The sequence below is a fragment of the Pseudomonas savastanoi genome (assembly GCF_020917325.1).
Classification (GTDB): domain Bacteria; phylum Pseudomonadota; class Gammaproteobacteria; order Pseudomonadales; family Pseudomonadaceae; genus Aquipseudomonas; species Aquipseudomonas amygdali.
In genome coordinates this window covers 3,705,001-3,762,671 of the sequence record NZ_CP076652.1, presented here as the reverse complement: position 1 = coordinate 3,762,671, position 57,671 = coordinate 3,705,001, and the positions used below count along the sequence as shown (strand labels likewise).

Annotated in this window: 50 protein-coding genes (1 of these 50 running past the window's edge); 20 read left to right on the top strand and 30 right to left on the bottom strand. The window is 59.1% G+C overall.

Annotation, left to right across the window (positions count from 1 at the left end):
- The 6 genes from KP808_RS15755 to KP808_RS15730 all read left to right on the top strand — a co-directional run.
- Positions 1–787: the 3' portion of a sugar ABC transporter substrate-binding protein gene (locus KP808_RS15755; protein WP_058401606.1), read on the top strand. Its footprint begins 155 nt before the window's first position; only the last 787 of its 942 coding nucleotides appear in the window; its start codon lies off the left edge, out of view; the stop codon is at positions 785–787.
- 63 nt (positions 788–850) lie between these two features.
- Positions 851–2,428, top strand: coding sequence for a sugar ABC transporter ATP-binding protein (locus KP808_RS15750; RefSeq protein ID WP_058409045.1), 1,578 nt, complete (start codon positions 851–853; stop codon positions 2,426–2,428).
- A gap of 47 nt (positions 2,429–2,475) precedes the next feature.
- Positions 2,476–3,501, top strand: coding sequence for an ABC transporter permease (locus tag KP808_RS15745; protein WP_002554079.1), 1,026 nt, complete (start codon positions 2,476–2,478; stop codon positions 3,499–3,501).
- A gap of 303 nt (positions 3,502–3,804) precedes the next feature.
- Entirely contained in the window at positions 3,805–4,209 is a 405-nt protein-coding gene (locus tag KP808_RS15740) for a TraR/DksA family transcriptional regulator (RefSeq protein ID WP_002554078.1), read from the top strand.
- 176 nt (positions 4,210–4,385) lie between these two features.
- Positions 4,386–5,990 carry a methyl-accepting chemotaxis protein gene (locus KP808_RS15735; RefSeq protein WP_230016470.1) on the top strand — a complete coding sequence of 535 codons (1,605 nt, stop codon included), beginning with the start codon at positions 4,386–4,388 and terminating at the stop codon, positions 5,988–5,990.
- Positions 5,991–6,272: 282 nt separating this feature from the next.
- Complete coding sequence (locus KP808_RS15730) at positions 6,273–7,757, top strand: T6SS phospholipase effector Tle1-like catalytic domain-containing protein (protein WP_230016469.1); 1,485 nt, start codon at positions 6,273–6,275, stop codon at positions 7,755–7,757.
- A gap of 19 nt (positions 7,758–7,776) precedes the next feature.
- Here the strand turns inward: KP808_RS15730 and KP808_RS15725 are convergent, their stop codons facing one another.
- The gene (locus KP808_RS15725) at positions 7,777–8,016 is read right to left on the bottom strand and encodes a DUF2789 domain-containing protein (protein ID WP_002554074.1); all 240 of its coding nucleotides are present in this window, start codon (positions 8,014–8,016) and stop codon (positions 7,777–7,779) included.
- Positions 8,017–8,461: 445 nt separating this feature from the next.
- On the opposite strand from KP808_RS15725, the gene KP808_RS15720 reads away from it, so the two are divergent.
- Positions 8,462–8,929 (top strand): hypothetical protein, encoded by a 468-nt coding sequence (locus tag KP808_RS15720; protein ID WP_058401610.1) that lies wholly within the window; start codon positions 8,462–8,464, stop codon positions 8,927–8,929.
- Positions 8,930–8,948: 19 nt separating this feature from the next.
- Here the strand turns inward: KP808_RS15720 and KP808_RS15715 are convergent, their stop codons facing one another.
- The 7 genes from KP808_RS15715 to KP808_RS15685 form a co-directional block, all read right to left on the bottom strand.
- The gene (locus KP808_RS15715; RefSeq protein ID WP_002554072.1) at positions 8,949–9,329 is read right to left on the bottom strand and encodes a Na+/H+ antiporter subunit G; all 381 of its coding nucleotides are present in this window, start codon (positions 9,327–9,329) and stop codon (positions 8,949–8,951) included.
- Positions 9,326–9,604, bottom strand: a complete 279-nt coding sequence (locus KP808_RS15710) for a K+/H+ antiporter subunit F (RefSeq protein WP_002554071.1) — start codon at positions 9,602–9,604, stop codon at positions 9,326–9,328. The genes KP808_RS15715 and KP808_RS15710 overlap by 4 nt, the downstream gene beginning before the upstream one ends.
- Positions 9,601–10,089, bottom strand: coding sequence for a Na+/H+ antiporter subunit E (locus KP808_RS15705; protein ID WP_058401611.1), 489 nt, complete (start codon positions 10,087–10,089; stop codon positions 9,601–9,603). Before KP808_RS15705 ends, KP808_RS15710 begins: the two co-directional genes overlap by 4 nt.
- Positions 10,086–11,771, bottom strand: a complete 1,686-nt coding sequence (locus KP808_RS15700) for a monovalent cation/H+ antiporter subunit D (RefSeq protein ID WP_230016468.1) — start codon at positions 11,769–11,771, stop codon at positions 10,086–10,088. Before KP808_RS15700 ends, KP808_RS15705 begins: the two co-directional genes overlap by 4 nt.
- Entirely contained in the window at positions 11,768–12,112 is a 345-nt protein-coding gene (locus KP808_RS15695) for a Na+/H+ antiporter subunit C (protein WP_002554068.1), read from the bottom strand. Before KP808_RS15695 ends, KP808_RS15700 begins: the two co-directional genes overlap by 4 nt.
- On the bottom strand, positions 12,112–15,030 hold the full coding sequence (locus KP808_RS15690; protein WP_230016467.1) for a monovalent cation/H+ antiporter subunit A: 2,919 nt from the start codon (positions 15,028–15,030) through the stop codon (positions 12,112–12,114). Before KP808_RS15690 ends, KP808_RS15695 begins: the two co-directional genes overlap by 1 nt.
- 160 nt (positions 15,031–15,190) lie before the next feature.
- Entirely contained in the window at positions 15,191–16,114 is a 924-nt protein-coding gene (locus KP808_RS15685) for a DMT family transporter (protein ID WP_005744435.1), read from the bottom strand.
- A gap of 121 nt (positions 16,115–16,235) precedes the next feature.
- Between KP808_RS15685 and KP808_RS15680 the strand changes: the two genes are divergently transcribed.
- Both KP808_RS15680 and KP808_RS15675 read left to right on the top strand, forming a co-directional pair.
- Complete coding sequence (locus KP808_RS15680) at positions 16,236–16,805, top strand: helix-turn-helix domain-containing protein (protein ID WP_004665725.1); 570 nt, start codon at positions 16,236–16,238, stop codon at positions 16,803–16,805.
- Positions 16,806–16,846: 41 nt separating this feature from the next.
- Entirely contained in the window at positions 16,847–18,250 is a 1,404-nt protein-coding gene (locus KP808_RS15675) for an FAD/NAD(P)-binding protein (protein ID WP_230016466.1), read from the top strand.
- Positions 18,251–18,701: 451 nt separating this feature from the next.
- Here the strand turns inward: KP808_RS15675 and KP808_RS15670 are convergent, their stop codons facing one another.
- Together KP808_RS15670 and ssuD are read right to left on the bottom strand one after the other, a co-directional pair.
- Positions 18,702–19,808, bottom strand: a complete 1,107-nt coding sequence (locus tag KP808_RS15670) for a sigma-54 interaction domain-containing protein (protein WP_058401886.1) — start codon at positions 19,806–19,808, stop codon at positions 18,702–18,704.
- Entirely contained in the window at positions 19,808–20,947 is a 1,140-nt protein-coding gene (gene ssuD, locus KP808_RS15665; RefSeq protein ID WP_230016465.1) for an FMNH2-dependent alkanesulfonate monooxygenase, read from the bottom strand. The genes KP808_RS15670 and ssuD overlap by 1 nt, the downstream gene beginning before the upstream one ends.
- Before the next feature lie 389 nt (positions 20,948–21,336).
- On the opposite strand from ssuD, the gene ku reads away from it, so the two are divergent.
- Positions 21,337–22,242, top strand: a complete 906-nt coding sequence (gene ku / locus KP808_RS15660) for a non-homologous end joining protein Ku (RefSeq protein ID WP_230016464.1) — start codon at positions 21,337–21,339, stop codon at positions 22,240–22,242.
- A gap of 20 nt (positions 22,243–22,262) precedes the next feature.
- Complete coding sequence (gene ligD / locus KP808_RS15655; protein WP_230016463.1) at positions 22,263–24,863, top strand: DNA ligase D; 2,601 nt, start codon at positions 22,263–22,265, stop codon at positions 24,861–24,863.
- Positions 24,864–24,925: 62 nt separating this feature from the next.
- Here the strand turns inward: ligD and pssA are convergent, their stop codons facing one another.
- Positions 24,926–26,269: a CDP-diacylglycerol--serine O-phosphatidyltransferase gene (gene pssA / locus KP808_RS15650; protein ID WP_057402676.1), complete on the bottom strand. Its 1,344-nt coding sequence runs from the start codon at positions 26,267–26,269 to the stop codon at positions 24,926–24,928.
- Positions 26,270–26,517: 248 nt separating this feature from the next.
- Here pssA and KP808_RS15645 point away from each other — a divergent pair, with 248 nt between their 5' ends.
- Positions 26,518–28,704 (top strand): TonB-dependent receptor, encoded by a 2,187-nt coding sequence (locus KP808_RS15645; RefSeq protein WP_230016462.1) that lies wholly within the window; start codon positions 26,518–26,520, stop codon positions 28,702–28,704.
- Positions 28,705–28,748: 44 nt separating this feature from the next.
- On the opposite strand, the gene KP808_RS15640 is transcribed toward KP808_RS15645, so the two are convergent.
- Positions 28,749–29,906, bottom strand: a complete 1,158-nt coding sequence (locus KP808_RS15640; RefSeq protein WP_230016461.1) for a glycerophosphodiester phosphodiesterase — start codon at positions 29,904–29,906, stop codon at positions 28,749–28,751.
- A 268-nt stretch (positions 29,907–30,174) separates the two neighbouring features.
- On the opposite strand from KP808_RS15640, the gene KP808_RS15635 reads away from it, so the two are divergent.
- The 3 genes from KP808_RS15635 to KP808_RS15625 all read left to right on the top strand — a co-directional run bounded on the left by KP808_RS15635 (position 30,175) and on the right by KP808_RS15625 (position 32,275).
- On the top strand, positions 30,175–31,107 hold the full coding sequence (locus KP808_RS15635; protein WP_005744425.1) for a 2-hydroxyacid dehydrogenase: 933 nt from the start codon (positions 30,175–30,177) through the stop codon (positions 31,105–31,107).
- 110 nt (positions 31,108–31,217) lie between these two features.
- Positions 31,218–31,952, top strand: a complete 735-nt coding sequence (locus KP808_RS15630; protein ID WP_230016460.1) for a CTP synthase C-terminal region-related (seleno)protein — start codon at positions 31,218–31,220, stop codon at positions 31,950–31,952.
- A complete protein-coding gene (locus tag KP808_RS15625; RefSeq protein ID WP_005734325.1) occupies positions 31,949–32,275 on the top strand; it encodes an antibiotic biosynthesis monooxygenase family protein in 327 nt (108 codons plus the stop codon). The genes KP808_RS15630 and KP808_RS15625 overlap by 4 nt, the downstream gene beginning before the upstream one ends.
- Before the next feature lie 3 nt (positions 32,276–32,278).
- Here the strand turns inward: KP808_RS15625 and KP808_RS15620 are convergent, their stop codons facing one another.
- From KP808_RS15620 to KP808_RS15610, 3 genes are all read right to left on the bottom strand, one after another.
- On the bottom strand, positions 32,279–33,703 hold the full coding sequence (locus tag KP808_RS15620; protein WP_122258408.1) for a short-chain fatty acid transporter: 1,425 nt from the start codon (positions 33,701–33,703) through the stop codon (positions 32,279–32,281).
- A gap of 248 nt (positions 33,704–33,951) precedes the next feature.
- The gene (locus KP808_RS15615) at positions 33,952–34,608 is read right to left on the bottom strand and encodes a CoA transferase subunit B (protein WP_005741198.1); all 657 of its coding nucleotides are present in this window, start codon (positions 34,606–34,608) and stop codon (positions 33,952–33,954) included.
- 41 nt (positions 34,609–34,649) lie between these two features.
- Positions 34,650–35,351, bottom strand: coding sequence for a CoA transferase subunit A (locus KP808_RS15610; protein ID WP_230016459.1), 702 nt, complete (start codon positions 35,349–35,351; stop codon positions 34,650–34,652).
- Positions 35,352–35,480: 129 nt separating this feature from the next.
- Here KP808_RS15610 and KP808_RS15605 point away from each other — a divergent pair, with 129 nt between their 5' ends.
- From KP808_RS15605 to KP808_RS15595, 3 genes are all read left to right on the top strand, one after another.
- Complete coding sequence (locus KP808_RS15605) at positions 35,481–36,371, top strand: LysR family transcriptional regulator (RefSeq protein ID WP_230016458.1); 891 nt, start codon at positions 35,481–35,483, stop codon at positions 36,369–36,371.
- A gap of 89 nt (positions 36,372–36,460) precedes the next feature.
- On the top strand, positions 36,461–36,742 hold the full coding sequence (locus tag KP808_RS15600; protein ID WP_058401896.1) for a hypothetical protein: 282 nt from the start codon (positions 36,461–36,463) through the stop codon (positions 36,740–36,742).
- Between the two features lie 123 nt (positions 36,743–36,865).
- Positions 36,866–37,474, top strand: coding sequence for a LysE family translocator (locus KP808_RS15595; protein WP_004661013.1), 609 nt, complete (start codon positions 36,866–36,868; stop codon positions 37,472–37,474).
- A gap of 7 nt (positions 37,475–37,481) precedes the next feature.
- Here KP808_RS15595 and ssuE read toward each other — a convergent pair whose 3' ends face one another.
- From ssuE to KP808_RS15530, 13 genes are all read right to left on the bottom strand, one after another.
- Entirely contained in the window at positions 37,482–38,063 is a 582-nt protein-coding gene (gene ssuE / locus KP808_RS15590) for an NADPH-dependent FMN reductase (protein ID WP_230016457.1), read from the bottom strand.
- 249 nt (positions 38,064–38,312) lie between these two features.
- Positions 38,313–39,401: a polysaccharide biosynthesis/export family protein gene (locus KP808_RS15585; protein WP_230016456.1), complete on the bottom strand. Its 1,089-nt coding sequence runs from the start codon at positions 39,399–39,401 to the stop codon at positions 38,313–38,315.
- 63 nt (positions 39,402–39,464) lie between these two features.
- Complete coding sequence (locus KP808_RS15580) at positions 39,465–40,874, bottom strand: undecaprenyl-phosphate glucose phosphotransferase (RefSeq protein WP_230016455.1); 1,410 nt, start codon at positions 40,872–40,874, stop codon at positions 39,465–39,467.
- 12 nt (positions 40,875–40,886) lie between these two features.
- The gene (locus KP808_RS15575) at positions 40,887–42,116 is read right to left on the bottom strand and encodes a glycosyltransferase family 4 protein (protein ID WP_230016454.1); all 1,230 of its coding nucleotides are present in this window, start codon (positions 42,114–42,116) and stop codon (positions 40,887–40,889) included.
- A gap of 73 nt (positions 42,117–42,189) precedes the next feature.
- Positions 42,190–43,305: a glycosyltransferase family 4 protein gene (locus KP808_RS15570; RefSeq protein ID WP_058401901.1), complete on the bottom strand. Its 1,116-nt coding sequence runs from the start codon at positions 43,303–43,305 to the stop codon at positions 42,190–42,192.
- 83 nt (positions 43,306–43,388) lie between these two features.
- Positions 43,389–44,606 (bottom strand): glycosyltransferase family 4 protein, encoded by a 1,218-nt coding sequence (locus KP808_RS15565; RefSeq protein ID WP_230016453.1) that lies wholly within the window; start codon positions 44,604–44,606, stop codon positions 43,389–43,391.
- Positions 44,603–45,604 (bottom strand): glycosyltransferase, encoded by a 1,002-nt coding sequence (locus tag KP808_RS15560; protein WP_230016452.1) that lies wholly within the window; start codon positions 45,602–45,604, stop codon positions 44,603–44,605. The genes KP808_RS15565 and KP808_RS15560 overlap by 4 nt, the downstream gene beginning before the upstream one ends.
- Positions 45,605–45,692: 88 nt before the next feature.
- Positions 45,693–46,205 (bottom strand): transcription/translation regulatory transformer protein RfaH, encoded by a 513-nt coding sequence (rfaH, locus tag KP808_RS15555; protein WP_058401904.1) that lies wholly within the window; start codon positions 46,203–46,205, stop codon positions 45,693–45,695.
- A gap of 53 nt (positions 46,206–46,258) precedes the next feature.
- On the bottom strand, positions 46,259–48,466 hold the full coding sequence (locus tag KP808_RS15550) for a polysaccharide biosynthesis tyrosine autokinase (RefSeq protein ID WP_230016451.1): 2,208 nt from the start codon (positions 48,464–48,466) through the stop codon (positions 46,259–46,261).
- Positions 48,467–48,919, bottom strand: a complete 453-nt coding sequence (locus KP808_RS15545) for a low molecular weight protein-tyrosine-phosphatase (protein WP_058401906.1) — start codon at positions 48,917–48,919, stop codon at positions 48,467–48,469.
- Positions 48,909–49,844 (bottom strand): glycosyltransferase family 2 protein, encoded by a 936-nt coding sequence (locus KP808_RS15540; protein ID WP_230016450.1) that lies wholly within the window; start codon positions 49,842–49,844, stop codon positions 48,909–48,911. The genes KP808_RS15545 and KP808_RS15540 overlap by 11 nt, the downstream gene beginning before the upstream one ends.
- Before the next feature lie 3 nt (positions 49,845–49,847).
- Positions 49,848–51,398, bottom strand: a complete 1,551-nt coding sequence (locus KP808_RS15535) for a lipopolysaccharide biosynthesis protein (protein WP_230016449.1) — start codon at positions 51,396–51,398, stop codon at positions 49,848–49,850.
- A 5-nt stretch (positions 51,399–51,403) separates the two neighbouring features.
- Positions 51,404–52,525: a DegT/DnrJ/EryC1/StrS family aminotransferase gene (locus KP808_RS15530; RefSeq protein WP_230016448.1), complete on the bottom strand. Its 1,122-nt coding sequence runs from the start codon at positions 52,523–52,525 to the stop codon at positions 51,404–51,406.
- A 586-nt stretch (positions 52,526–53,111) separates the two neighbouring features.
- On the opposite strand from KP808_RS15530, the gene KP808_RS15525 reads away from it, so the two are divergent.
- Both KP808_RS15525 and KP808_RS15520 read left to right on the top strand, forming a co-directional pair.
- Positions 53,112–54,305: a cysteine desulfurase family protein gene (locus KP808_RS15525; protein WP_230016447.1), complete on the top strand. Its 1,194-nt coding sequence runs from the start codon at positions 53,112–53,114 to the stop codon at positions 54,303–54,305.
- A 57-nt stretch (positions 54,306–54,362) separates the two neighbouring features.
- Positions 54,363–56,171 carry an aminopeptidase P family protein gene (locus KP808_RS15520; RefSeq protein ID WP_230016446.1) on the top strand — a complete coding sequence of 603 codons (1,809 nt, stop codon included), beginning with the start codon at positions 54,363–54,365 and terminating at the stop codon, positions 56,169–56,171.
- 32 nt (positions 56,172–56,203) lie between these two features.
- On the opposite strand, the gene KP808_RS15515 is transcribed toward KP808_RS15520, so the two are convergent.
- Together KP808_RS15515 and rhtA are read right to left on the bottom strand one after the other, a co-directional pair.
- Positions 56,204–56,518 (bottom strand): hypothetical protein, encoded by a 315-nt coding sequence (locus KP808_RS15515; RefSeq protein ID WP_230018904.1) that lies wholly within the window; start codon positions 56,516–56,518, stop codon positions 56,204–56,206.
- Positions 56,519–56,693: 175 nt separating this feature from the next.
- Positions 56,694–57,581, bottom strand: a complete 888-nt coding sequence (gene rhtA, locus KP808_RS15510; RefSeq protein ID WP_122258420.1) for a threonine/homoserine exporter RhtA — start codon at positions 57,579–57,581, stop codon at positions 56,694–56,696.
- Between the last annotated feature and the right edge of the window lie 90 nt (positions 57,582–57,671).

Sequence of the window (57,671 nt, the reverse complement as noted above, 5' to 3'; positions counted from 1 at the left end):
CATGTCCACGACCGAGAAAGTGGACCTGCAGTTCGTCGATGCCCGCGCGGACGTCAACAAACAGCTCGACCAGGTCAAGGACCTGGTCAACAAGAAAGTCGACGCCCTGATCGTCAATCCTGTCGACACCGCTGCCACTGCGCGGATCACCAAGGACGCGGTCGCCGCCGGCATCCCGCTGGTCTACGTCAACCGCCGCCCTGACGATCCGAAACTGCCTGCAGGCGTCGCCACCGTTACGTCGGATGACATGGAGGCAGGTCGACTTCAGGCGCAATACATCGCCGACAAAATGAAAGGCAAGGGCAGTGTCATGATTCTTCTGGGTGACCTGGCCAACAACTCCACGCAAAACCGCACCAAGGGCATCAAAGAGGTGCTGGCCAAGTACCCGGACATCAAGATAGATCAGGAGCAGACCGGCATCTGGCTACGCCAGAAGGGCATGGACCTGACCAACGACTGGCTTACCCAGGGCCGTAAATTCAACGCGGTGCTGGCCAACAACGATGAAATGGCCATTGGCGCGGCGATGGCGCTGAAGCAGGCAGGCGTGGATGTGGCTAAAGGCAGCGTTTTAGTCGCCGGTGTCGACGGTACGCCAGACGGGCTCAACGCCGTTACCAAGGGCGACCTCGCAGTCTCCGTTTTCCAGGACGCCAAGGGCCAGGCCGACGGAGCGATTGATGCTGCCGTGAAAATGGCGAAAAAGGAAAAGGTCGAGCCCCAGGCGATCATCATCCCTTATCGCCTGATCACGCCTGAAAACGTCGCCACCTTCAAATAACAACGATCGCCAGGCCCGGGAGGATCTTTCCTCCCGCAGCCTGCCGTTTGAGGAGTTGTGATCATGTTTGGTTCAGCTACTGCCAACCCGCCCGCACAACGCGATCTGCCGTCCAGTGACAGCGGTAGCCCAACGCCGGATGCCCAGCCGCCTTATCTGCTGGAAATCAGCCATATCAGCAAGGGCTTCCCCGGTGTCATCGCGCTCAACGACGTCCAACTGCGTGTGCGCCCCGGCAGCGTGCTGGCGCTGATGGGCGAGAACGGTGCCGGAAAGTCAACGCTGATGAAAATCATCGCTGGCATCTACCAGCCGGACTCGGGCGAAATCCGTTTGCGTGGCAAGCCGATTCGCTTCGAGACGCCACTTTCGGCCCTTCAGGCCGGCATTGCGATGATCCATCAGGAGCTGAACCTGATGCCATTCATGAGCATCGCCGAGAACATCTGGATCGGTCGCGAACAGCTCAACGGTCTGCACATGGTTGATCACCGGGAAATGCACCGCTGCACTGCCGAACTGCTGGAGCGCCTGCGCATCAGGCTCGATCCCGAAGACCTGGTGGGCAACCTGAGTATCGCCGAGCGGCAGATGGTCGAGATCGCCAAAGCTGTGTCATATAACTCGGACGTGCTGATCATGGATGAGCCGACTTCGGCCATCACCGAAACCGAAGTCGCTCACCTGTTTTCGATCATCAACGACCTGCGCGCTCAGGGTAAAGGCATCATCTACATCACCCACAAGATGAACGAAGTTTTCGAGATTGCCGACGAAGTAGCGGTTTTTCGCGACGGCGCCTATATCGGCCTGCAGCGCGCCGAAAGTATGGACGGCGACAGCCTGATCACCATGATGGTAGGGCGTGAGTTGACGCAACTGTTCCCCGAGCGGGAAAAGCCGCCAGGCGAAGTGCTGCTTTCAGTCAGCAACCTGTGCCTGAACGGCATTTTCAAGGACGTGAGTTTCGATTTGCGTGCCGGAGAGATTTTTGGCATTGCCGGATTGATGGGGTCAGGCCGGACCAATGTGGCCGAGACCCTGTTCGGCATAACCCCCAGCGACAGCGGCGAGGTACGCTTTGATGGCACTACGGTACACATTGCCGACCCGCATCAGGCCATTGAACTGGGTTTTGCGCTGTTGACGGAAGACCGCAAGTTGACTGGGCTGTTTCCATGCCTGTCGGTGATGGAAAACATGGAAATGGCCGTGCTTGCCAACTATGCCGGCAACGGTTTCGTGCAACAGAAGGCACTGCGTGCGCTGTGCGAGGACATGTGCAAAAAACTTCGGGTCAAGACCCCGTCACTGGAGCAGTGCATCGACACCTTGTCGGGCGGTAACCAGCAGAAGGCGTTGCTGGCACGCTGGCTGATGACCAATCCCCGGGTACTGATTCTGGATGAGCCCACCCGCGGCATCGACGTAGGGGCCAAGGCGGAAATCTATCGCCTGATCTCCCTGCTCGCCAGTGAAGGCATGGCCGTCATCATGATCTCTTCAGAGCTGCCGGAAGTCCTCGGTATGAGCGACCGGGTCATGGTCATGCACGAAGGCGAAATGATGGGGATCCTCGATCGAGGCGAAGCGACCCAGGAAAAAGTCATGCATCTGGCCTCCGGCCACAAGGTTCATTGAGTTCGCACTACAGCGCTCGGTAGAAGAAGAACAAAAGGGGAACGAACATGAGCAACGCGATTTCGCAAAACAAACCAGCCTTGGCACCGACCAGGAACAAACGGCGGCTGCCAACCGAGCTGAGTATTTTTCTGGTGCTGATCGGCATCGGCCTGATCTTTGAGCTGTTTGGCTGGATCGTCCGTGATCAGAGCTTTCTGCTCAACTCCCAGCGTCTGGTGCTGATGATCCTTCAGGTATCGATCATCGGCTTGCTGGCCATCGGCGTGACTCAGGTGATCATTACCACAGGCATCGACCTGTCATCCGGTTCGGTGCTGGCACTGTCGGCGATGATTGCCGCGAGTCTGGCGCAAACCTCGGACTTTTCCCGGGCGGTATTCCCTTCCCTGACCGACCTGCCGGTGTGGATTCCGATCGTGGTCGGGCTCGGAGTCGGGCTGCTGGCGGGTGCCATCAACGGCAGCATCATTGCCATAACCGGTATTCCGCCGTTCATTGCCACGCTGGGCATGATGGTCTCCGCGCGTGGCCTGGCGCGTTTCTACACCGAAGGTCAGCCGGTGAGCATGCTCTCGGATTCCTACACGGCTATCGGGCAGGGCGCGATGCCGGTGATCATCTTTCTGGTGGTGGCGGTGATCTTCCACATCGCCTTGCGTTACACCAAGTACGGCAAATACACCTACGCCATCGGCGGCAACATGCAGGCTGCGCGTACTTCCGGGATCAACGTCAAGCGCCACCTGGTTATCGTCTACAGCATCGCCGGGCTGCTGGCCGGGCTGGCAGGGGTGGTTGCCTCGGCACGTGCCGCAACCGGGCAGGCCGGGATGGGCATGTCTTATGAACTGGACGCTATCGCTGCCGCAGTCATCGGCGGCACCAGCCTGTCCGGTGGGGTAGGACGAATTACCGGCACTGTGATCGGTGCGCTGATTCTCGGCGTAATGGCCAGTGGTTTTACCTTTGTCGGCGTAGATGCTTATGTTCAGGACATTATCAAAGGTCTGATCATTGTAGTGGCGGTGGTAATCGATCAATATCGCAACAAGCGCAAGACCAAGCGCTGATTTCAATCATCTGCATCAAAGGGCCTTTTCAGGCCCTTTTGTGCGTTGGATGTTGCAGGAACCGATTAGCTGTCAGCAGGTCAGAGCCTCATCAAGCAGCATGCTGGCTGGGTCTTTCGCCCACATTTCAAGGGTTTTACGGCAATTGTTGTACAAAAATCCTTCAATTGTGTTGCCGAGCCCGCTAGCCGGCCTTAGACTGCCGCCCCTCGTAAATTGAGTGCCAGGTGGCGCTTGGAGATTATTGGTTTGCACGGCAACGTCAAGCCGCTCCTCAATGCACGTTTTTTTATAGAGAAATAAATGACAAAGGAAAAGTTGCTGGCCATGCCGGCCGATGACTACATGAACGCCGAGCAGCACGCTTTCTTCGTCGAGCTGTTGCAGGGCATGAAGGTCGAGATCCACGAGCGAATCGAGCAGAGCCGTATTGCGATCGAGAGCCTGGACACGCCTGCCGACCCTGCAGACGCTGCTTCGGTTGAAGAGGAGCGTCACTGGCTGGTCAATGTGATTGACCGCGACCAGCGCATGCTGCCCCAGTTGGAAATGGCCCTTTCGCGTATTGCCGACGATACCTTCGGCTGGTGCGATGACAGCGGTGAGCCAATCGGCCTGAAGCGTCTGCTGATCAGCCCGACCACCAAATATTGCATCGAGGCGCAAGAGCGCCACGAGCAGATCGACAAGCACCAGCGCCAGGCCTGATACGCAGGCAGCAGCTGAGTGACCGAACCGGGAGGCAAGCGATTGCCTCCCGGTTTTGTTGTGCGCGGAATTTGTCGAAAACGGATTGCTCGCTACGACCAACGGGGCATGGCATAAGGCCGTTATCTAGCGTTTAATAAACGTAATAATGATAAATACCGACGGGGTGACGCAGCATGGCCGAGAACCTATCCATGGCAGCCGGATTACCACTGGCCGATGCTCGCGGTGCTGCGTCGAAGTGGTGGGTGCCGGCGGTGCAAAGTGTCGTGTTGTGCCTGCTGTTCGCCGCCATGAGCGTTATCGGTTTGTCTCTCTATATCGTCATTCCCGCAGCGCTGCTGGTGGCCTGGCTGCCGCTTTTGTTGCGCAGAAGGCAGCCTGGCTTGCAAGTCGAGGCAAGTGACAGTGATATCGCGCTGCTGACCCGCGACCTGTCGCGTACCACCAGTCACAATGCACTGTCGGCCGCTCAGGTGGCATTTTCTGTCGGGCAACTGGCGGGCAAGGTGCAGTCGCAGCTGGGTGCTGCCGGACAGATAGTCAACAGCGCCGAACAGATGATTGCGACCGAGCAGCAGACTGCCCAGTTGAGTCAACAGGCGTTGGTTGCAGCCAGCGAGGCGCGTCAGCGCAGCGAATCGGGAAGCAGCGTTCTGAATGAGTCCATCGAGCGCATGCACCTCTTGAGCAAGCGTGCTATCGGCAGTCGTGAGTTGATCGAGGCGCTGAGCCAGCGCAGTGAAGAAATCCAGCGTGTGACGCTGGTCATTCAATCCATCGCCAGCCAGACCAACCTGCTGGCGCTCAATGCGGCCATCGAAGCCGCCCGGGCAGGTGAGCACGGGCGCGGTTTCGCGGTGGTCGCTGACGAAGTACGCGGGCTCGCGGGCCGTACCGCCAGCGCCACCGGGGAAGTCGGGCAGATGGTGGCCGATATCCAGCAGCGCACCGCTCAGGTGGTGGAGCAGATTCGCGAGCTGTCTTCTGACCTCGATGCTGGGGTCGAGCAGGTCGAGCTGACCGGCCAGCATCTGGGCAACATTGCCCGGCTTGCGATCGAGGTGGAAAGCCAGGTCAGCGAAATTGCTCAAGGCGCGAGGAGCAATCAGGACCAGTTGGCCAGCCTGTTCGATGCTGTCGAGCACATGCGCAGTGATCTTGCCGTCAGCGATGAACAAACCCGGCAACTGGCCAAAGCCGCCGTGCAGATGGAGGGGCAGGCCGAGACCATCAGCCAGCGGCTGGCTCAGGTCGGTCTGGATGAATATCACCAGCGTATCTACGACCTGGCCCGTGAAGGTGCGCGGTTGATCGCGGAAAAATTCGAGGCTGATATTGTGCAGGGGCGCGTCAGCCTGGATGACTTGTTTGATCGCAACTACAAACCCGTCCCCAATACCTCACCCACCCGCTTTACCACGCGTTTTGATCGCTACACCGATCAGGTCTTGCCAGCATTGCAAGAACCGCTGCTCTCGCGCCATGAAGGTCTGGTATTCGCCATTGCCTGCACGCAGCAAGGTTATGTGCCGACGCACAACAACGCTTTCAGTCAGCCTTTGACAGGCGATGCGACGGTGGACAATGCGCGTAATCGAAGCAAGCGCAAGTTCGATGACCGTACCGGCATTCGCTGCGGCAGCCATCAACAGCCTGTCCTGTTGCAAACCTACACGCGGGACACTGGCGAGTTGATGCACGACCTGTCCGTGCCTATTGTGGTCAACGGGCGACATTGGGGTGGTCTGCGCCTTGGGTATAAACCGCAAAGCCGCTGATTTTTTAAAACAGGCGGCTCAGGTTAGATCAAGTATTAAATAACCTGCCGGTTGGTTTTTCTATTTGGTGAAATTGCGGGTTCTGAAACCCGTTTGCACACACGTGTAGGTGTTTGTTTATAAATAATAAATACCTGACGACAGAAGTTGTAGGAATGCTCTGAATACGCGCTGCATGACTTGACTGATCACCGTCTTTAAGCAAGCTGTTTAAATCAACGTTATTTACGTTTTGATTTAAGTGCGGCCTTTTCTTGGCCTGCCTCTAAGGATGGAAAAGACATGAACGATAAATGGAGTGTCGAACAAACAGCAGCAATCTCGGATGTGGTAACGCGGCGCGTTACCGCGCGGGTCGGAATTTTCTTCGACGGTACGGGAAATAATCGCGTCAACAGTCAGATCGGGGCTGACTGTCAGGCATTGATTGAAATAAATGGTGGTCAGCACATTAAAGAGTGCGCGGGTCGTCATGCTCATTCTGGCAGTAGTTACAGTAATGATCCGAGCAATATAGCCAGGCTGGTCGATCTTTATCGTCTGCAGCGTGTTGCCGAACATGACAGTGCAGGCTTGAGAGTGTACTACTCGATCTATGTAAGCGGGGCGGGTACTACCTCCGGCGGGCGTGATTCGGTATGGCCGGGGCAGAGTTTCGGTCGGGGCACCACTGGTGTGATATGCAAGGTGGAAAATGCATTCAGAAAGCTTGAAACGGTATTGAAGGCATTTCCACGGGACAACCCGGATTGTGTACTGGAAGGGCTTGAGCTGGACGTGTTCGGCTTCAGTCGCGGTGCTGCGTCGGCCAGGCACCTGGCCAACGAAGTGCTGAAACAGCAGGCAGGAATGCTTGAGCCGATACTTCAAAGCCGCAAGGTCAGGCTCAGTGAGCATTTCAGTTGGCGCAACGGCAGTGTACAGCTCAAGGTTATCGGCCTGTTCGACACTGTCGCCGCCATCGGCAGTTTCAGGGATATGGGCAATACCCGGGACGCGAACAACAGGAGGGTCAATCTTTACTTGCCGCCGGGGTGTGCCCAACAGGTGCTGCATCTGGTGGCTCGTGATGAATCACGGCGTAACTTCGCGCTTAACAGCGTCCTGCCGGCATGGCCGAAAGAAATCGTTTTACCCGGTGCCCATTCCGATATAGGCGGTGGTTATCCTCCACAGATGGAAGAAAGCGTGTTGCTCACGCGTCCGCAAAGCAGCCAGGTCAATCGTGACAGCCCGTGTGAGGCGGCGCCTTGCTGGAAGGACGCCCAGGCCCTGTTAAGCGCCATGAGCCGGGATGACTGGATCGACCCGCTGGACAGCCAGGCATTTCTGAGGGTTCAGACCTGCGAAAGCAAATGTTACCCGTGCAGAAAAACCCTGAATGGCATGAAAACGATCGTTGCTGCAGTGGGGATGAACCGCCAGGTTTTTGGTCACTTGTCGAGGGTGTCGCTACAGGTCATGCATGCACTGGCCTGTGACGAGGGGGTGCCTTTCGGCCCGGTGCCAAACAGCCTTGAATTTCAGCTTCCTCCCGAGCTCGAACGCATTTCAGCCCGCCTGATCGATTATGCGCGAGGCGGGCCTTACTTACTGGACAGTCATGAAGAGCGGCTATTGCGCTGGCGCTATATCCATCAGTCCGCGCACTGGAATGCAGTGGTCGGCAGAATGGGCACCTTTGGCGACGCCGTCTTTGTGCATGCTCCGCAACCGGGTGGCAGGACGTTGCATCCCAATGTCGGCCAGCCCGGTTATCCGCAGTAGGAATCAACGCCCGAGTGGTTCACTCGGGCTTTTTGTGAAGGCGCACATTCAGTTCGTCGACCACCATCGCCCATTCGGCATCCTCATGCAGCTGCTCCTTGAGAAAGTCAGCCTGCCGCGGCGTCCAGAAGTCGGCATCAATCAGCTTCACGTCGTCAGGCAGGGGATGGCTGGCGATGAACGCTTCGATGCTCTCATCGTCCGAATCCAGTGCCAGTTGGGCGAACAGGTCGTTGATGGTCGTTGTAGTCTGTTCCATGTCATCTCCTCGCCGGGGGATATCCCCGTCTTCATCAGTTCTTATGGGAGTGGCCGACGCACTCAAGAGTTCGATGCATTTGGCCGTGTGAGAAGATGGCCTTTTGTGCTCTGCCTACAAGTGATATGTTTCCAGCATCGCCGAATGCACACTGATCGCCTGGCTGGAGCCCGTCCAGCCTTTGAGCCGTGATCAGGCTGGCCGCCGGTTTCAGGGCACCAGCGCTTTTGCGACACTGCAGTGTACAAAAGGTATATATCCCGTAGCTGCCATGAGCCGGTAGAATCTGCCACCCGCCTGCACAAGGTTTGCGGTGGCGCTTTCAGCGCTTCTGCGTGCAGCGTGCCGGAAAATTTCCGGTCGCTTGACGCGGTCTATGGATTAACCACTTTCTTGACTGCCCTGACATCAGGCAGCCTCATTTTCATGTTTGAGGGTTTGTACTTTGGCTGTAAGTAATCTGGATACCCATGCCTTGTTCGTGCTCGGCGATCTCCGCGCACAGTTGGTCAAGCAGTTTCAGTCCCGTTTTGTCTACATCACCGAGCAGTCAGCCGAAGGTATTTATATCGCTGAAATCGACACCGAAACCGCTCTGGTCGTCGACGACAAGCCGCGCCTGGAGCTCAAGGTAGGCGATCATTTCCGCGCGTCGGTATTGCCAAGCCGTGAAGGCGGCAAGCTCGAATTGAAATTCCGTGAAATCAAAATGACTGTGTATGGGCTGGGCGAATATGCATTCGTCGATATCCCTGAAGGCCACGGCATTGTGTTCAAGGAAGGTCAGGCTGTGGTCATGGTGTTTGCCGCAAAAGAGCAGTTGCAGATCGGCATGAGCAAGGTTCTCAAAGGCGCAGTCGGCAAGGCCGCCAAATGGCGCAAGGGCGAGCTGACCTTCAAGGCCAGCGAGTAACGCTGACCAGGCTGAGAGCTCAGCCGCCTGCCGATTCTCCATTGCCAGTGCCGCTACTGACTTCTGCGGGCACATCGTCACCGGCCATGCGCTTGCGGAACAACGCTGTACGCGCCAGCAGCAGCGTGGTCACAGGCACGGTGATTGCCAGCAGCACCGGAATCAGCCAGGCGTGAATCACCGGCTCTGCCTTCAGAGCAGAGAAATAGATGATCGACGCCAGCGCGACGCACCAGGCACCCAGCGTCGACGCGAGGGCTGGCGGGTGCATGCGCTGGAAGAAGTCCTTGAGGCGCAGCAGCCCGAGAGCACCGGTCAAGGCGAACAGACTGCTGGCGATCAGCAGCCCGGCGGTCAGTATCTCGGCCCAGAAGGGCACGGTGTTCGGCAGTCCGGTCATTCGATCACTTCTCCGCGCAGCAGGAATTTGGCCAGAGCGAAGGAGCCGACAAAGCCGAACAGGGCAATCAGCATGGCTGCTTCGAAGTACGTGTCACTGGCGTAGCGGATGCCGAGCACCAGCATCATCAGCATGGCAATGATGTACAGGTAGTCCAGCGCCAGCACCCGGTCCTGGGCAGAGGGGCCCTTGAGCAGGCGGAGCAGGGTGATCACCATCGCCAGGGCGAAGATCAGCAGGCTGATCAGGATCGCGTTGTCGAGCAGTGCACTCATTGAAAGATCTCCATCAACGGTCGCTCATAGGTGGTCTTGAAGTGTTCAATGAATTGCGCTTCATCCTCCAGATCAAAAACATGCATCAGCAGCACACTGCGATCCAATGCCAGTTCCGACCATACCGTTCCGGGTACGACCGTAGTGACCATCGCCAGCGCGGCGAGGCCGTGGGCATCGTGCAGGTCCAGCGGGATACGCACAAAAGCCGAGCGTGGCGGACGACCTTCCAGGCGCCATACGCTCAAACCGACCTGAAGGTTGGACACCACCACATCCCATCCGACCGTGCACAGAAACTTCAGGATTGTGCCGGGTTTGCGGATGCGCACCGGCAGCGGGCGCAGCGGTGCCATCAGCAAGGGCGCGAGAAAGCCCAGCACGGCACCCAGCAGCAGGTGGCCAGGGCTGATCGACAGGTTCAGCACCAGCCATAACAGCCACAGTGCCAGAGAAAGCAGAGGAGCCGGAAACAGGCGCTTCATGGCTGCCCCTCCGAACTGACTTCCTGGCTGGTAGGGCCGGGTATCGGGCGTGTGGCAAGCACCGACTGCACATACTGTTTGGGTTCATGCAGTGCGGCGGCGGTGTCCTGGGTGTAGCGCAGCAAAGGCTCTGCCTTGAACGTCAGCGCAACGCACAGGCCCAGCAGGATGATGATCGGCAGGCATTCGTTGCGGCGCAGCAACGGCGGAGGACGCTCGTGCGGTGTCCAGAAGCGCTGGGTGCCGAGCCTGGAAAAAGCGATCAGCGACGCCAGCCCGGAAAAGATCAGCAGGCCGATCAGCAGCCATGCCTGGATTGAGAGCGCTTCGTCCTGCGCGACGTCCAGCCCCAGCGGGTTCATCAGGGCGCTGAGCAGCGTGAGTTTACCGATGAACCCCGACAGCGGTGGCATGCCGATAATCAGCAACGCACAAGCGATAAAGCTCAGGCCCAGAAATGCCATGGTCATGGGGATGACTTGACCGACCACGACTTTCTGCTCGTCGTCCAGGTTGGTGCCGGGTGGCGGATGCAGCGACTCAAGGGTGCGGGGCAGTTGATCCACGTCGTACTCCAGAGGGATCTCGTTGGCCGAGCGGGAACGCTCGACCAATTCGCCCAGCAGGAACATGGCGCTCAGCGCCAGCGTCGAGCTGACCATGTAGAACAGCGCACCCGAAGTCAGGCTCGGCTGGGCGAAACCGACCGCAGACAGCAGAATGCCCGCTGACACCAGTATGCTCAGGCTGGCGAGGCGCTCCAGGCGCTGGGCAGCGATGATCGCAATCGCAGCGGTGAAAATCGTCGCCATGCCGCCGTAGATCAACCATTCGCCGCCGAAGAATGCCGAGGCCCCGGCCTGCCCGGAAAACAGCAGCGTCCACAGGCGTAGCAGGGTGTAAACGCCCACTTTGGTCATGATCGTAAACATTGCCGCTACCGGCGCGCTGGCTGCTGAATAGGCCGGGACCAGCCAGAAGTTCAGTGGCCACATGCCTGCCTTGGCCAGAAATGCCGTGGCCAGAATGGCAGCGCCAGCATGCAGCAGGCCCAGATCTGACTCTGCCACTTGCGGGATCTTGATCGCCAGATCGGCGAAGTTCAACGTGCCGGTCACGCCGTAGATCAGCGCAGCGCCGATCAGGAACAGCGACGAAGCCAGCAGGTTGATGGAAATGTAATGCAGGCCGGTCGACACCCGCGCCCGGCCGGAGCCGTGCAGCATCAAACCGTATGACGCTGCCAGCAGGACTTCAAAGAATACGAACAGGTTGAACAGGTCGGCGGTCAGGAATGCGCCATACAGCCCCATAAGCTGGATCTGGAACAGTGCGTGGAAACTGGCACCTGCCCGGTCCCAGCGCGCCAGCGCGAACAACAGGGCGCAAACACCGATGATGCCGGTCAGCACCAGCATCAGTGCCGACAGGTGATCCACCACCAGCACGATACCGAACGGCACACCCCAGTTACCTGGCAGGTAGACACCGATCGAGCCACTGTTGCCGCTGTGCTGTACCCAGAGAAACAGCACCACGGAAATACCCAGCCCGAGGATGCTGGAAAACAGATTGATGCGTCCCTTGAGCGGCCGATGCTTTTCGCCCAGCCAGAGCATCAGCCCGGCGGTCAGTAACGGCAGCAGGATCGGCGCAATGATCAGTTGATTCATCCAGCTCATGCCTTGGGCTCCCGGCCATCTACATGGTCGGTGCCGGTCAGGCCTCTGGAGGCGAGCAATACCACCAGAAACAGCGCGGTCATGGCGAAGCTGATGACGATGGCGGTCAGTACCAGCGCCTGCGGCAGTGGGTCAGTGTAATTGAGCAGGTCCTGGGGAATGCCGTCCTTGATGATCGGTTCTCTGCCGATGAACAGGCTGCCCATGCTGAAAATGAACAGGTTGACCCCGTAAGACAGCAGGCACAGCCCCATGACCACCTGAAAGGTGCGTGGCCGCAGGATCAGCCAGACGCCCGAGGCGGCCAGCACGCCGATGGCGATTGCAATGACTTCTTCCATCAGAGGATTCCTTGCGGGTTGGCAACGGGTTTGGGCAGTTGCGTCGGACGGTGGCTGCGCACCGACTGGTGAGCCAGCGCGGTGAGGATCAGCAGCGTGGAGCCGACGACCACGGCGTACACACCGACATCGAAGAACAGCGCACTGGCGATGTGAATATCGCCCAGAATCGGCAAATCGACGTGCGCGGTGTGCGTGGTCATGAACGGATAACCCAGCACCATGGAACCCGCTCCGGTCAGAACCGCGCACAACAGGCCTGTGCCCATCCAGCGTAATGGACGCAGGCTCATTTGCGCCTCGACCCATTGGGTACCTGCCACCATGTATTGCAGAAGGAACGCCACCGACATCACCAGACCGGCTACAAACCCGCCGCCTGGCTGGTTATGACCTCGAACGAACAAGTACATCGAGATGATGAAGGCAATCGGCAGCAGCAATCGCACCAGCGCTGCCGGAACCATCATGAAGCCGAGTGCGGTATCGCTGGCACTGCGCGGGTTGACCAGGTCAGTCACCACGTCACGGGCCAGCAGGCGTTGCTGTGTGGGCAGCAGAATGCTTTCCTTCGGCGGGCGGAAGCGACGCAACAGGGCAAACACTGTCAACGCCACCGCCGCCAGCACGGTGATTTCGCCAAACGTATCGAAGCCGCGGAAATCCACCAGCATCACATTGACCACGTTGGTGCCACCGCCCTGAGGCAGCGCGCGGCTCAGGTAAAAGGACGAGATGGCGTTGGGGGTCTGGCGGGTCAGCATGGCGTAGGACAATATCGCCATGCCCAGGCCGACAAGAACCGCCAGCCCGAAGTCGCGTATTCGCCGGGTACGAGCGCGCAGGCGCGCACTCAGTGGGGCGACGTCTTCGTTGCGTCGCGGCAGCCAGCGCAGACCGAGCAGAATCAGTACGGTCGTCACCACCTCCACGACCAGTTGAGTCAACGCCAGATCAGGTGCCGAGAACCAGACGAAGGTGATGCAGGTCATCAGGCCGCAGACGCTGACCATGACCAGTGCCGCCAGACGGTGATACTTGCCTTGCCAGGCTGCACCTATTGCGCAGGCAATTGCGATAAGCCAAAGCGTGACAAACACCCCGGAGCCCGGAATCTTCGGCCGGTCGCCCCAGGTCAGGCCACTGAAATACATCGGTATGAAGCCGCCCAGTACGGCTGCCAGTACCAGCAGAAACAGTTGCGGCTGCAAGCGACGAGTGCTGACCTTGCGCTCGAAACGCCGCGCCCAGTGCATCATCACCACCTGACTGCGTTCGAAAAAGCGCTTGCCGTTGAGTCTGCCCACCAGCGGCGGGGCAGTAATGCGCTCGTGCTTGAGAGGTTTGCGCAGCAATAGATACAGGATGATACCGCCAGCCATCGCCACCAGGCTCATAACCATCGGCAGGTTCCAGCCGTGCCAGATCGCCAGGCTGTATTCGGGCAATGTTCCGCCGACTACCGGACGCGCAGCGGCGGCGAGCAGGGGAGCGACCGATTGCGCCGGGAAAATCCCCACGATCAAGCACGTCAGCACCAGCAGTTCTACCGGCGCACGCATCCAGCGCGGCGGCTCATGCGGCAAGTGCGGCAGGTCCTTGGCCGCCGGACCGAAAAACACATCGACCGTGAAGCGCAGCGAATAGGCAACGCTGAATATCCCGGCGATGGTCGCGATCACTGGCAAGGCAATTTCGACCCAGGCAGTGGCGGAAATGAACACGGTTTCGGCAAAGAACATTTCCTTGGACAGAAACCCGTTGAGCAGCGGCACGCCGGCCATCGATGCACTGGCGACCATCGCCAGTGTTGCGGTGTAGGGGAGCAGCTTCACCAGCCCACTGAGACGCCGGATATCTCGCGTTCCGCTCTCGTGGTCGATAATCCCGGCGGCCATGAACAGCGAGGCCTTGAAGGTCGCGTGGTTGAGAATGTGAAAGACCGCAGCTACCGCAGCCAGCGGGCTGTTGAGGCCCAGCAACAGCGTGATCAGGCCCAGATGACTGATGGTCGAGTAGGCCAGCAGGCCCTTCAGATCATTCTGGAAGATGGCCGCGTAGGCACCCAGAATCAGCGTGCAGGCACCTGCGCCGCTGACGATCCAGAACCATTGCTCAGTGCCGGACAACGCAGGCCACATTCGTGCCATGAGAAACACCCCGGCCTTGACCATGGTCGCCGAGTGCAGATACGCCGACACGGGTGTAGGGGCGGCCATTGCGTGGGGCAGCCAGAAATGGAAGGGGAACTGGGCGCTTTTGGTCAGCGCGCCGATCAGAATCAGGGTCAGTAACACCGGGTACAGGGCATGCGCACGAATCGCGTCGCCGGAGGCCAGGACACGGTCCAGGTCGTAACTGCCGGCCACATGGCCGAGGATCATCATGCCGGCCAGCAGCGCCAGCCCCCCCGCACCGGTGACCATCAGCGCCATGTAAGCGCCGCGCCGTGCATCGGCGCGGTGGTGCCAGTAGCCGATCAGCAGGAACGAGAACAGGCTGGTCAGTTCCCAGAAAAACACGATCTGAATCAGATTGCCGGACATCACCAGGCCGAGCATGGCGCCCATGAAAGCCAGGAAAAACGCGAAGAAACGCGGTACCGGATCATCTGGCGACATGTAGTAGCGGGCGTAGAGCGAGACCAGCGCACCAATGCCCAGCACCAGCATCGAAAACAGCCAGGCGAAGCCGTCGATACGCAGAACGAAGTTCATCCCCAGGCTCGGCAGCCAGAAGTACTCTTCGCGAATAACGCCGCCGTCGGCGATCTGCGGGAACCACAATGCCATCTGGATAGCGCCGATGAGGGCGACCAGACCGGCCAGAAACGATTCTGCGTTACGCGCGTTGTGCGGCAAAAAGGCCGCCAGACAGCTGCCGATGAAAGGCAGAAGCAGTAGAACTATCAGGGACATAGGCTTCTAATCTGCAGGGGAATGTCAAGCATCATACGTGCCAGACACCCCGATACCAAAGGGACTGTTTCCGAAATTTCCTACAAAAAGTGTCTGCTGTTTTTAAGACAGCAAAAAGTTGTCACGGGACATGTGTTTCACGGCGCACAATAGCCGCCGTTCACTCGGCTTTGCGCATGCCATCTTCTTCAGCAAGGCTCTGTTCACCGGGGGCAGAACGCCGCTTCATTTCGCTGACGATCACCCCGGCCACAATCAGTGCTGCGCCCAGCAGGGCGATACCCGGCAAGCGCTCCCCGGCAAGTCTTCCGACAATCCCGGCCCAGACCGGTTCACCGGCATAAATCACGGTGGCGCGTGTAGGCGAAACACTTTTCTGTGCCCAATTCATCGCGATCTGAATAATCGCACTCATCGCGCCAAGTCCCACCGCGCTGAGCACCAGCAGCCAGGAGAAATCCGGCAAGCGTTCCTGAGTCGGCACGATCATCAGAAAGGCCAGGGCGGAGGCGGTTGCCAGCTGCACCACGGTGACCCGCCGCACATCGACCTTGCCGGCATAGGCGCTGATCATGATGATCTCGGCGGCGATGGCCACCGCGCTGATCAGCGTGACGATCTCGCCGGAGTTGAGTTGCAGAGAAGCACCTTGCGGCCCGGATACCAGCATCAGCCCGGTAAAGGCGAGGAGGATGCCCAGTGTGGGCATTAATCCCGGTCGACGGCCAAGCACCAACCATTGCAATAAAGGCACGCAGGGTACGTAGAGCGCTGTGATGAAGGCGGACTGGCTGCTTGGGATGGTTTGCAGTCCAATGGTCTGCAAGCCATAACCAAGCATGATCGCGGTGCCGATGAATACGCCGGCCTTGAGTTCAAGAAAGGTCAGTCCGCGCAGCACCTTCATTGAAAACAGCGCTACGATAAGCGCCGCTGCGGCGAAACGCAGACCGACGAAGAGCATAGGGCCGCTGACGGTCAGCGCATGCTGTACCAGTAAAAAAGTGCCTCCCCAGAGCATGGTAATCAGAATCAGAACGGCTTCTGCCTTGCTGATGCGGGGTAATCGGCTGATAGACTTCATGTCAGCTCCAGATTCCTGTGAACGGCTATAAATGACGATGCGCCTGATGAGAGGCTGAGCACCCTGAAAATGGTCTCGAATTGGGCAGTATAATGCGCAACGGTTTGATGTGAGCACCACCATGCACAAAGAAAATTCCCCGCGCCCAGCCGTGTTGCAGCACGTCAGCCAGAACGTACGGCGTTTGCGCAACTGCGCTGACCTCAGCCAGACCGCCCTGGCAGAAAAGTCCGGGGTCAGCCGCCGCATGCTGGTCGCTATCGAGGCGGGAGAGAAAAACGTCAGTCTGGCGACGCTGGACCGGGTAGCCGAAGCATTGGAGGTGGCGTTCAGCGATCTGATCCAGGCCCCCGAAAATCGCGATTACAGCCGTATCAACGAACTGGCCTGGGCGGGTACGATTTCTGGCAGCAAGGCCGTGCTGCTGGCCCGAGCGATTGCCCGCCGGGAAGTCGAGCTGTGGGAGTTCTGCCTGGAGCCCGGCGACGCCTATGTCTCGGAAGCCGATCCGGACGGCTGGAGTGAGCAGGTGTATATCGTAGAAGGGTATCTGACTCTGCGCCTCTCCGATCCTGCGGCCGTGCAACAGATCGGTCCAGGCGAGTTTTTCATGTTCCCCAGCAATCAGCCGCACCGCTATTGCAATGAGGCTGACGTGCCCTTGCGCTTTGTGCGTAACGTCGTGCTCTGACCTTCCTGTTCTTTAATCGCAACTGACCGAGGCGCTGTTCGATGAGCGAAGACCCTAACCAGACAGCTGACATTCTGATCATCGGCGGCGGTCTGAGCGGCACCATGCTGGCGGCGCAGTTGCTACGCAGGCCTGGCCAGCGCCGGATCCTGATCATCGAAACCCGCAGCGAGCTTGGCCGGGGCGAGGCCTACAGCGCAACAGAGCCGGGCCATACGCTCAATGGCAATGCGGCGCGCATGAGCGTCGACCCCGATGACCCGGACGACCTCACGCGCTGGCTGACGGCCTATCTGGCCGAGGGCGGCTGGCCTGAAGCGGCCGGGCAGAAGGTCCCGGTCGCCGAGCTGTTCCCGCCGCGCGGCGTGTTCGGGCTTTATGTCCAGCAGCGATTGCGTGAAGCCCGTGGCGCTGGCGAGGCGTTTGGCTCTACGGCAACGCATGTGCCCGGCGAAGCTGTCGATGTACAGGTCGATGAACAGGGCGTGAGCGTCACGCTGGCCGACGGTCGTATATTGCGTGGCAGCCAGGCCGTGCTGGCGACCGGTATGTACGCCGCTTCACGCACACCGCAGCGTGAGTCGAACGCACTGAACGCGGCAGCGCTGGACCCCTGGAACGTACAGGCAATGCAACAGCTCGATGCACAGTCCAGGGTGTTGATCATCGGCTCGGGGCTGACCATGGTCGATGCGCTGGTCTCACTGGAAAAGGCCGGGCACCGCGGGCCGATTCAGATCTATTCCCGGCATGGTCTGCTGCCCCATGTACGACGCCAGCCACCGGAATGGTCTGATTTCCTGGCGCAGGACCCGAGTATCCGCAGCACTCGCCAACTGGTACGCAAGGTGCGCGAGCAGTGCGAGCTGGCCATCGAAAGCGGCATTGACTGGCAGGCCCCGCTGGACACCGTGCGTGCCAACGTCGGCAGGCTGTGGAATCAGGCCACTGACAGGCAGCGCCGTCAGTTTGTCCGTCATGTACGGCCATGGTGGGAGAGTCATCACCATCGCTCGCCGCCACCCAGCGCCGCACTGCTGGCGCAACTGATCAGGCAAGGTCGGCTGAGCATTGACGCCGCTTCGTTGCAGGCTGTTGCGAGCCTGCCGTCAGGCCAGGTGCAGATCAGCGTGCGTCGGCGCGGTGATAGCGAACCGACGCAGATCGTTGGCGATGCCTTGATCAACTCCACCGGCATTGAATACGACTGGCGACGGGTGGATCGCCCGTTGCCTCGTCAATTGCTGCTGCGAGGTTTGATTCAGCCCGGACCGCTGGCGCTGGGCATTGCTGCCGACGCCGGTGGCGCGGTGCTCGACGCGCAAGGTCACTGCTCGTCACGCCTGTTCGCCATGGGCCCGCCACTGCGCGGCATGTGGTGGGAAAGCACCGCAGTGACCGACGTGGCGATTCAGGCCAAGGCTCTGGCGATGCGTTTGTCGTGAAGCGCCGCGTGCTCGGGAGAGGACGCAGAGCGTCCAGAAAGGCATGCCCACGCGGAGCATGGGCACGATAGCGTTCTTACGGACAGCGAGCGCTCCTCAGGCTCCAGCGTGGAAATACCGTCCATGATGCTCCGCGTCAGCTTTTGCGCCGCACCGCGTGCTCAGGAGAGGACGCAGAGCGTCTAGAAAGGCATACCCACGCGGAGCATGGGCACGATAGCGTTCTTACGGATGGCGAGCGTACCTTAGGCTCCAGCATGGAAATACCGTCCATGATGCTCCGCGTCAGCTTTTGGCGCCGCACCGTGTGCTTGGGAGACGACGCAGAGCGTCCAGAAAAGCGTACCCACGCGGAGCATGGGCACGATAGCGTTCTTGCGGACAGCGCTCGTTCCTCACGCTCCAGCGTGGGAATGCCGTTCATGACGCTCCGCGTCATCGGTCTGGGCCTTCACACCGATAAATGCAGCATCCGGTCGCCCTGTACATTTTCACCCGGTCTGCGTTTGTTGACTGCCAGCTCGCCAATCTTGATCAAACGCGTACGCGTGACGTTGCGGGTCAGGCCCAGCAGGCTGGCGGTGTGTACCTGGTTGTGGTGGCAGTAGCGATACGCGGTCCTGAGCAGCGTGTCTTCGACCTTCTCGTGCAAGGCTCCCGCCTGTTCTTCAAACAGCTTTTGAAACGCCCGATTGAGTAACTGCTCGGCTGATTCGTCAACCGGATTCTGCTCGTCCTGACGCTCGATTCTCAGGTTCGACAGGCGCAGGTCATCACGCTGAATCACGCCTTCGCGGCACACCAGCAAGGTGTGATGAATAACGTTTTCCAGCTCGCGAATATTGCCCGGCCAGCTGTAGGTCTTGAGCTTGTGCTCGGCTTCGGCGCTGATGCGCACCGGGCCATGGCGCAGACGCTGGCTGTAGACCTCGATGAAATGCCGGGCCAGCGGCAGGATGTCGCCGGGCCGCTCGCGCAGCGGGCTCAATTCCAGATTGACCACGTCCAGCCGGTAGTAAAGGTCCTCGCGAAAATGCCCGGCATTGATGGCCTTTTCCAGTTGTACGTTGGTGGCTGCGAGCACCCGCACGTCAATCGGCACGCTCTTGCGCGAGCCCAGGCGGACCACTTCACGCTCCTGAAGCACACGCAACAGCTTGACCTGCAATGTCATGGGCAGGTCGCCGATTTCATCGAGAAACAGCGTGCCGCCGTTGGCCTCTTCGAACCAGCCGGCTTTGGCACTGATCGCACCGGTGAAAGCGCCTTTCTCGTGGCCGAACAACTCGGCCTCGATCAGGTTCTCGGAGAACGCGCCGCAGTTGACCGCCACGAACGGCTTGTCGCGGCGCGCACTCAGTTCGTGGACGTGCCGTGCAACCAGCTCCTTGCCAGTGCCGGTTTCACCAATGATCAGTACGCTGGCATCGCTGGGCGCCACCTGACGCACGTGAGCGAGCAGATCCTTGGACTTGGGGTCTTCGAACACCTGCGCAGTGGCTCTGATCGAGGTCGCCAGCGCAGGCGAGTGCGGTAAGGTCAGCAGTTGCCCTGACATCACTTGGCCTGCGGGGGCAGATCGTTGGCGATCATTTCGCCGAACGGGCCCGTCAGGTTGGTGATGCCGCGCCCGGCGAGGCTGGCGTAAGGCTCAGGCAGCAGCGGGAAGACCAGTTCGGCAAAGCGGTACGCTTCTTCCAGGTGCGGGTAGCCCGAGAAAATGAAGCTCTCGATGCCCAGGTCTGCGTATTCCTTGATGCGTGCCGCGACTTCCTGCGGGTTGCCAACCAGTGCCGTGCCAGCACCGCCCCGAACCAGGCCCACACCCGCCCACAGGTTGGGCGCGATTTCCAGGTTGTCGCGGCGTCCATCATGCAGCGCATCCATACGGCGTTGCCCCTCGGAATCAAAGCGTGAGAAAGACTTTTGGGCCGCAGCGATGGTTTCGTCGCTGATGTGCTCGATCAGCGTGCTGGCGGCTTTCCAGGCTTCTTCACTGGTTTCGCGCACGATGACGTGCAAGCGAATGCCGAACTTTACGGTACGACCCTTGCGGGCTGCCCGTTCACGCACATCGGCCAGCTTTTGGGCCACAGCTGCCGGAGGTTCGCCCCAAGTGAGGTAAACGTCTACCTGATCGGCCGCAAGGTCATGCGCGGCATCGGAAGAGCCACCAAAGTACAGCGGCGGATAGGGCTTCTGAATCGGTGGATAGAGCGCCTTGGCGTTCTGCACGCGCAGGTGCTTGCCTTCGAAGTCGACTGCTTCGCCCTGTAATACGCGACGCCAGATCTTCAGGAATTCGTCGGTGACTTCATAGCGTTCGCTATGATCGAGGAAGCTGCCATCGCCACGGTTTTCGTCCGGGTCGCCACCGGTCACCACGTTGATCAGCAGTCGGCCGCCGGATAAACGATCCAGCGTAGCCGCCATGCGTGCCGAGACGGTAGGGGAGATGATGCCCGGACGGATTGCCACCAGATACTTCAGACGCTCGGTCAATGGCACCAGTGCCGAGGCGATGACCCACGAGTCTTCGCAAGAGCGACCGGTCGGAATCAATACCCCGTAGTAGCCCAGGTCATCGGCGGCCTGTGCCACCTGTTTCAGGTAATTGAGGGTGACGGGACGTGCGCCCTTTGTCGTGCCCAGATAATGGCCGTCGCCGTGAGTCGGAAGAAACCAGAAAACGTTCATGACAAATCCTTGGGAGTGATCAGCTGAGTGAAAGCTGACGGGACCAACTGTTGGTTTGCAGACAGTTCACCAACAGCGTTCGAGGTGGGGCCATTTATAGAACGTCTGATTTATTCCGCAAAAGAACGTTAAACCATATTTTTAGATCTTAAACGCATATGTAACTTGAAAATTCCTGTTCCTTTTTGCACGAACCCTTCTAGTACAAGGCTTTGACGGCTGCAGGCATCCCTTTAATACAGCTCGCATCAAGAGCCAAAACGTTGACAGCCAGATTGCCGGGATGAAAAACGCTTTGCGCCTGCGCGGGTTTTCCGGCGCTCGTCTGGCTGGCGAAACTTTTCTTCGACCGGTCCAGTCACTTTTTCAGGACCAACAGGAGTCAGACCATGGCAAGGGCAATCTGGAAGGGCGCAATCAGCTTCGGGCTGGTGCATATACCGGTCGCACTGGTGTCGGCGACAACGTCAACCAGTGTCGACTTCGACTGGCTCGACAAGCGCAGCATGGACCCGGTCGGCTACAAGCGAATCAACAAGGTCACCGGCAAGGAGGTCACCAGCGAAAATATCGTCAAGGGCGTGGAGTACGAAAAGGATCGTTATGTCGTACTCAGCGAAGAAGAAATTCGCTCCGCGCACCCCAAATCGACGCAGACCATCGACATATTCGCCTTTGTCGACAGCCAGCAGATTCCTTTGCAAAACATCGACACGCCTTATTTTCTGACCCCGGATAAACGCGGCGAACAAGTCTATGCGCTGCTGCGCGAAACCCTTGTCGACACCAAAAAGGTGGCACTGGCCAATGTCGTGCTGCATACCCGCGAACACCTGGCGGCGGTCATGCCGCTGGAGTCGGCGCTGGTCATGGTGATCCTGCGCTGGCCTGCCGACGTGCGTGAGCTGGACACATTGGAACTGAGCGACGCAGTGACGGACGCACAGTTGAACAAGAGCGAACGCGACATGGCCAAGCGTCTGGTCAAGGACATGAGCGCCGACTGGCAGCCTGAGCAGTACCGCGACACTTTTCAGGACAAGATCATGCACCTGGTCAAAACCAAGGCAGACGAAGGCGAGATCGAGGATGTCGAGACGGATCCGGCCGAGGAAGAGCGCAAAAGTGCCGACGTCATTGACCTCACCGACTTGCTGCGACGCAGCCTGGCGGGCAAGGGTGGCGCCAGTAAAGGCAAAGCGAGCAAGCCCGCAGCAAAAGAAAAACCTGCTGACAAGGCCGCAGCCAAGCCCAAGCGGCCCGCCGCCCGCAAGAAAACCAGCAAAGCCTCTTGAGCCAGACGGAGACACCGGACATGGCCAAGCCCGCCAGTGAATACACGCGCAAGCGCAATTTCGCCATCACCTCCGAGCCTGCCGAAAGCAAGCGCAAAGGCAAGTCTTCGTCCAAGGCCAAGGCGCTGGGTTTCGTGATTCAGAAGCATGACGCACGCAACCTGCACTACGACTTTCGACTGGAGCTGGAGGGCACGCTCAAGAGCTGGGCGGTGCCCAAAGGCCCGAGCCTGGACCCCAGGCAAAAACGTCTGGCGGTGCATGTTGAAGATCATCCGCTGGACTATGCCGATTTTGAGGGCAGCATCCCGAAAGGGCAGTACGGCGGCGGTGATGTAATCGTTTGGGACCGTGGTGTCTGGCAGCCGCACGGTGATCCGCAAAAAACCTATGAGGAAGGCAAACTCAAATTTACCCTGGTCGGCGAGAAGCTCAGCGGCGACTGGGCGCTGGTGCGCACGCGGCTCACGGGCAGCGGCAGCAAGGAGCAATGGCTGCTGATCAAAGAGAAGGACGCCATTGCGCGACCTGCCGCCGAATATGACATCACTCGGGAGCAGCCGCAGAGTGTGATCAGCGGCGCGCACGTAGGGGCAGGGCGTGCAGCGCCAGCGAAGCCAAAGGCCAGCGCCGCAAACGAAAAAGCCAAAGCCGGTGCGGTGAAGCCTGCGCGCAAACCCGCGCAAAAGAAGTCGAAAACGGTTTTCCCGGAAACCCTTTCGCCGCAACTGGCCACGCTGGTGGATGCACCGCCAGCGGGTGACTGGCTGTATGAGATCAAGTTCGATGGCTATCGCATTCTGACCCGCATTCAGGGCGACGAAGTGCGCCTGTTCACCCGTAACGGCCACGACTGGACCGAACGGCTGCCCGAACTGGTCAAGGCGCTCAAGGGCCTGAAATTGCAAAACAGTTGGTTCGACGGCGAAGTGGTGGTCCTCGACGAGCAAGGGCTGCCCGACTTTCAGGGTTTGCAGAATGCCTTTGACGCAGGGAACAGCAAAAACATCCTGTATTACCTGTTCGACATGCCGTTCCTGAGCGCGGAGGATCTGCGGGAAGTACCCCTTGAGCAGCGCCGCGACGCCTTGAAACAAGTGCTCGGTGCCCAGCGCAGTCGCTTGCTGCGTTATTCGGATGCGTTTCAGGCCGGGCATCAGGATATTGTGGAAAGCGCTGCGGCAATGGGCTTGGAAGGGGTCATCGGCAAGCGGGCCGGCAGTGTTTATATCGGCAAGCGCAATGCCGACTGGATCAAACTCAAATGCCGGTTGCGTCAGGAACTGGTGATCGTCGGGTACACCGCCCCGCAAGGCAGCCGCTCCGCCTTCGGGGCCTTGTTGCTGGCGGTCAATGAGGGCGATAAAGGGCTGGTCTATGCCGGGCGGGTGGGCACTGGCTTCAGTGAGGTGACGCTTGAACAGCTTTATCAACAACTCAAACCGCTGCAGCGCAAGGATTCGCCCCTGGCGAAAAAACTGACCTCGGCTCAGGCCCGCGGCGTGCAGTGGGTAGAGCCGCAGCTGGTCTGTGAGGCGGAATTCGCCCAGTGGACCCGCGAAGGCATTGTGCGACAAGCCGCATTTGTTGGGTTGCGCAGTGACAAGCCTGCCAGTGAGGTGGTGCGCGAAGACGCTCAGCCCGCCAGGGTTGCCAGCCAGACCCGGACGCAATCGACATCGGCAGCGCCGCGTTCAGGCAAGAAAACCGCTGCCGGCAAAGGCAAAGTGGACGTGGCGGGCACGGGCATCAGCCATCCGGATCGGGTGATCGATAGCAAGACCGGCACCAGCAAGGTCGAACTTGCGCAGTTCTACGCGTCTATTGCCGAATGGATTCTGCCGTATCTGAACAAGCGTCCTGTGGCATTGTTGCGTTGCCCGGAAGGCATCGACGGCGAGCAGTTCTTCCAGAAGCACGCCGAGCATCTTGCGATTCCACACATCAAACAGCTGGATCGTGCTATGGACCCCGGGCATGCCGCGCTGATGGAGATCGATTCATTGCAGGCGCTGGTCGGTGCCGCGCAAATGGGGGCCATCGAGTTGCACACCTGGGGCGCTACGCGTGACAGGATCGAAACGCCGGATCATTTTGTACTGGACCTTGATCCCGACCCGGCGCTGCCCTGGCGCAGCATGATCGAAGCCACGCAAATGGTGCTCGCCGTGCTGGAGGAACTTGGGCTGGAAGCTTTTCTCAAGACCAGCGGCGGCAAGGGCATGCACATCATCGTGCCATTGGCGCGGCAGGCTGACTGGGACACGGTTAAAGCCTTCGCCAAGGCTATCGCCGAATTCGTCAGCCGTCAGTTGCCCGAACGCTTCACCGCGACCATGGGGCCGAAAAACCGGGTAGGGAAAATTTTCATTGATTACCTGCGCAACAGCCGTGGCGGCAGCACCGTGACTGCGTATTCGGTGCGCGCCCGGCCAGGTTTGCCGGTCTCGGTGCCGATTGCTCTGGATGAACTGGCAGGCCTGAAATCCTCGGCGCAGTGGGACATCACCAACCTTGAGCAGCGTTTAAAGAAACTTAAGGCCGACCCGTGGGCAGGCTACAGCAACCGCCGCAAAATCACGCAGAAGATGTGGAAGCAGTTGGGGGCGAAACGGCCCTGACTCACCCTGTTTCTTTGGTTGTATGGCCGACATGCCAGGCATGTCGGCCTCAGGCTTGAGGGTCAGAGTATCCGGTACAGCAATCGCTCGACCCGCACACGGCTGACGCGCTTGAGGAATTTGCGTACCCCTTCGGGATAATTGGCCAGTGTGTCGAGTTCGTCATACTGGTTGACGCGTTGGGTGTTGCGCATCAAATGGGCGATTTCCGCCTCGCGCGTTTCGCTCCACTGGCCCTTCGGATCATCGATCAGCAAGGCGTTTTCCAAATCAAGATTGAAGGCGCGAGGGTTCAGGTTGTTGCCTGTCAGCAGCGTATAGCGCTGATCGACCCAGATGCCTTTGAGGTGGAACGTATTATCGCCGTGTTTCCACAGGTGCACGTTGAGGCGGTTCTGCGCGATTGCCTTCTGATGCTTGTGGGCAAAGCGTCGCAGGCTGATTTCATACAGATAGGGCAGGGCCGAGATCACCTTGAACGGCTCGTCCGGGTCGATGAAGAAGTCGTTGGCGGTTTTGTCACCAATGATGATATCGACCTGCACACCGCGCTTGAGCGCCCGATTGATTTCGCGGGTGACCGCCACCGGCAGGTTGAAATATGGCGTGCAGATGGTCAGCTGGATCTTGCTCGAGGCGATCAGGTCGCAGATGGCACGATTCAGATTGTTACGCGGCCCGACGCCCAGCAGCGGAATCACCCGCAGCTCGCCGTTTTCCTTTTCGCCTGCTGAAGTGTCGTACGCAGCGCGTTTCAGATCCGCACGAAAAGCGCGAATCTCGCTGCGAATGCTGCGCGAGCCAGGTGGCGATTGCAGGTCGAGGCGGTGCACCGCCGGTGAAGGGAGTATTTCGCGCTGCACCAGGTTCTGGAAAGCGTCGGCCAGTGGCGCACTTTCGATCAGGTGGTAACGGTCCAGACGATATTTGTCGAGCTTGTGCAGGTAGACGTTGTTGATGCTTGCGCCACTGTAGATCACACAATCGTCGATCACGCTGCCCTTGAGGTGCAGCACGCCAAATAGCTCACGGGTTTGCACCGGCACGCCGTAGATCGGCACTTCTTCATCGTATTCAAGGTTCTGCGCCTGATACCAGGTCGAGTTGCCCGGTTGCCGCCCGGCACCGATCAGGCCCCGCTGCGCGCGGAACCAGTCAACCAGCACCACGACATCCAGCTCAGGCCGTGCAGCCTTGGCCGCGTACAGTGCGTCGAGGATCTCCTGACCAGCTTCATCCTGTTGCAGATACAACGCGATGATATAGATGCGCCGGGTGGCCGAAGCGATCCTTTCCAGCAGACAGCGCCGATAGTCGGCGGCAGAAGGAACAATGGAGATTGCACCGCTTGGCAAGGCAAAGCCACGAAGTGCTGCCAGTGTCGAGCGTCGGAAAGTGGATTGCATAGGCCTCTCGATGGGAAAACCAATAGCGTACGAGCTTACACGAGAGTCGCACTCAGGTGGCTGTCCCCTACCTGTTTCAAAGCATTGCTGTGTGAGACGTAGCGATGAGCGTTGGTTATGTGACGCCCTGCACATAAATTAATGATAAGCATTCCCAGTAACATATGGTAGCATTTCGCATCCACTGGGTCGGTCATCTCCAGGAAGGTTTCTTCCGATCTCGCTCATCTCGTCAGCAGGACCTTTTCATGCACACCCCATCGATCCCGATGCGCCTCACGTTGCTCGCATTTTGCTGTTCCATTGGTTCTCCGGCCTGGGCCGCTACTGCTGCCGCCAGTCAGCAGGAAGGCCCGATGGTTCTCGGAGAGACCGATATCAGTGCCGACAAGGCCGACCCGCACGCGTTACCGCCCGTGTACGCAGGAGGGCAAGTGGCTCGCGGCGGGCAGTTGGGTGTTCTGGGCAATGCCGACGTCATGGACGTGCCGTTCACCATGACCAGCTACACCGAACAATTGATCGAGGACCAGCAGGCTGAAGACATCGGCGATGTGCTGCTCAATGATGCATCGGTTCGCCAGTCAAGCGGCTATGCCAACGCCTCGAAGATCTTCGTCATTCGTGGCCTCAAACTGACCACCGATGATATTTCCTACAACGGCCTTTACGGCGTGCTGCCACGCCAGATCATCTCCACCGATGCGCTGGAACGGGTTGAGGTTTTCAAAGGCCCCAATGCCTTCATCAACGGCGTAACACCGACCGGCTCCGGTATTGGCGGCGGCGTAAACCTGCAACCCAAGCGCGCTCAGGACACGCCGACACGGCGTTTTACCACCGACATCAGCAGCGACGGTCGGGTCGGCGAGCACCTGGACCTCGGCCAGCGCTTTGGCGAAGGTAATCGATTCGGCGCACGCCTCAACCTGTCTCAGCGCGAAGGCGAGACCGGCGTTGAAGACGAAGAGCATCGCAGCAAGCTGTTCGCGCTGGGGCTTGATTATCAGGGTGACAACTTCCGTCTTTCCGGCGATTTTGCCTACCAGAAGCAGCGCATCAATCAGAATCGCAACATGGTGTTCGTTGGCAGTGGCCTGACCCGTGTGCCGCATGCACCGGATGCCGACACCAATTACGCGCCGAACTGGACCTGGACCGAAACCGAAGACACCTTCGGCATGAGCCGGGCCGAATACGACCTCAACGATGACTGGACGCTGTATGCTGCAGCCGGTGCCAAGCACACCCGTGAAAACGGTATCTATGGCTCGCCGACTATCAATGACGCCGCAGGCAACATCACGGCGTCACCGTCTTCCATTCCGCATGACGAAGACAACAAGACAGCCATGGCCGGCATCAACGGCAAGCTGCAGACCGGCGCGGTCAGTCACAAGGTCAACTTCGGTCTGTCCGGCATCTGGACCGAGCAGCGCAGTGCCTACCTGTTCGGCAGTCCGGCTGGCAGCAACCTGTACAACCCAGTGGAAACAACACGTCCTGCGCTGGACAGCTTCTCGGGTGGCGATCTCAGTGATCCCGGTATCGTCGGCAAGAGCCGTATGCGCAGCGTAGCGTTCTCCGACACGCTGGGCTTTTTCGATGATCGCCTGCTGCTGACCGCAGGCCTGCGTCGCCAGCAACTGCGCGTCCAGGGCTACGACTATGGCAGCGGCCCGCGCAACGCACTGTATGACGAGGCAATCACCACGCCGGTCTACGGGCTGGTGTTCAAGCCTTGGCGCTATGTGTCGTTCTATGCCAACCGCATTGAAGGCCTTGCGCAGGGGCCGACGGCGCCGAGCACCGTGACGATCAACCCTGGCGAGGTGTTCGCGCCGGCGCGTTCAAAACAGATTGAGGCGGGCGTGAAGCTGGACATGGGCACCTTCGGTGCAAGCCTGGGTGTATACCGTATTGAACAACCGACTGATGGCTACCAGATTCAGGATGGCAGCGGAACGCGCTACGTCCGTGATGGCGAGCAGCGCAACCGTGGCGTGGAAATGAACGTGTTCGGCGAGCCCGTCAGCGGCCTGCGTCTGCTGGCCGGTCTTACTCTGATGGACACCGAGGTGAGCGGCACGTCGGGTGGCAGCAACGATGGCAACAGGGCCATTGGTGTGCCGACCTTCCAGTTCAACGCGGGTGCCGATTGGGATGTGCCAGGCGTCACGGGCGCAGCCATCAATGCGCGCATGCTGCGCACCGGCGGACAATATGTCGACGCTGCCAACAATCTGAGCATTCCGACCTGGAACCGCTTTGATCTGGGCGCGCGCTATACCTTCAACGTTGCGCAAAAGGACGTCACGCTGCGTGCCAACGTCGAAAACCTGATGAACAAGGATTATTGGGCATCGGCCAATGGTGGCTATCTGACTCAAGGCGAGCCACGCACCTTGAAGCTCTCCGGCACCATCGATTTCTGATCAATCGGCGCTGGCCGCATCGCAGGATGCGGCCAGCCAGTCGATCAGTAGCCGTTACGCTTCAGAATCGTCTCGATGCTCTCTTTCGCTGGCCGCCCGTAGAACTTCAACAGTTCGGCAGTGCGGTTGGTGAAGAAACCGTCAACTCCATCATTGCTGATCCGCTTGAAGTCCTCTGCGTCGTCCACCGTGTAAGGGTGGATCACCATGCCTTTCTCGTGGGTCAGGTTGTTCATCCAGGGTTTGACCAGGTCCATGTAGCTCTGATCGCCACCCTTGGCCAGTTGCGAAGAAGGGCCGGTGCCGATCGCACCATGAGCCTTGGCCCAGTCAATCCACTTCTGGAATTCCTCCGGCGATTTGACTTCCTGCGCTGCGTAGTAGCTGGCCTTGTCCTTGGCCCCCGAGTCTTTGAACGCGACGCTGGATTTAGGCTCTATCGAGCCTTCGCCAATCCACAGCAGCATGACCTTGGGCACTTTCGGCATTTCTTTTTGCAGGAGTTCCAGGCTCTGCTTCTCGAACGTCTGCAATACCACACGCCCCGGCATGTGCGCGACGTTCACATGACCGGCCGCAGCAGCAGGTCGCTGAGCCAGCCAGCCACGTTTGGTCAGCACCTTTTTAAGATCGGCTTCGACACCGGGAAACTTGTTCGGCACCTTGGTCTCGATATACAGCCCAGGCTTGTTCGCGCCGCCTTCGGCGATGTCGATGACCTCATCCAGCGTCAGGATCTGCAACCCGCTGTAGCTTGCGCGCGCCCGGTCGGGGTAAGCCTTGTTGAACCATGAGCCGGCGTCCAGTTGCTTGAGCTCCGCCAGGGTGAAGGTGCTGACCGGGTCCTTGACCCGTGTCGGGAACACTTCGGCAATATTGGTCGTGCGTTCCAGTACGTCATCGTGCAGCGCTATCAGCACGCCATCTTTAGTACGCTGGATGTCCACCTCCAGATAGTCCGCGCCCAGGTCGCGTGCCAGGGTATAGGCCGGAATGGTCTCCTCCGGAGCGTCGAACGAAGCTCCGCGATGGGCGATCACGGCTGGCCAGGGCAGACCGTATTTTTCGCTCAGCACCTTGCCCGGTGCATCCGCCGCCGCTGCCATACCGGATGACAGCATCAGGCCCGACATGACCGCTGCGGCCAGGAAGGTCTTTTTCAACAGGGTTGTGGTCGACAGAGTGGCGGAAAATCCTTGCATGGGCGGTTGGTTCCTTATGGTTGGAAGGTGTTCGACTGCACCAGCCAATACCGTTACTGGTCACAGCGTTGCACGCAACGATAGCGCACTATCGCGTTGGCGAGGTTGCTTGTAACGCAGTCTGTCCGGCAAATGCGTCCACTTCATGAACACCTGGTGTTATTGCGAAAGGTTTTTTCAACGAGCGCCATTGTCTGTGCAATTGGCTCTGCACAAGCGCACGAAGTCGCGTTACTGTCAGCGTTTTGCTGACCGAACGGGAGTGCGCATGACAACGGTATTGGTGCTGGTGGAAAATCTGGACATGTATTTGCCGATTCTGGAAAGCAGCGGTTATCAGTTGATTCGTGCGCCGACGGCCGAACTGCGCGCCGAGGCAATTGCTGCACACGGGAAGAGCATCAGCGCCGTGATGACGCGTGGGCCACTGGGTTTTTTCGCCGAGGAAATGGATGCACTGCCGAACCTGCGCATCATTTGCGTGAGCGGTGCCGGCTACGAGAAGGTTGATTTGCCCGCCGCGCAGGCACGCGGCATCACCGTGACCAATGGTGCAGGCGTCAACGCCGCCACAGTGGCTGACCATACGCTGGCGCTGTTGCTGTCGCTGGTACGCGACATCCCGCAGGCCGATGCGTCGGTACGCCGTAGCGAATGGCGCAAGGTGGTTCGACCGTCGCTGGCAGGCAAGCGCCTGGGAATCGTCGGACTGGGAGCGGTTGGGCTGGCGATTGCCAGGCGTGCAGCCGCGTTCGACATCGCCATCGGCTATCACAATCGCAAACCGCGCACCGACTGCGATTACACCTGGCACGCCACCGCACAGGCACTGGCTGCGGCGTCGGATTTCCTGATCATTGCCACACCCGGTGGCAGTGGCACGCAGCACCTGATCGATGCCGGTGTGCTTGAAGCGCTGGGCCCTGACGGCTTTCTGGTCAACATTGCGCGTGCCAGTGTGGTGGATACCCATGCGCTGGTCAGTGCACTTCAGAACGAGCAGATTGCCGGGGCTGCGCTGGATGTGTTCGACGATGAGCCCGCTGTGCCGGACGTACTCAAAACGCTGGGCAATGTTGTGCTTACGCCCCATGTCGCAGGCCTGTCGCCCGAGGCTTCCAGAGACAGTGTGCAAATGGTCAACGATAACCTGCTGGCGTTCTTTTCCGGGCAGCCGGTGCTGACGCCGGTAACTGGCTGAAGAAACGTGCAGCGCTGCACGCCAGGCATTGCTGCAATGCCCATTCTGCTGGTTTCGCTGCCTGTTTATAGTCCGCCCGGGTTATACGAAAATCGAACAGGGGGCAGGGCATGGGCACAATCAATAACGTACGCAACACTTTGCAGATCGGGCTGGTGGGCGATTTCAACGCCGATGTGCCAGCCCATCAGGCCATTCCGCTGGCGTTGGCGATGGCGGCTGAGACCGTTCACGTGCCGGTCAGTTTTGAATGGCTACCGACGCCACAGATCGGCAGCGGTGCACGGCTTGGCGAATTCGGTGGGCTGTGGTGTGTACCGGCCAGCCCGTACCTGGACATGCAGGGCGCGTTGACGGCCATCCGTTTCGCACGCGAGCGTCTCATACCGTTTCTGGGGACGTGCGGCGGCTTTCAGCACGCACTGGTGGAGTACGCCCGCAATCAACTGGGCTGGGCAGACGCCGAGCACGGCGAAACTGCGCCGCAGGCGGCAAACGTCATCATCGAACCATTGAGCTGCTCGCTGGTTGAATCCGTGGCGGCGATTCACCTGCAACCCGACACTTTGATTGCCCAAGCCTACGGCACGCTGAATATCGAGGAGCGTTATCACTGCCGCTACGGTCTGCGTCGTGAGCTTGAGCCAGCGCTGTTCGGCGATGCATTGAAAGTCAGCGGCCGCGGCCCTGAAGGCGAAGTGCGTAGTATCGAATTGCAGGGCCACCCGTTCTTCGTCGCCACACTGTTCCAGCCGGAGCGGGCTGCGTTACAGGGCAAGGTATCTCCTGTGGTTGCTGCGTTCGTCCGCGCGTGCAGCCAGGCCGCGCAGAGGAATCGATCATGATGGCAGCGCGCTTTCCCACACCCTACTTTGCGGTGGTGTTCACCTCACTGCGTACGTCTGAAGAGGGTCAGGCGTACGCAGACGCGGCGCAGCGGATGGTAGAACTGGCCAGGCAGCAGCCCGGCTTTCTGGGCGTGGAATCGGCTCGCGACGAACACGGACTGGGCATCACCGTGTCCTACTGGAGCGACGAAACCGCGATTCTGGCCTGGAAACAGCAGGCCGATCACGCCCAGGTCCGCGAACAGGGACGCGCGCGCTGGTATCAGGCGTTCACCACGCGAATCTGCAAGGTCGAGCGTGACTACTCGTTCAATGGCTGACGATCAGGGCATTACCGGTGGCGTATAGACCAGCGTAGTGCCCAATGCCCAGAGCAGAAACAGCACCAGCGGCGTGTGGACCAGCAACTGCACGAACGAGAAACCGATCAGGTCACGTGCCTTGAGGCCCAGCACGCCCAGCAGCGGCAGCATGTAGAACGGATTGATCAGGTTGGGCAGCGCTTCGGCTGCATTGTAGATCTGCACCGCCCAACCGAGGTGATACTGCAGGTCGTTGGCGACTTGCATCACGTAAGGCGCTTCAATGATCCACTTGCCGCCGCCCGACGGAATGAAAAAGCCCAGAATGGCCGAATAGACGCCCATCAGAATCGCGTAGGTGTCGTGGGAGGCAATGCTGGTAAAGAATGTCGAGATGTAGTGCGCCAGGGTCTGCGCATCAGCGCCTTTGACTGTGGTCAGTAACGCAGCGATCGAGCCGTAAAGCGGGAATTGAATCAACACGCCGGTGGTGGTGGGCACGGCCCGCGCTACGGCATCGAGAAAGCTGCGTGGTCGCCAGTGCAGCAACGCACCGAGCATGATGAACAGAAAATTGTAGGTATTGAGCCCGGAGATTGCGGTGATCGCCGGTTTGCTCGAAAACTCGCTGAACAGCCAGCCGACCCCCAGCAGCACCATCAGGATGATCAACAGCGGGCTGTATTCCAGCCATTCGCCGGGCCGTGTGCGAGGTGCCAGTGGCGGCAGGCTGAATGCCGGGTCGACACCGCAGGCCTTGGCGTCCCGGGCGCTGTTCGGGCCAGGGGCGGTGGCATAGGCCACGATCAACGATATGACTACCAGCGCGGCGAGCATGACCCCGGATTGCCAGAGAAAGATGGTTTCAGTGAAAGGGATCACGCCGGTTATCGCCATAATCGAAGGCGGCAGACTGGCCGGATTGGCCTGCAACTGTGCAGCCGAAGACGACAGCCCCAGCGCCCAGACTGCGCCCAGCCCCAGATACGCGGCAGCACCGGCCGCGCGATAGTCCATGCGCAGGTCGGTACGGCGGGCGAGGGCGCGCACCAGCAGGCCGCCGAACACCAGTGACAGCCCCCAGTTGAGCAGCGAAGCCAGCATGGAAATCAGCGCCACCCAGGCCACCGCCGAACGACCGTTACGCGGCACCCGGGCCAGCCGGTCGATCAGGCGCACCGCGGGCGGCGAACTGGCCACGACGTAACCGCCGATGACCACGAAGGCCATTTGCATGGTGAACGGAATCAGGCTCCAGAACCCGTCACCGAACGCTTTGGCAGCCTCGGCCGGACGTGCGCCAATGGCCAGTGTTGCCAGTGTGACGATGACCACCGCCAGCGCGGCAAATACCCATGAATCGGGAAACCAGCGTTCAGCCCATGCGGCGCAGCGCAAGGCGAATCGGGCAGAGCGGCTTTCTTCTATGTTGGCGTTGGCGGCCATTGGGGGCACCTCTTTTTGTAATTATTATCGGGGAGTTACTTGAATCGGGGAGTTACTTGAACAGCCGACTATTGCGGACGCAGAGCGTCCAGAACGAAAAATCCTGTGGGAACGACCGGTGCGGCAATCGGCATTGCTCGCGAAGAGGCCAGTACAGTTCCCGGATATCGGGTGTTTGAACCAACGTCTTCGTGAGCAAGCTCACTCCCACAGAGATTTGTATCCAGCCTGCTCGAAGATGCCTGAGTTCAGAAACTCATCTCGATCACATCATCCGGCACGATCAGTTTGCCTGCGGTTTTTGCCACGATTTCTTCCACGCTGACCCCCGGCGCACGTTCGCGGAGGATGAAGGCACCGTTGTCGATTTCCAGATACGCCAGGTCAGTCAGAACCTTGCGGATGCAGGCCGCGCCGGTCAACGGCAGGCTGCAGCGGGGCAGCAGTTTGGATTCGCCATCCTTCGAGGCATGGGTCATGGTCACGATGATGTTGTCGGCACCTGCCACCAGGTCCATCGCGCCGCCCATGCCTTTGACCAGCTTGCCGGGGATCATCCACGACGCGATATTGCCCTCGACATCCACCTCGAAAGCACCGAGCACCGTCAGGTCGACATGACCGCCGCGGATCATGGCGAAGGATTCGGCCGACGAGAAAATCGACGCGCCGATACGCGCCGTAACCGTCTGTTTGCCGGCATTGATCATGTCAGCGTCTATGGTGTCTTCGGTCGGAAATGCGCCCATGCCCAGCAGACCGTTTTCCGACTGCAACATGACGTCGATGTCGTCCGGTACGTAGTTGGCCACCAGGGTCGGAATGCCAATGCCCAGGTTCACGTAGTAACCGTCCTTGAGTTCACGGGCGACGCGTTGAGCCATTTGTTCGCGAGAAAGTGCCATGGTCTGAAATCTCTTTGTTGTTGTATGGCCGAGCTGCTCTGTCAGGATTTTCTGACGGTGCGCTGTTCAATGCGCTTTTCGAAGGTGCCCTGAATCACCCGGTCGACGTAAATGCCAGGCGTGTGGATCTGAGTGGGCAAGAGTACGCCGGGCTCGACGATTTCCTCGACCTCAACCACCGTGATCCGCCCTGCGGTGGCCACTACCGGGTTGAAATTCTGCGCGGTATGACGATAGATCACGTTGCCGAAGTGGTCGGCTTTCCAGCCCTTGACCAAGGCGAAGTCGCCGGTGATTGCCTCTTCCAGGATCACGTTTCGGCCATTGAACTGCCGGGTTTCCTTGCCTTCAGCCACTGGCGTGCCATAGCCGGTCGCGGTATAGAACGCAGGGATGCCCGCGCCGCCTGCGCGCAGTTTTTCTGCCAGGGTGCCTTGCGGGGTGAGTTCAACTTCCAGCTCGCCGCTGAGCAACTGCTTTTCGAACAAGGCGTTTTCGCCCACGTAGGACGAAATCATTTTCCGGATCTGCCGGTCCTCAAGCAGGATGCCCAGGCCGAAGCCGTCAACGCCACAGTTGTTGGAAACGACGGTAAGGCCCTTGATGCCCATACGCTTGATCTGCGCGATGAGGTTTTCCGGAATGCCGCACAGACCGAAGCCGCCGCAGAGTAACGTCATGTCGTCGGTCAGCCCGGCAAGGGCTTCTTCGTAGGTCATTACTCGTTTATCGAGTCCAGCCATGTTGATCCGCCTTTTATAGTTGTTGACCGACAGTCGCACTGTCGGAGGATCGGGTGACTTGCATCTTCTCTCGCAGCGACTGATTTGTTAATTTTGTTTTTCTGATCAATTGATAAGAAAAACAAATATATGAACGTCAAGCAGCTTCGGGCTTTTCTGGCGGTTGCGCAGTACCTGAGCTTCGCCCAGGCCGGGGAACGACTGAACATCTCGCAACCGGCGTTGAGCCTGACCGTCAAGAGCCTTGAGGAGGACCTTGGCGGGCAATTGCTGACACGCACTACACGCAACGTCGGCCTGACACCCGAGGGCGAAACCCTGTTGCCGCTGGCGCGCCAGTTGCTGGCTGACTGGGACAACACCGAAGAGCTGCTGCGACAGCGGTTTACCTTGCAGACGGGCCGGGTTTCGGTCGCCGCCATGCCGTCGTTTGCCGGCAATCGATTGCCGGCAGCGCTGAAGGTGTTTCGCGGGCGCTACCCACGGGTCAATGTCGCGGTGCACGACGTGATCAATGAACAGGTGCTGGAGATGGTGCGTCACCGCCGTGTCGAGCTGGGCATCGGCTTTGAGCCCGAGTCGAACAGCGCGTTGTTGTTCACTCCGTTTTATATGGATCGCTTCGTGGCTGTGGTCTCGAAAGATTCGCCGCTGGCCGGGCTTGGCGAAGTGTCCTGGGCCGAGCTGTTGGGCGAAGACTTCATTGCCCTGCAAAGGCCTTCGGCTGTGCGTTTGCTACTGGAGCAGGCCATCGAGCCGATGCACGGCAAACTGGCGGTGGCGTTTGAAAGCCATCAGCTTTCCACCATCGGGCGCATGGTTGCCAATGGCCTGGGTGTCAGCGCGGTGCCGTCGCTGTGCATCGGGCAGATGCAGGAACTGGGTGCTTGCTGCATCGCGCTGGTGGAACCGCGTATCGAGCGTCGTATCGGCCTGATGATGCTGGCCGATCACAAGCTTTCCGCTGCGGCTCAGGCGTTGCGCGAGGTATTGATCGAGGATGCTCGCGATAGTCGATAGCGACTATCACGGCGGATGATTTTTGCTGCGTCGGGGGCGGGCGTAACCTTGCGTCATTCCTGAAACGAAGCCTGCCCCGGAGGCCCCAGATGAACCGTATGCTTGCCCTTGCGCTTGTCCTCACATTCACCGTTGCACTGCTCTCCGGCTGCTCCACCCACCATGCGGTCGAGCAGCGTCCCTTCAGCGCCGAAGAAAGCCATCAACTGGCGCTTGAAGACCTTAACCGGCGCGGCCTGTCGTTTGATGAATACCAGGCACGCAAGGCGCAATTGATGGCTGATCCGCAGGCACAGCAGGCGCGCGAATTCGATGATAAAGGCGAAGCAAGCGTTGACCTGAATGTGACTGGCCAGCAGCCACAAGGTTAACAGTCCGCTTTAAAAGAGTTTTTTATCAAACTGTACGGTAATAATTACCGGTCAACTGTCCGTGTGTTTCTTGCAGCGCCTTCTATAGGGTAAGTGCCTGACTCACTGATCTGGACAGGCTGTATGGTGCTCTCTTTCGATTTGCTTCTTGCCTTTACACTCTTCGCGTTCGTCACCTCTATTACCCCCGGCCCGAACAACATGATGCTGCTGGCCTCGGGCGTCAATTTCGGTTTCAGCCGTACGTTGCCGCACATGCTGGGTATCAGCATCGGTTTTTTTGTCCTGGTGCTGGCCGTCGGTTTCGGGCTGGGCAGTGTGTTCAAGGCATGGCCGCTTCTCTACACCATCCTGCGCTATGTCGGCGCCGCTTATCTGTTGTACCTGGCGTGGAAAATCGCCACGTCAGGTCCTGCCTCCGATAACGTCGACAGTCAGGGCAAGCCGCTGAGTTTCATGAGTGCAGCGCTGTTTCAATGGGTCAACCCCAAGGCCTGGATCATGGCGATTGGTGCCATTAGCACCTACACGCCGATGCAGGGCTATTTCTACAATGTGGTGGTGATCTCGGCGGTGTTTGCGCTGATCAACCTGCCCAGTGTCGGTATCTGGGCAGGCTTTGGCAGCCTGTTGCGCAATGTTCTGCGTGACCCGCTCGGGTTGCGCATCTTCAACGGCGTGATGGCGGTGCTATTGGTGGCCTCGTTGTACCCGCTGTTTGTCGAGCATTGATGCCGGGCTATAAAGCCAGCTGCAAATGCCCGCCGGCCTGCTTGTGACGTGCCTGCAAGCGACGTTGCAGGCCTTGATGGAAGTGCTCCAGCCCCTCATGCAGGCGCTCGGTGAGGATTTCGTCCAGGGTGCCGCCTTCTTCGTTGTCGTCGTAGCTGATCTGGGTATCGATGGCGAAGATGCCGTGCAGCACTTCCTGCGATTTGAGCGCCGACAGTACCGGTTTGAGGGCGTAATCCACGGCCAGCATGTGCGCGATACTGCCGCCGGTGGCCAGCGGCAGGACTACTTTGCCATGCAGTGCGCGCTCGGGGAGCAAGTCGAGCAGGGTTTTCAGTGCGCCTGAAAATGATGCCTTGTAGACCGGCGTACCAATCAGCAGGCCATCGGCTTGCCTGACCGCTTCGATAAGTTCCAGCACTTGCGGGCTGTCGAAACGGGCAAAAAGCAGGTCCTCGGCATTGAAGTCGCGTATGCGCAGCGTGGTGACTTCCACCCCGTGGCTTTGCAACCAGCGGCTGGCATGGGCCAGCACTACGCCGGAACGGGATTTTGGGGAGGGGCTGCCGGAAAGTGAAACAACGAGCATATGGGATTTCCTTGCGATAAGCGTGTGTCTGTAAAGCAGCTTGTGTGCCAGCCTTCGCAAGGTCCGGTGATGGCCCGCAGGCATTGGGCTTGCGCGCTTTTCATACAGACGGTGCTGTGTTGCGATGCTGACGAAAAGCCAGCCAACTGTTGAACGACTGTTGCTCAGGCAACAGTTTCGCGTTGTTCGGCGGGCCAAAAAAATTCCCGCAAAACTGCTTGCAGGAAGATTTTCAAAGCGACGTCAAAGTCAGTTGCGGAACGCTGCGCCGGTCTGCACCACACTGGCCGAACCGAGCAACTGGCTGATGAATCGGCTCCAGCGGGTGATATCGGCCGGGCCGACAAATACCACGTCCTGCGCCTTGAGCTCGAACTGCCCCGCCAGCAGGTAGGCGGTGGGCTTCCTGGCATTGAGGTGGTAAACGGTGGAGGTCGCTTCGGCAAAGTTTTCCGCACCGCGTATCACATACACCGCATCGCCATCTGCGCTGTCCGGGCTGAGGCCGCCGGAGTTGCCCAGCGCCTCCAGCAACGTCAGGCGGGTGGTGCCGAAGGAGATCACTTGCGGGTTACGTACTTCGCCCAGCACGTAGATCTTGTTTCGCGAAACGCTGTTCAAGTGGAGGTAATCGCCATCCTTCAGGAAGATTCTGCTCAGTTGCGAGTCTCTGCGGTTCAGCGAGTCGATGTCGATCAAGTAATCGCGGCCATCGCGGCGCAGGGTCAGACCGGCCAGATTGGCATCGGTCAGGTCAACTCCCGCGACACTTACGGCCTGCACCAGGCTCAACGGAATGTTGGTAATGGGTTGCGGGCCGGGCACTTTGAAGGAACCGGACAGGAGTATTCGCTGACTGTTGTAGCGCAGCACTTTGACGTCGACCTTGACCTCGGTGTATTGCGGCGCCAGCCCCATGCGCAACTGCTCGCGCACTTCGCTCACCGTTCTGCCGCTCGCGCGAATTCGTCCGACGTAGGGGAAGTAGAGCGTGCCATCGTTGAGCACTTCCCGGGTGTTGGCATCCAGCTGGTCCTGCGAGCCTGGCGCAGTCAGTTCCGGGTGTTCGAACACGGTGACCAGCAAGGTATCACCAGCGCCGATCACGTATTCCGGAGTCTTGTAGTCAAGCAGCGCCTGCGGCAGTGCCTTGGCATCTGCGGTGGCGCGTTGTTGCTGTTGCTGAAGACTTTTCGGTGTGACCTCGACCAGTTGCGCCCGGGGTTCGTCTGGTTTAACGGTGGTAACGTCGTCCCGGGTCATGTGCTGCCCCGGGGCGAATGCGCAGCCTTGCAGCGCCAGGCTGGTGAGCAGTAAAGCAACTAACCTTGGATTCATTGGGTTTTTCCTTTCATGGCATTGCTCCTTTCTTTCGGCGTGTTCGTTCACTCAGCGGAAACGTCAGAAGGCGTTCTTGTTGACGAAGCCTTTGAACAGCGTCAGCAGAATGATTTTGAGGTCCAGCCAGATCGACCAGTGCTCGATGTATTCCAGGTCGAATTCCACGCGCATGCGCATCTTGTCGAGTGTGTCGGTTTCACCGCGCCAGCCATTGATCTGCGCCCAGCCGGTGATGCCGGGTTTGACCTTGTGGCGCAACATGTAGCCGCTGACCTGTTTGCGGTACTGCTCGTTATGGGCGATGGCGTGAGGGCGCGGGCCGACGATGGACATATCGCCGTGCAGCACATTGAAGAACTGCGGCAGTTCATCCAGCGAAGTGCGCCGCAAAAATGCCCCCAGCGGCGTTACCCGTGCGTCATTGCGCGTTGCCTGAAGCACCACATCGGCGTTTTCCTGAACGTTCATGCTGCGAAATTTCCAGACCATGATCGAACGGCCGTCCAGTCCGTAGCGGCGCTGGCGAAACAGCACCGGGCCCGCAGAGGTGAGCTTGATGGCCGCCGCGATGGCCAGCAGTGGCAGGGCGATCAGCAGCAGAATCAGACCGGACAGGACGATGTCTTCGGCGCGCTTTACCAGGCTCCAGGCACCGTCCATGGGCGAATCGAAAATGCTGATGCTGGCCAGGCCATTGATGCTTTCACTGCGGGCATGCAGCAGGTCGAACATGAACACGTCGGGAATCAGGTACACCGAGGCGGTGGTGTCGCTCAAACCGGTAATCAGCTCGCGCAATTGCGGCTCGGCACTGAACGCGAGGGTGATGTACACCTTGTCTAAACGGCCTGCACGGGCATCCTCTATCAACTGGTTCAGATCACCCAGCACTGGCAGACGGCGTTTTTCGCCCAGCAGATTCATCTGCTGCGGGTGCGAGTCGTAAAACCCCAGCAGGTTCAGCCCCATCCACGGCGCGAGGGAGATGGAGCGGGCCAGTCGCTCGCCGACCTGACCGGTCCCGACAATTACCACCCGGCGCGTATTGAAGCCGTGCCGACGCAGCGTGTGCAGGGCCAGGCGGATCAGCAGTCGATAGCCGCACAGCACCGCAAGCGCCAGGGCGAACCAGCTCATCTGGCCGTTATCGGGCAATTGCGTCTGGTTGAGCAGCAGGCTGTTCAGTGACAGCAGGGTGATGAAGGTCATCGCCCAGTAACTGAAAACCTTGGTCAATTCGCGCAGGATGCGCTCGCCACGCCATGAACCATATAGCTGGTGATATTCGCTGACCCAGTGAAATACCAGTACCGCGAGAATGATGTGCGACCAGGCCTCGGTGCTGTTGCTGACCTGCAGCCCGGTTTGCCAGTAACCGGTCAACACGATGATGATCAGGTCCAGTAGACGATGGGCGAGCGACAGCGCTGACTGATGGGCATGCAGAATGCCGCGGACGGAAGTGCGCATTGGAGGGCTCGCTCAGACGGTTTTTATGGGGATGACACGGCCTGGCAGTTCGCTACCCGAGACCGGCGATGGTTGGGCGACCCGGTGCGGGTGGGGCAGGCGGGCCAGATGCACCAGATGCGAGGTGGCCAGACGATTCTCGACGAAGGCTTTGATCTCCTGCTCGAAACGCGCCACCGAAAACCGTTCGGCGTTGGCCCGGCAGGCCTGCGGCGTGATGCGTGATTGCGCAGCTTCAAACTCGCCGATGGCGGCGCTCAGCGCTGCCACGGTTTGCTGCCGATAGAGCACGCCGGTCGGTTGCGGGTGATCCAGACCGTGCACGGTCTCCATGATGCCGCCCTTGCCGAACGCGATCACCGGCGTGCCGCAGGCTTGGGCTTCAACCGGGCTGATGCCGAAATCCTCTTCGGCGGCGAAGACAAACGCTTTGGCGCCGCGCATATATTCCAGCAATACCGCGCCAGGCTGGAAACCCAGCAGCGTTACATTGGGCGCCTGCCTGGCAATGGCCTGCGCCTTGGCCAGGTCCGGTCCGTCACCGATCATGATCAGGCGTTTGTCCGGCATGGCGACAAAGGCTTCGACGATCATTGGCATGCGCTTGTAAGGCACCATCCGCGAGGCACACAGATAGAAGTCCGCGCGCGCGCCGTGGGGGGTGAAACCGAGGGTGTCCACCGGCGGATAGATGACGGTCGAGTCACGTCGATACGCCTTGGAGATGCGTGCACCGATAAAGCCCGAATTGGCAATGAATGCGTCCACACCGGTCGACGTGCGTTGGTCCCAAAGGCGCATGTAATGCAGGACCAGGCGCGCCAGGCTGCCCTTGACTCCCTTGCCCAGTCCTGATTCCTGCAGGTACTGGTGCTGCAAGTCCCAGGCGTAGCGAATCGGCGAGTGCACGTAGCTGATATGCAGTTGGTCCGGGCCGCAAAGCACGCCCTTGGCGACTGCGTGACTGCTGCTGATGATCAGGTCATAGCCGGAGAGGTCCAGTTGCTCGATGGCCAGCGGCATCAGCGGCAGGTAGCGTGAATAATGTTTGCGTGCGCCGGGCAGCTTCTGGATGAACGTGGTTCTGGCTACCTTGCCGCGCAGCTGCGCGCGGTCCTGATCGCTGAGAAAGTCGATGACTGCAAACAGGTCCGCATCGGGCCAGACGTTGATCATTGAAGCAAGCACACGCTCGGCACCGGCGTAACTCACCAGCCAGTCGTGGACGATAGCAATTCTCATGGGCGTTCCTTGCTGTAATGGCCCGCGCTACTGCGGATGCGACAGGGCGCGTGCTGGCGTTACTGTTGTGGGTTCAGGGTTTGCCGGCGGACGACTCGGGTACGACATGGCGCTTGCTCTGCGACGCAGGAGCAGACTCCAGCAGCGCATCGATACGCTGGGAAAGGCGTTGCGCGGAAAGGTCCCAGGAAAAACGCTGCACGTTATGCAACCCCTGAGCACGCAGCGCATTGCGCAACGGCGCATCCACCAGCACGCGCTGCATTGCTGCGGCCATGTGGCTGACGTCCAGCGGGTCGAAATACAATGCGCTGCCTTGCAGCACTTCCGGGATTGAAGCGGCATTGGCGGCCAGCACCGGGCAACCGCAGGCTTGGGCTTCAAGCGGCGGAATGCCGAACCCCTCGTAAAGCGAAGGAAATACGAACGCTGTGGCACCCTGATACTGGCTGATCAGCTCGGCATCGTTAAGTCGCCCCAGAAAGCGGATGCGCGGGTCACGGCAGGCGAGGTGTTGCAGGTCAGGGTCGGCGAACAGTGCGCTGGCAGCGCCGACAATATGCAGTTGCAGGTCGGTGTGGCTACGCAAACTCAGAAATGCCTGAATCATCCGGTTGAAATTCTTGTGTACGGCGGGTGAGGAAACTGCAAGCAGGTATCTCGGCTGATCGACAGGTGTCGGCCCCGGGGTGAATTCGTCACTGACCGCAGCGGGCACGACCAGCACCTTGTCCTCGGCGTAGCCATAGAACGAGGTTATTTCCCTTCGCGAGAAGCTGCTGCCGGTGATCAGCGTTCTGGCGCGTGACAGCAGAATCGGGGTGATGGTCCGATAGGCCAGGCGGAACAGCCGGGTGTAGCTTTGCGGATAGCGTACATAGGTGATGTCGTGGTGAGTGGCTATCTGATTGCCATAGAACATTGGCCCTGTGTTGCTGACCGAAATCAGCAGCGGGCTGCCTTGACGTTTCAGGTGAAGCGGCAGGTCGATCTGTTCCCACATATGCCCGGTGGAATGACCGATGCATTGGGCCTCCAGTGCGCTGGCACAGTCATGTAGCCTGATAGTGCGCGGAGCGACGAATACCAGATCGTCGCGCAGCCGCTTCAGGGCTCTGCACATTTGCTCTGCGTAACGCTGTACACCGCTGACATCCTGGGTGAGGAACCGTGAATTGATGACAATCATCTCGAGCATCCTGCTGATGAGGGTGATCTGGCTGGTGCCAGGTTCTGTCCTTGAACGGGCTTGATGGGGCAGATTGCGCCCCGTTACTGTGTGACATATATGCGGCGGTCCTGCAGGGTCTGGGCAAAGATGCTTTCGTACTGGTCCAGCATCAGGTCCAGGTTCATCAACGACGCGACACTGTTGCGTGCCTGGCTGCCGAGGCGTGCCAGCAGTTCCGGTTGCTGGTGCAGCTTGAGCATTGCCAGCCCCAACGAGTCCGGGTCATTGGGGCTGCACAGCAGACCGTTTAGAGGTTCCTGAATGATTTCCGTCAACCCGCCCATGCGGCTGGCGATGACGGGCAGGGCGTGTGCGCAGGCCTCGACGGCCACCATGCCGAACGGCTCATTCCACAGGGAGGGGACGATTGCCACGTCGATCTGGCGGTAGAAGTCTTCGGGCCTCTGGGCGCCGACAAAGCTGATGTCCGGTGATGTGGCCATGGCCCTGAAATGCTTTTCATCGGCCGCCTGTCCACGCCCGGCAATCTGCAGGGTGGCTTTGAACGGCAGGTGCTGAAACTGATCAATCAACCATCCCAGCCCCTTGTTTGTGGACAGCGTGCCCAGGTAACCGAAGCGCAACGGGGCGTCATCGATGGGGGCTCTGGGCTGCCCGGAAATCGGCGGGGTGAACGGGCTGGCGTTATGCACCACGTAACCCCGCGCGCCTTTGAAATAGCCCTGCGCCTGCAAGGTGTCGAGCATGAAGCGGCTGACACCAACGACCGTGTCGACCTGTTCTGACAGCTGTGCATGATTGCTGCGCAACTGCGAGCACATCGTGCATTGGCGCTGACAGCTATGACCCTTCTTGAACATGGTGCTGGCCGGGCAGAGCAAGTAAAAGTCATGCAGGACCTGCACGATCGGGCGATTGGCCCCGGTTATTTCGTCCCACGCCGACACCGACCAGCCGGTGAGGTTATGGCACACCACCAGCTCCGGCTGCTCCAGTTCCACCACTCGCCTCACGTACTCGCGCATGCCGGCGTTGTAGCGATCGCGCCAGTGCCAGGCAAGCCGCGCCAGACGGCCCGGACGCTGGGCGATGAAGTGCCAGTACCGGTTGAGCAGGCCGGCGCGATAGACCTTGACCCGATTGACCTCTGCCAACTGCAGGCCGGGCCGATCGGTGGTGGCCAGCACGGCGACGCTGTGTCCACGTTGCTGCAAGCCCTCGACAGTACGTTGCAGAATGATCTCTGCGCCGCCGCCGATATCGGGCGCATAAAGGCTGCTGATAAACAGTATCTTCATAACGGGTAGGCCTTGTTCAGGCCCAGCCTGCTGGCTTCCCCATCGTGAATGGCGTCGTTGATCAGGTTCAGACGCGCGTCGGCGTCATAGCGCCAGGCATACAGGCTCAACAGGCAGAGAAACACCTGGCGATTGAGTCGGTAGAGCAGGGGGGAGGACGCCCAGATATGCCGGTCGAACCACGCCTGGTTACGCGCGGCGTAATAAGCGCGCAGGTCCGATCCGCCCGACAGGTAGCTTTCATAGACGTTGCGGGTGCGCGCCTTGATGTTCCATGAGTCCTCGAGATCCTCCAGCAACGCTTCGGGTACCAGAAATACCTTCCCGCCACCGTCGGTAATGCGCCAGGTGTATTCGGTGTCATCGCTGTACAGCTTGAGTGCGTCCAGTGGCAGGCCGATTTTCTTGTACAGGCTGCGGTGGGCCAGCAACCCCCCGTAGGTAGCGAAAGGAAGCTGTACCCGTTCCGGCATGGCCACGCTGGCCCCCGGCTTTCCCCAAGGCAGGCGTCGCCAGATCTTGTATGGCAACTGGGCGATGTGAAAGCCGAAGAAGCTCGAGCGCCTCTGAATGGCGTAACGTAGCGGTACACCCGCGGCGATGTCCGCTTGATGCGTGGGGCGAAAGCCGAGCACTGCGCAATTGTCCCGGCCGTCGATCGTTTCCCGTTCTTGCAGAGACCGGTGCAATACCTCAATGGCATGAGCGGTCGGCGCGTTATCGTCGTCCATCAGCCAGATGTAATCGTCGCCGTTCTCCAGCGCGGCCTTGATGCCGGTCGAATAGCCGTTGGCCGAGCCGGTGTTGTCAGGCAGCCAGATCACCTGAACCCGCTCGGGCCACTCGTCGCACAGCGCCTGCAATGGTGCGACGGAAGCGTTGCTGACAATGATCACACGACCAATCAGCGGGCTCTTCAGCGAGCGGCTGATCAATGTGTGCAGATAGCTGAAACGGTCACCATAGGTGAGCGTCACCAGGGTGGTCTGGTGGGGCATGGTGGGGTTCCGGGGGCAGTGGAAGCAGACGGACGACGCATGTTTCAGGCACGCGCCTGAGGTAGTTTCATGCAAGTGCGGCAGGCCTTTACGCGCGGGCTTCGAGCCTTGAAAGGCTGCTGATGGGCAACACCACTTTTTGCTGGCGTTGCAGCATGTTGAGCAGAATCACTGCACGCTCGGTGCCGTCTTCGCTCAGAAAGATGGCTTCCACATCACTCCAGCTGCCCGTCGTGATCATTACCGGATCACCCTGAATAAATCGTGCTTTGGGCGCAGGTGCGGAGAGCCGCTGGCGGATCTGCTCGATCAGATGATCGCGAACCGGCACCGGGTGTCCGCCGAACGTCACGATGCGCGAGACGCCACGGGTGGAGCGAATCGGGTACCAGTTGTCCTGTACCTGATCCATCTGAATGAACAGGTAGCCGGGAAACAAAGGCTCGTCGGCCTGAACCCTGGCAGCGGTTTTTTTCGCATCGACCTGCAACGGTCGGTAGCACTGGAAATGCTGGCGTCGCAAATGCTCTTCGGCGCGGGCTTCCTGACGCGGTTTGGTCTGGATCAGATACCAGCGAGCGTCCTGGGCGGAGAGGGCCATGATTAATTCCTTTTAAATGAAACAGCGCAGTGAACGGCAGGCGTCAATACGGGTTATCGGGGCGCAGGGTGGTAGTTGTAGCCATAGGCTGCGTAGTCGTAATCGGACGTCGTGGCCTTGCGCACCACCGCGTTGAAAATGGCACCCTTGATCAGAATTCCGTTCTGGCCCAGCCTGCGTTTGCAGGCCTCGATTTCCTGGACGGTGGTCATGCCGAAACGGGCAACCAGTAGGCAGGTGCCTGCCTGGCGACCCACCAGTGTCGCGTCGGTCACGGCAAGGATGGGTGGCGTGTCGATCAGGATCAGGTCATACAGCGGCGACAATTCGGTCAGCATCCTGTTGAAGTTGTCATGCATCAGCAGTTCCGAGGGGTTGGGTGCCGCGAAACCACAGGAGATGAAATCCAGATGCCGGACCCGCGTCTGATGGATGACTTCAGTACACCGCAAGCGGGCGGCCAGCGTGTCGGACAGACCGTGTTTGGGCTGCAGGCCAAAGAGCCTATGCAGGTAGCCTTTGCGCATATCGGCATCGATCAACAGGACGCGCCTGCCGGTCTGGGCAATGATGGTTGCCAGATTGCTCGATACAAACGATTTGCCGGCGCCTGGTGTCGGGCTCGATATCATCAGTACGTTGTTGCGCGCCTCCAGCATGGCGAAGTGCAAGCTGGTACGCAGGCTGCGCAGCGACTCGATGGCCAGCTCGCCAGGTGCGGCAATGCTCAGCAGTCTTGAGTCCTTGCTGTCCTGATCGCGCTTTTCCAGGCGTTCCTGCTGCCGCGAGTGAGGCAATGATGCGTAGACCGGCATGCCCAGACTTTCGATGATTTCGGCGCTCTCGATGCCCCGATAGAACGCCTGGCGCACGAATACGATGGTCATCGCGACCAGTGCGCCGATCAGCGTGGCGATCAGCACAATCAGCGTCTTCATCGGTTTGACGGGTTTCTCGACATTGGTGTCGGCGTTGTCGATGACCCGCACATTACCAATGCTGCCAGCACGCAGAATGTCCTGCTCCTGACTCTTGTTGAGCATCAATGTGTAGGTCTGGCTGATGACCTGCATATCGCGGGTCAGACGCAGCAACTCCTGCTGGGTCATGGGCAGCGCGTCGATCTTCTTCAACAGGCCTTGTTTCTGTTGTTCCAGCTGGTTCATCTGGCTCATCAGGCTGCGATAGGTCGGGTGCTCACGGGTGTACAACCGTTCCAGCTCTACGCGCCTGAGTTTCAGTTCGGAAAGCATCGAGTCGAGGCTGACTACCTGATCAAGCACGCCTTTGGTTTCGATGCTCAGGTCCACCGACCTGGCGCTGGTCTGGAAGGTGTTCAGCGCAGTCTCCGCGTCCTCCAGCTGTTTGCGCACGGCAGGCAACTGCGAGCGTAGAAACTGCAGCCGTTGCGCGGCCTCGGCCGAACTGCGCTCCACGTTCTGGCGTACATAAAGATGGCTGACTTCGTCGAGAATCCGGTTGGCCCGCTGTGCGTCCTGGTCCTCGATGGACAGGTAGATGATGCCCGAGTCCCGGCCGGCTTCGGCGATTTTCAACCGGTTCTGATAAACCAGCGCGGTGCTGAGCGTGCGCTGTCTGGAGACGCTGAAATCGGTACCGGGACGCGCGCGCAGCGTGGCGACCTGAATCTTTACCCCGTTGCCTTCGACAACACGGTTGAGGGTGCCACCAAGCAGCAGATTGTGTTCGTTATCGTAGAGCGAGAACTGGCCAGGCTTGCCCGCGGTTAGGGTGAGTTTTTCGCCTAGCAGGTGCTCCGGCACTTCCAGTTGGAATACCTCGATTTTCTCGCCACCCCACGCGTATTGCGTCAGGCCGAATAACGGCTTAGCCAATTCACCGTCGCGCACCGGCTTGAAGGTGCGATATAGATAGGGGCCGATCACTGGAAAGAAGTCGGGTGTCTGGAGCGTACTGAGCTTCAGATCGTCGACGACCTTGCCCAACAATGCGCGCGACTTGATCAGCTCGATCTCGGTGGTCGCCTGTGACACTGACAATGGCTTGGCGCTGACCTCCGGGGTGCCCTCGATGCCGATTTTTCGGGGCTCTATCTGAATCATGGCGGTGGCCTGATACACCGGCGTGGCCAGAATGGCGTAGCCCAGGCCGATCAGAAAAAACAGGCTGACGGTCCACAGGATCAGCGCTTTGTGATCGAACAGCATGCGCAGGACCGCTGCCAGATCAATCCGGGAGTCCTGGTGGAAATCCAGCGAAGGACGGTTCATGGCGGTCATTTATCCTGTTGCTCCTGACTGAAAATGAGGAAGCCAGTCGTCAATGCAGCGTGAGAGCTGCGCGTAGGTCTGTTCAAAGGCTGATGCGGGACGTCGGTAAGGGTCGGCGATGTCGAGCGGGTGTTGCCATTTACCGATCAGAAAGGCTTTGCCGCGTACTTCGGGTGCGAGTTTGAGGACGTCGGCAAAATGTGCCTGCTCCATCAGCAGAATCAGGTCAGCCTGGCGTAGCAGCTCACGGCTCATCTGCCGAGCTGCATGGCGCTGAGGCTGCACCCGGTGCGATTGCAGAACCTGCCGAGCCGCCGGGTCGATGGACGAACCTGACAACGCGGCGATGCCTGCTGATTGAACGCGCACCTGCGTGGCCTCCAAGCGTTGATGCAGCATCGCGACGGCCATCGGGCTGCGGCAGATGTTGCCGACGCACAACACCAGTACGTTACTGAACATGTGCTTTGCCAGTGGTTGGCAACAGGCGTTTGCTCAGGTTGACGGCAACGTTGCCGGCCACTTTCCACAACGTCTGCAGTTTGTGGCGGGGGGCGAGCGCGGCCAGCGAGAGGCACACCGTCTGCATCAGGAAGTGTTCGTACAGGGGCTGATTGCCCAGACGATTGTAATAGTTGGCCAGGCTTGAACAGGTCTGCAGGTTCATATGCAATTTGCGTTTGTCGCTGCGCATGGAAAACACGCCGCCGGGGTGCAGCCGATAGGCAGCCGGCTTGATCTGCGCCATGAACTTGCCTTTGCCGTAAGCCCCCAGCAACGACCACCAGCACATATCGTTCAACGGTGCTCCGCACATGCTCAATTCTGGCGGCATTGTGCTGAATACATTGCGAAAGCAGACGGTCAGGGTCGACAGGCGTCTGGCCTGTTGCAGCTCCAGCGCCGTAGCGTCGCTGCGTAACAGGCCTTGCAGCTGCACGCCGTACTGGCCGTGTTCGTCGAAGGCGAACGCATCGTGATAGGTGATGACGTAATCGGCATGGTTCTCGAGAAAGTCCACTTGCAACTGCAGCTTTCGCGGATCAGTCCAGTAATCGTCGGCTTCGCAGTAGGCGATATAACGGCCGCGGGCTTCAGCGAACAGGCCCGGAACGCAAGGCGCGCCCTGACTGTACTGATTGACCTGCTGATAGAAGGGCCGAATGATCGTCGGATGCCGCTCGGCGTAGTGCGCAATGATGCGTGCAGTGCCGTCCGTGGATGCATCGTCGTTGATCAGGATTTCGAACCTGAAATCGGTCTGCTGTGACAGAAACCCGTCCAGTGCCTGAGCAATGAAGGCCTCCTGGTTGTAGGCGGGGCATATGATGCTCAGCAACGGCGGTGCCATGCAGGCCTCGTCGGTATTTTTTGCAGTGTCGTCCATGGCTCAGGTACTCGGTTTGCTGAACAAAACATAGATTTTCGACGCCAGCGGTCTATGGCTTGCCGCTACCAGTGTCAGAGTGACAAGACCACTGGCGGCGAGCGCCAGCAGCAGGCTGCCACGGCTTTCATCGGCAATCAGATGGAACACAGGCGCGCTGATCGCCAGGCCCGCAGCGGTCATCGCACTGATCCGCAGAATGTCGCTCAACCATTGGCGATGAAGGCCCGGTGCCAGGTGCCGATGGACGATGACGGGCCATATGGCGAAGGACGTCGCACGCAGAAAAAACCACGCCAGCGCTGCGCCGTAAACGCCTTGATAATGGATAGCCACAAACATTACAGGCACGCTGATCAGTGTCGAAATCACGCTGTACCACAGGTGCAAGTGCATTCGGCCATGGGCGTATTGCAGGTAGAACTGAAAAGCACTGGCGGCCATGATTGCGCTGCCCAGCGCGTACCAGCCCAGCACCGGTCCACTCCAGCGCGCGGCGGCTTCATCACCCGTCCAGGCGATAATCAGCGGTTCGGCATACAGGGCAATGACCGCTGCCAGCGGGAACAGAAAGGTACAGGCAAGGCGATTGGCTGCCAGAAACAACGTGTGCATGTCGTCGCGTCTACCTTCGGCCATCAACACGGTCAGGCGCGGCAAGAGCGTCTGAACCAGCGGGTTGCTCAGCATCACGATGCCAGTGGCGATCAACGCAACCAGTGAAAAGTAGCCGTACTGATCCAGCGGCAGCAGATTCGACAGCAGCACCTTGTCCACCTGAGTCAGCACAATCCACAGCACTGCGCTCAACGACAGGCTGGCGGCGAAGGGCATCAGCGGCTTGACCAGTTGCCAGTCCAGGCCGGTCAGCCAGTGTGGCGCAGGCATCTGGCTGCGGGCTTTGCTGGCAAATAGCAGGGCTTCGAGCAGCCCGACTACAAGCTGAAATATAAAAAAGTCCTGTGGGTCCCGGGAAAACTGACTGACCAGCAGCAAGCCGCCGAAGTAGCGCAGCGTTGCAATCGACACATTCGCAGCGTTCAGCCAGGCGTGCTGCTCAAGGCCCTGAATGGCGCTTTTATAGAGTGTCGAATACAGGCGCAAGGCGATGACGATGCCCATCAGGGTGATGCACTGCGCCAGTGTGTCGGGTTGCAGCGTATTGGCGTTCAACCACTGTGCTGCGATCCAGGTGCTGGCGACATGGATAAGCAGCCCGCAGAGCATCGCGATGGGCAGAAATATCAGTTCGAATGAGCGCAGCAGACGGCCCAGGCTTTGTTCGCTCACGGGAGTGCCTTGCTGATGTGCCACCGCGCGCACCAGGCTGGGGGACAACCCTGCGTCCAGCAGTTGCAGCCAGGCTTGCAGCAGGGTGAAGAAACCGATCAGGCCGTAGGCCTCGGCACCTAGATGGCCGAGATAAAACGGCATGATCAGAATCCCGACCAGCATTACATAGGCCTGTCCGCTGTAGTTCAGGACGGTGTTGCGAATGATCGAGCGGCTGCGAATGATCGGGCGGTTGCGAATGACCGGGGCTGTGCCACGCATGATAGTCAGCAGACCCCGGCAGCGGAGCAAGCCGGGTAGTCCGTATCAGTCACACCACAGGTTTCGATCAGCGTGCGGATGACCAGGTCCTGCTCGTTTCTCAGCAGGCCGGGATAGATCGGCAGGCACAGCACTCGTTCGCTCAATGCTCTGGACACAGGCTGGCCGGGCTGTGGCTGCAGGTATTCAAGGGTGTCGAGTGAGGGGTAAAAGTACCGGCGTGGGTTGATCTTGCGCAGGTTGAGTGCCGTGCGCACCGTCAACAGCTGTTGCTCGTTGTGCAGCGCCACCGGGTAATAGCTGTTATTGAGTTCGCTGTCGGCCTGGGGTTGTTGCAGATCCAGATAACTTTCCAGTGCTGATGTATAGCGGTGAGCGATTTGCGCGCGCTCTTCAAGGATGTTGCCGATGTTGTCGAGAATGCACAGCCCCATGGCTGCGGAGAATTCATTGAGCTTGGCATTGATGCCGATGCCGTCGATTCGGTCTACTCCCGATATGCCAAAGTTGCACATCAGGTGGGCGCTTCTGGCCAGTTCGTCATCGTTGGTGATGATCGCGCCGCCTTCGATCGTGTGAAACAGTTTGGTGGCATGAAAGCTCAGGGTGCTGATATCGCCATGGTTGAGCACCGACTGGCCTGCATGGCGCACGGCAAATGCATGTGCGCCGTCATAGATCACCTTGAGCTTATGTTCACGGGCAATTTGCTGAATGGCTTCTACGTCGCAAGGATTGCCAAACACGTGGGTGCCCACGATTGCTGTGGTGTCTTCGACGATGCTGCGTTTGATGTGTTGCGGCGAGATATTCCAGGTGTCCGGATCAATATCGGCAAAGACCGGGCGAATACCTTCCCATTGCAGCGAGCTGCTGGTGGCGACGAAACTGAATGGCGTTGTAACGGCGCTGCCGCTCAACCCCAGAGCCCGATAGGCAACCTGCAGGGCCAGGGTGCCATTGTTGGTCAGAATAATGTGTTTGACGCCCAGATAGTCCTTGAGCCGGTCCGTCAGTTCCCTGGCCAGCGGGCCGTGATTGGTCAGCCAGCCACGGGCGTAGATACCTTCTACGTAGCGTTTGAACTGGTCGATATCACCCAGATACGTCTTGGTCACATTAATCATCGAAGCCTCCATGTTTCTCTGAATCGGGGTGTTGCCGAGTGGGTGACCGGACATCTTTTTTTGCGTGCAGGCGCTGCATTGCTTCAGGCAACGCTACCGCCACACCGAACGTGTTCAGCACTTTAAAAATAGAATGGGGAGTCAACAGACATCCGCCGACGCCTGATGAGCACCGTGGAAATAACTGACAGCGTGGGACGGAACAGCGGTCGACTTCGGCTTGATTATCCCGACGCTATGCTCTGCGGCATGTGCGTGACAACGGAATGCGCCTGACGGTCCTATATATCGGTGGCGGCAGGGTATCTGTCGAATTGTTTCGTCAGCTTTCTGTTATATTTTTGATAAATGGTCGAGCAGATTTTATAACTATATGATTTATAAGGGTGTCAAAAAAATATCATCCTCCATGTGTATTTAAATGACACGCTGAACGCGCTCTGCAAGACGACAATAAGTCATCGGATTTTACAATATCGGCCTGCTTATATTTCTAATTGTTATATATAAATATTAATTGATAATTTTTGGTTCTATCTGGTTTGGTGCATGATCGTGTTCACAGACTGCAAGCAGGAGAACGAACATGAAAGAGCCAGCGCTGTATTTTGATTACGCCGCCACTACACCTGTGGACGAGCGTGTTATCAGGGTCATGGTTGATTGTCTGGGTGTGGCAGGCAATTTTGGCAACCCTGCATCCAGCGCTCATTCATTCGGACAAAAGGCCCGCGTTGCGGTAGAGATTGCCCGTGAGCAGGTCGCCCATCTGGTAGGTGCTCAGGCTTCGCAGATCATCTGGACCTCCGGTGCCACCGAATCCAGCAATCTGGCACTCAAGGGCGTGGCTCAAGAGCGCGCGAAGAGGCAGGCAGCATTCGCCGGAGGCAGGTCCGGCCATTTCATCACCAGTCAGATCGAACACAAGGCAACCCTTGATACTGCCCGGCAACTTGAGGAAGAGGGCGTCGAGGTTACCTGGCTGGCACCGGACAGCGATGGCCTGATCAGCGCCGACGCGGTCAGTGCTGCTTTGCGCGATGATACGTTTCTGGTCTCGCTGATGCTGGTCAACAACGAACTGGGTACGGTCAACGACATCGCGGAAATCGGCAGGCGGGTACGGGCCCACGGCGCGTTGTTGCATGTCGACGCTGCGCAGGGCGCTGGCAAGTTGCCGATTGACTTGAGCCAGCTTGAAGTAGATCTGATGTCGCTTTCTGCACACAAAATCTATGGGCCCAAAGGGATTGGCGCGCTGTATGTCGGCCCGCGCGCGCAGCAACGGGTTCTCGCCCAGATTCACGGGGGCGGGCACGAATGTGGGCTGCGCTCCGGTACCCTGGCGACGCATCAGATTGCCGGGATGGGCGCGGCCTTTGCCCTGGCGGCCGAAGTGCTTGAAGAAGAGGTTGTTGAAATACAGCGGCTCAATCGCCTTCTTTGTGAGCGACTGGCTGATATTCCGGGGGTGTGTATCAACGGCAGTCCCACCCAGCGGATTGCCCACACCCTCAGTTTTACGTTTACCCACAACGATCTCGACATAGCAGCGCTGGGCGACAGACTTGCCTTCTCTTCCACCTCGGCCTGTAACTCGGCGAAGAACCTGCCTTCACATGTCCTGCTGGCTCTGGGACTGAGTCCGCAGGCTGCCGGCCAGACCATACGCCTGAGCCTGGGGCGCTACACGCGTGATCAGGATATCGAGCGTGCGGCCGAGTCGATTCATGCCTGTCTGATTCAGCCAGCGTTTTGGGCGGTTGCTCAGTCTCGATGAGTGCTCCATTATCTGAACCGGTGAAAGCAGTCAATTTCCGGGTCAGCAGGAGAGTCAATGAGCACGCAATCCAATGCCAGTTCAGAAGTGGCAGAACGTTTGGCGCAAACCCGCGCCTTGATGAGCAGGGAGCGCATCGATGCCTATCTGGTGCCGTCAGCGGATCCGCACCTCTCCGAATACCTGCCCGGCTATTGGCAGGGGCGCCAGTGGCTGTCGGGTTTTCACGGCTCGGTCGGTACACTGATCATTACCCAGGACTTTGCAGGCATATGGGCTGACAGTCGCTATTGGGAGCAGGCAACCAAGGAACTGGCAGGTAGCGGTATCGAACTGGTAAAACTGTTGCCGGGCCAGCAGGGTCCGCTTGAATGGCTGGCAGACGAAGCCAAAGCCGAAAGTGTGGTTGCCGTTGACGGGGCGGTCCTGGCCGTTGCCTCTTCGCGCACCCTTGCAAGCAGGCTTTACGCGCGCGGCGCCCGCCTGCGTACGGATATCGATCTGCTCACCGAGCTTTGGCAGGATCGTCCTGCCTTGCCGTCTCACCCAATCTACGAACACTTGCCCCCTCAGGCATCTCTGGACCGTGCTGAAAAACTGGCTCGTGTTCGCCAGATCGTTGCCGAGCGAAACGCTGACTGGCACTTCATCGCAACACTGGATGACATAGCCTGGCTGTTCAATCTGCGTGGCGCTGACGTTTCCTATAATCCGGTTTTCATCGCCTTCGCCCTGATCGGCCCGCATAGCGTCACGCTGTTCTTGGACTCACGGAAAGTGCCGGACTCGGTGCGTTCGCGTCTGGAGCGCGACGGTATCAATCTCATGGAGTACACGCAGATTGGCGCAGCCTTGCGCGAGCTGCCGAAAGACGCACGACTGCTGGTTGATCCGGCGCGTGTTACCTGCGGCTTGCTCGATTACCTGGACAGTGAAGTCACGCTGGTCGAAGGGCTTAATCCGAGTACGCTGCTGAAGTCGCAAAAAACCGAGACCGATGCCGGTCATATCCGTCAGGCAATGGAGCAGGATGGTGCGGCGCTCTGTGAGTTCTTCGCCTGGCTGGACAGCGCGCTGGGACGTGAGCCCATCAGCGAAATGACGATTGATGAAAAGCTTACTCAGGCACGGGAGCGACGTCCTGGATATGTTTCACCCAGCTTTGCAACTATTGCAGGTTTCAATGCCAACGGTGCGATGCCGCATTACCGTGCGACTGAAGCGGAGCATGCGCAGATCGAAGGTGATGGCTTGCTGTTGATCGACTCGGGCGGTCAATACCTTGGCGGCACCACCGATATCACGCGCATGGTTGCTATCGGCACGCCGAGTGCCGAGCAGAAGCACGACTGTACTCGGGTTCTCAAAGGCGTTATCGCGTTATCGCGCACTCATTTTCCCAAGGGCATTCTGTCGCCGTTGCTGGATGCCATTGCCCGGGCGCCAATCTGGAGTGAAGGCGTCAACTACGGTCATGGCACCGGGCATGGTGTCGGGTATTTTCTGAACGTCCATGAAGGGCCACAAGTCATTGCCTATCAGGCACCTGCAACGCCGCAGACGGCCATGCTGCCGGGCATGATCACGTCCATTGAACCCGGTACTTACCGGCCCGGACGGTGGGGTGTGCGCATCGAAAACCTGGTGATTAACCAGGAAGCAGGCACTACCGAGTTTGGCGAGTTCCTGCGCTTTGAAACCCTGACACTGTGCCCGATCGATACGCGTTGCATCGAGGTCTCGATGTTGAACGAGGAAGAGCGCACCTGGCTGAACGATTACCACGCTCAGGTTCTCGCGAGGTTAAGCCCTCTACTGCAGGGTACAGCGCTGTTGTGGTTGCAGGCACGCACGGTTGCTGTCTGATCTTGGATGGATCGAAGCGAGTTGCCGCAGGCTCAGTCCTGCGGTAACGGATCCGTCAGTGGTGTGCTTTTTCTACAGACAATGATCATGCTGCGGCTGGTATAACCAGCGGGGTTGAGGCCGAACGGATAGTCTTCCGGCTCTTCTGTGGCATCGCCCGATTTTGCGATGACCTTGAACGTCCTTGACGCACAGGCGTTGGTCGCAAGCTCATAGCATTTGGCCCAGGAAGACGTCAGGCCGGAGCAGTTGATGTGAATGCCGCGCTTGCTTTGCTTGACGGGCTTGGATGTAGCTGCACAACCTGCCACAGCCAACATGGCCAATGCGATAAAAATGTATTTCATTCCTTTCCTTAGCGGGCCATTGCTGATCGCGATCCATCCGGTTGACTGGATCATGAGTCGGTAAAACTGTGACGCAGAACTCTCGAACATGAGTAGGTCAGGCGTAAACATGGCGCATGCGCTCAACAAATGCTAGTGCCATATCGCTTCTTGACCTTGTGACTGCGTGGTCAGTTCAGTCGGCAGGGACCAATTGAGGTTTTGTGTTTGCAGAACCAAGGGTGGCGCCGATGGATGCGAAGATGATTGCGCCAATTGCCAGCCATTGGGTCAGTGAAAGGCTCTCGTGAAGAAACACCAGACCTGATAGCGCTGCGAAGACAGGTTCCAGACTTGCCAGCGTGCCGAATGTGCGCGCCGACATTCGCGTCAGGGCGATCATTTCCAGGCTGTAGGGCAGGGCGGTCGACAGAATGGCGACACCCAGTGCTGCCGGTATCAGTGATATGTCCAGTAATGCAGAGCCTGCGTGTATCACGCCGACAGGTCCGATGAAGAGTGCGGCAATCATCACGCCAAGCGCGGCGGTCTGTACGCCGTTGTCTGCACCTGCCTTATGCCCGAACACTATATAAGCGGCCCAGCACACCCCGGCCCCGAGAGCATAAGCAGCGCCGACCAGATCAATCGCTTCGTTCGAGGTCCCGAGGGGGATCAATAGTAATAAGCCGATGACTGCCAGAGAAACCCATAGGAAATCGATGGGCTTGCGCGAAGACAGCAGAGCTACAGCCAGTGGGCCGGTGAACTCCAGCGCGACCGCGATTCCCAGAGGTACAGTCTGCAACGACATATAGAAGAGGAGGTTCATGCTGCCCAGCGCAATGCCATAGATCACCACAGTGCGTAGCGATTTTGCGGTCAGATTCGCTCGCCACGGGCGCAGGATGGCGATAAGGATAAGGCTCGCAAATACCAGCCTCAAGGTCGTGGTGCCTTGCGCGCCCACTACGGGGAAAAGACTCTTTGCCAGCGACGCGCCGCTTTGAATGGAGATCATGGCGATCATCAGCAGCCCCAAAGGGAAAAGGGCGGCCGCTATAGTGTGGGGTTTCTCAGACATTTCGGTTGTACATCCTGGGGGTGATCCGGGTGCTGGTAAGCGGACATGATGCGCAACAATCGATGCGTGGGCAATATATTGCGCAATCTT

Excerpts from the sequence above, each read along its gene's own strand:
- ku (WP_230016464.1), top strand. The coding sequence starts at position 21,337 with ATGGCAAGGGCAATCTGGAAGGGCGCAATCAGCTTCGGGCTGGTGCAT.
- KP808_RS15615 (WP_005741198.1), bottom strand. The coding sequence starts at position 34,608 with ATGGCACTTTCTCGCGAACAAATGGCTCAACGCGTCGCCCGTGAACTC.
- KP808_RS15565 (WP_230016453.1), bottom strand. The coding sequence starts at position 44,606 with ATGAAGATACTGTTTATCAGCAGCCTTTATGCGCCCGATATCGGCGGC.
- KP808_RS15730 (WP_230016469.1), top strand. The coding sequence starts at position 6,273 with ATGAACGATAAATGGAGTGTCGAACAAACAGCAGCAATCTCGGATGTG.
- KP808_RS15710 (WP_002554071.1), bottom strand. The coding sequence starts at position 9,604 with ATGAGTGCACTGCTCGACAACGCGATCCTGATCAGCCTGCTGATCTTC.
- KP808_RS15715 (WP_002554072.1), bottom strand. The coding sequence starts at position 9,329 with ATGACCGGACTGCCGAACACCGTGCCCTTCTGGGCCGAGATACTGACC.
- KP808_RS15530 (WP_230016448.1), bottom strand. The coding sequence starts at position 52,525 with ATGATTAATGTGACCAAGACGTATCTGGGTGATATCGACCAGTTCAAA.
- KP808_RS15740 (WP_002554078.1), top strand. The coding sequence starts at position 3,805 with ATGACAAAGGAAAAGTTGCTGGCCATGCCGGCCGATGACTACATGAAC.
- KP808_RS15520 (WP_230016446.1), top strand. The coding sequence starts at position 54,363 with ATGAGCACGCAATCCAATGCCAGTTCAGAAGTGGCAGAACGTTTGGCG.
- KP808_RS15630 (WP_230016460.1), top strand. The coding sequence starts at position 31,218 with ATGGGCACAATCAATAACGTACGCAACACTTTGCAGATCGGGCTGGTG.
- KP808_RS15745 (WP_002554079.1), top strand. The coding sequence starts at position 2,476 with ATGAGCAACGCGATTTCGCAAAACAAACCAGCCTTGGCACCGACCAGG.
- KP808_RS15725 (WP_002554074.1), bottom strand. The coding sequence starts at position 8,016 with ATGGAACAGACTACAACGACCATCAACGACCTGTTCGCCCAACTGGCA.
- KP808_RS15540 (WP_230016450.1), bottom strand. The coding sequence starts at position 49,844 with ATGGACGACACTGCAAAAAATACCGACGAGGCCTGCATGGCACCGCCG.
- KP808_RS15575 (WP_230016454.1), bottom strand. The coding sequence starts at position 42,116 with ATGAGAATTGCTATCGTCCACGACTGGCTGGTGAGTTACGCCGGTGCC.
- KP808_RS15545 (WP_058401906.1), bottom strand. The coding sequence starts at position 48,919 with ATGTTCAGTAACGTACTGGTGTTGTGCGTCGGCAACATCTGCCGCAGC.
- KP808_RS15605 (WP_230016458.1), top strand. The coding sequence starts at position 35,481 with ATGAACGTCAAGCAGCTTCGGGCTTTTCTGGCGGTTGCGCAGTACCTG.
- KP808_RS15550 (WP_230016451.1), bottom strand. The coding sequence starts at position 48,466 with ATGACCGCCATGAACCGTCCTTCGCTGGATTTCCACCAGGACTCCCGG.
- KP808_RS15750 (WP_058409045.1), top strand. The coding sequence starts at position 851 with ATGTTTGGTTCAGCTACTGCCAACCCGCCCGCACAACGCGATCTGCCG.
- KP808_RS15595 (WP_004661013.1), top strand. The coding sequence starts at position 36,866 with ATGGTGCTCTCTTTCGATTTGCTTCTTGCCTTTACACTCTTCGCGTTC.
- ligD (WP_230016463.1), top strand. The coding sequence starts at position 22,263 with ATGGCCAAGCCCGCCAGTGAATACACGCGCAAGCGCAATTTCGCCATC.
- KP808_RS15535 (WP_230016449.1), bottom strand. The coding sequence starts at position 51,398 with ATGCGTGGCACAGCCCCGGTCATTCGCAACCGCCCGATCATTCGCAGC.
- KP808_RS15525 (WP_230016447.1), top strand. The coding sequence starts at position 53,112 with ATGAAAGAGCCAGCGCTGTATTTTGATTACGCCGCCACTACACCTGTG.
- KP808_RS15515 (WP_230018904.1), bottom strand. The coding sequence starts at position 56,518 with ATGAAATACATTTTTATCGCATTGGCCATGTTGGCTGTGGCAGGTTGT.
- KP808_RS15600 (WP_058401896.1), top strand. The coding sequence starts at position 36,461 with ATGAACCGTATGCTTGCCCTTGCGCTTGTCCTCACATTCACCGTTGCA.
- KP808_RS15690 (WP_230016467.1), bottom strand. The coding sequence starts at position 15,030 with ATGTCCCTGATAGTTCTACTGCTTCTGCCTTTCATCGGCAGCTGTCTG.
- KP808_RS15705 (WP_058401611.1), bottom strand. The coding sequence starts at position 10,089 with ATGAAGCGCCTGTTTCCGGCTCCTCTGCTTTCTCTGGCACTGTGGCTG.
- KP808_RS15680 (WP_004665725.1), top strand. The coding sequence starts at position 16,236 with ATGCACAAAGAAAATTCCCCGCGCCCAGCCGTGTTGCAGCACGTCAGC.
- ssuE (WP_230016457.1), bottom strand. The coding sequence starts at position 38,063 with ATGCTCGTTGTTTCACTTTCCGGCAGCCCCTCCCCAAAATCCCGTTCC.
- KP808_RS15635 (WP_005744425.1), top strand. The coding sequence starts at position 30,175 with ATGACAACGGTATTGGTGCTGGTGGAAAATCTGGACATGTATTTGCCG.
- KP808_RS15610 (WP_230016459.1), bottom strand. The coding sequence starts at position 35,351 with ATGGCTGGACTCGATAAACGAGTAATGACCTACGAAGAAGCCCTTGCC.
- ssuD (WP_230016465.1), bottom strand. The coding sequence starts at position 20,947 with ATGAACGTTTTCTGGTTTCTTCCGACTCACGGCGACGGCCATTATCTG.
- KP808_RS15570 (WP_058401901.1), bottom strand. The coding sequence starts at position 43,305 with ATGATTGTCATCAATTCACGGTTCCTCACCCAGGATGTCAGCGGTGTA.
- KP808_RS15675 (WP_230016466.1), top strand. The coding sequence starts at position 16,847 with ATGAGCGAAGACCCTAACCAGACAGCTGACATTCTGATCATCGGCGGC.
- rfaH (WP_058401904.1), bottom strand. The coding sequence starts at position 46,205 with ATGGCCCTCTCCGCCCAGGACGCTCGCTGGTATCTGATCCAGACCAAA.
- KP808_RS15670 (WP_058401886.1), bottom strand. The coding sequence starts at position 19,808 with ATGTCAGGGCAACTGCTGACCTTACCGCACTCGCCTGCGCTGGCGACC.
- KP808_RS15645 (WP_230016462.1), top strand. The coding sequence starts at position 26,518 with ATGCACACCCCATCGATCCCGATGCGCCTCACGTTGCTCGCATTTTGC.
- KP808_RS15685 (WP_005744435.1), bottom strand. The coding sequence starts at position 16,114 with ATGAAGTCTATCAGCCGATTACCCCGCATCAGCAAGGCAGAAGCCGTT.
- pssA (WP_057402676.1), bottom strand. The coding sequence starts at position 26,269 with ATGCAATCCACTTTCCGACGCTCGACACTGGCAGCACTTCGTGGCTTT.
- KP808_RS15640 (WP_230016461.1), bottom strand. The coding sequence starts at position 29,906 with ATGCAAGGATTTTCCGCCACTCTGTCGACCACAACCCTGTTGAAAAAG.
- rhtA (WP_122258420.1), bottom strand. The coding sequence starts at position 57,581 with ATGTCTGAGAAACCCCACACTATAGCGGCCGCCCTTTTCCCTTTGGGG.
- KP808_RS15580 (WP_230016455.1), bottom strand. The coding sequence starts at position 40,874 with ATGCGCACTTCCGTCCGCGGCATTCTGCATGCCCATCAGTCAGCGCTG.
- KP808_RS15560 (WP_230016452.1), bottom strand. The coding sequence starts at position 45,604 with ATGCCCCACCAGACCACCCTGGTGACGCTCACCTATGGTGACCGTTTC.
- KP808_RS15625 (WP_005734325.1), top strand. The coding sequence starts at position 31,949 with ATGATGGCAGCGCGCTTTCCCACACCCTACTTTGCGGTGGTGTTCACC.
- KP808_RS15700 (WP_230016468.1), bottom strand. The coding sequence starts at position 11,771 with ATGAGCTGGATGAATCAACTGATCATTGCGCCGATCCTGCTGCCGTTA.
- KP808_RS15695 (WP_002554068.1), bottom strand. The coding sequence starts at position 12,112 with ATGGAAGAAGTCATTGCAATCGCCATCGGCGTGCTGGCCGCCTCGGGC.
- KP808_RS15735 (WP_230016470.1), top strand. The coding sequence starts at position 4,386 with ATGGCCGAGAACCTATCCATGGCAGCCGGATTACCACTGGCCGATGCT.
- KP808_RS15585 (WP_230016456.1), bottom strand. The coding sequence starts at position 39,401 with ATGAATCCAAGGTTAGTTGCTTTACTGCTCACCAGCCTGGCGCTGCAA.
- KP808_RS15620 (WP_122258408.1), bottom strand. The coding sequence starts at position 33,703 with ATGGCCGCCAACGCCAACATAGAAGAAAGCCGCTCTGCCCGATTCGCC.